Origin of the sequence: Pseudomonas sp. zfem003 (genome assembly GCF_032621675.1) — a bacterium.
Classification (GTDB): Bacteria; Pseudomonadota; Gammaproteobacteria; order Pseudomonadales; family Pseudomonadaceae; genus Metapseudomonas; species Metapseudomonas otitidis.
Genome location: NZ_JAVYJG010000001.1, coordinates 222,203 through 279,873 on the forward strand (window position 1 = coordinate 222,203; position 57,671 = coordinate 279,873).

General features: G+C 68.7%; 41 protein-coding genes and 1 pseudogene (2 of these 42 running past the window's edge). 15 read left to right on the forward strand and 27 right to left on the reverse strand.

The genetic code is table 11. From position 1 onward, the window contains the following. The 4 genes from RTK35_RS01090 to RTK35_RS01105 form a co-directional block, all read right to left on the reverse strand. On the reverse strand, positions 1-623 hold the 5' portion of the coding sequence (locus RTK35_RS01090) for a LysR family transcriptional regulator (RefSeq protein ID WP_074971144.1). The gene continues 286 nt to the left of window position 1, outside the view; 623 of the gene's 909 nt are visible here — the first part of the coding sequence; it begins with the start codon at positions 621-623; its stop codon lies off the left edge, out of view. A gap of 116 nt (positions 624-739) precedes the next feature. Continuing rightward, on the reverse strand, positions 740-1,675 hold the full coding sequence (gene catA / locus RTK35_RS01095; RefSeq protein ID WP_316907150.1) for a catechol 1,2-dioxygenase: 936 nt from the start codon (positions 1,673-1,675) through the stop codon (positions 740-742). 39 nt (positions 1,676-1,714) lie between these two features. Next, the gene (gene catC / locus RTK35_RS01100; RefSeq protein WP_316907151.1) at positions 1,715-2,005 is read right to left on the reverse strand and encodes a muconolactone Delta-isomerase; all 291 of its coding nucleotides are present in this window, start codon (positions 2,003-2,005) and stop codon (positions 1,715-1,717) included. An 18-nt stretch (positions 2,006-2,023) separates the two neighbouring features. Continuing rightward, positions 2,024-3,145, reverse strand: coding sequence for a muconate cycloisomerase family protein (locus RTK35_RS01105; protein WP_316907152.1), 1,122 nt, complete (start codon positions 3,143-3,145; stop codon positions 2,024-2,026). A 133-nt stretch (positions 3,146-3,278) separates the two neighbouring features. On the opposite strand from RTK35_RS01105, the gene RTK35_RS01110 reads away from it, so the two are divergent. Next, a complete protein-coding gene (locus RTK35_RS01110; RefSeq protein WP_107330713.1) occupies positions 3,279-4,151 on the forward strand; it encodes a LysR family transcriptional regulator in 873 nt (290 codons plus the stop codon). A gap of 96 nt (positions 4,152-4,247) precedes the next feature. After that, positions 4,248-5,693: a SulP family inorganic anion transporter gene (locus RTK35_RS01115; RefSeq protein WP_316907153.1), complete on the forward strand. Its 1,446-nt coding sequence runs from the start codon at positions 4,248-4,250 to the stop codon at positions 5,691-5,693. A gap of 78 nt (positions 5,694-5,771) precedes the next feature. On the opposite strand, the gene RTK35_RS01120 is transcribed toward RTK35_RS01115, so the two are convergent. Next, entirely contained in the window at positions 5,772-6,101 is a 330-nt protein-coding gene (locus tag RTK35_RS01120; protein WP_279812208.1) for a hypothetical protein, read from the reverse strand. 80 nt (positions 6,102-6,181) lie between these two features. Beyond that, positions 6,182-7,060 (reverse strand): LysR substrate-binding domain-containing protein, encoded by an 879-nt coding sequence (locus tag RTK35_RS01125; protein ID WP_316907154.1) that lies wholly within the window; start codon positions 7,058-7,060, stop codon positions 6,182-6,184. 95 nt (positions 7,061-7,155) lie between these two features. On the opposite strand from RTK35_RS01125, the gene RTK35_RS01130 reads away from it, so the two are divergent. The 5 genes from RTK35_RS01130 (at position 7,156) to RTK35_RS01150 (ending at position 10,769) form a co-directional block, all read left to right on the forward strand. Beyond that, the gene (locus RTK35_RS01130) at positions 7,156-7,743 is read left to right on the forward strand and encodes a glutathione S-transferase (protein WP_316907155.1); all 588 of its coding nucleotides are present in this window, start codon (positions 7,156-7,158) and stop codon (positions 7,741-7,743) included. Positions 7,744-7,970: 227 nt separating this feature from the next. Further along, positions 7,971-8,777, forward strand: coding sequence for an ABC transporter substrate-binding protein (locus tag RTK35_RS01135; RefSeq protein ID WP_316907156.1), 807 nt, complete (start codon positions 7,971-7,973; stop codon positions 8,775-8,777). Between the two features lie 70 nt (positions 8,778-8,847). Then, entirely contained in the window at positions 8,848-9,576 is a 729-nt protein-coding gene (locus tag RTK35_RS01140) for an amino acid ABC transporter permease (RefSeq protein WP_316907157.1), read from the forward strand. After that, the gene (locus tag RTK35_RS01145; RefSeq protein ID WP_316907158.1) at positions 9,576-10,268 is read left to right on the forward strand and encodes an amino acid ABC transporter permease; all 693 of its coding nucleotides are present in this window, start codon (positions 9,576-9,578) and stop codon (positions 10,266-10,268) included. Before RTK35_RS01140 ends, RTK35_RS01145 begins: the two co-directional genes overlap by 1 nt. Before the next feature lie 66 nt (positions 10,269-10,334). Continuing rightward, entirely contained in the window at positions 10,335-10,769 is a 435-nt protein-coding gene (locus RTK35_RS01150) for a CopD family copper resistance protein (RefSeq protein ID WP_044404673.1), read from the forward strand. 13 nt (positions 10,770-10,782) lie between these two features. Here the strand turns inward: RTK35_RS01150 and RTK35_RS01155 are convergent, their stop codons facing one another. Beyond that, a complete protein-coding gene (locus RTK35_RS01155) occupies positions 10,783-11,073 on the reverse strand; it encodes a hypothetical protein (protein WP_044404676.1) in 291 nt (96 codons plus the stop codon). 87 nt (positions 11,074-11,160) lie between these two features. On the opposite strand from RTK35_RS01155, the gene soxR reads away from it, so the two are divergent. The 3 genes from soxR (at position 11,161) to RTK35_RS01170 (ending at position 14,252) form a co-directional block, all read left to right on the forward strand. Further along, positions 11,161-11,679, forward strand: a complete 519-nt coding sequence (soxR, locus tag RTK35_RS01160) for a redox-sensitive transcriptional activator SoxR (protein ID WP_236214853.1) — start codon at positions 11,161-11,163, stop codon at positions 11,677-11,679. A 98-nt stretch (positions 11,680-11,777) separates the two neighbouring features. Then, a complete protein-coding gene (locus RTK35_RS01165) occupies positions 11,778-12,161 on the forward strand; it encodes a hypothetical protein (RefSeq protein WP_316907159.1) in 384 nt (127 codons plus the stop codon). Between the two features lie 156 nt (positions 12,162-12,317). Further along, a complete protein-coding gene (locus RTK35_RS01170) occupies positions 12,318-14,252 on the forward strand; it encodes an ankyrin repeat domain-containing protein (RefSeq protein ID WP_316907160.1) in 1,935 nt (644 codons plus the stop codon). Here the strand turns inward: RTK35_RS01170 and RTK35_RS01175 are convergent. From RTK35_RS01175 to RTK35_RS01185, 3 genes are read right to left on the reverse strand one after another with little or no spacing between them, the layout of a single operon-like run. Then, positions 14,242-14,484, reverse strand: a complete 243-nt coding sequence (locus tag RTK35_RS01175; protein ID WP_316907161.1) for a hypothetical protein — start codon at positions 14,482-14,484, stop codon at positions 14,242-14,244. The two genes, RTK35_RS01170 and RTK35_RS01175, sit on opposite strands and share 11 nt — an antisense overlap. Positions 14,485-14,499: 15 nt before the next feature. Next, a complete protein-coding gene (locus RTK35_RS01180; RefSeq protein WP_044404691.1) occupies positions 14,500-14,988 on the reverse strand; it encodes an MgtC/SapB family protein in 489 nt (162 codons plus the stop codon). A gap of 11 nt (positions 14,989-14,999) precedes the next feature. Continuing rightward, positions 15,000-15,131 (reverse strand): PSPA7_2676 family Cys-rich small protein, encoded by a 132-nt coding sequence (locus RTK35_RS01185; protein ID WP_142009585.1) that lies wholly within the window; start codon positions 15,129-15,131, stop codon positions 15,000-15,002. 165 nt (positions 15,132-15,296) lie between these two features. Between RTK35_RS01185 and RTK35_RS01190 the strand changes: the two genes are divergently transcribed. Together RTK35_RS01190 and RTK35_RS01195 are read left to right on the forward strand one after the other, a co-directional pair. Then, positions 15,297-15,518 (forward strand): hypothetical protein, encoded by a 222-nt coding sequence (locus RTK35_RS01190; protein ID WP_074971502.1) that lies wholly within the window; start codon positions 15,297-15,299, stop codon positions 15,516-15,518. 20 nt (positions 15,519-15,538) lie between these two features. Continuing rightward, positions 15,539-16,174 carry an NAD(P)H-binding protein gene (locus RTK35_RS01195; protein WP_316907162.1) on the forward strand — a complete coding sequence of 212 codons (636 nt, stop codon included), beginning with the start codon at positions 15,539-15,541 and terminating at the stop codon, positions 16,172-16,174. A gap of 19 nt (positions 16,175-16,193) precedes the next feature. Here the strand turns inward: RTK35_RS01195 and katE are convergent, their stop codons facing one another. The 9 genes from katE to RTK35_RS01240 all read right to left on the reverse strand — a co-directional run bounded on the left by katE (position 16,194) and on the right by RTK35_RS01240 (position 28,563). After that, a complete protein-coding gene (gene katE, locus RTK35_RS01200) occupies positions 16,194-18,329 on the reverse strand; it encodes a catalase HPII (RefSeq protein ID WP_316907163.1) in 2,136 nt (711 codons plus the stop codon). A gap of 85 nt (positions 18,330-18,414) precedes the next feature. Next, positions 18,415-18,594, reverse strand: a complete 180-nt coding sequence (locus tag RTK35_RS01205) for a general stress protein (RefSeq protein ID WP_044404703.1) — start codon at positions 18,592-18,594, stop codon at positions 18,415-18,417. A 112-nt stretch (positions 18,595-18,706) separates the two neighbouring features. Then, on the reverse strand, positions 18,707-20,911 hold the full coding sequence (locus RTK35_RS01210; protein ID WP_316907164.1) for an ankyrin repeat domain-containing protein: 2,205 nt from the start codon (positions 20,909-20,911) through the stop codon (positions 18,707-18,709). Between the two features lie 117 nt (positions 20,912-21,028). Continuing rightward, the gene (locus RTK35_RS01215) at positions 21,029-22,300 is read right to left on the reverse strand and encodes an FAD-dependent oxidoreductase (RefSeq protein WP_316907165.1); all 1,272 of its coding nucleotides are present in this window, start codon (positions 22,298-22,300) and stop codon (positions 21,029-21,031) included. A gap of 2 nt (positions 22,301-22,302) precedes the next feature. Continuing rightward, positions 22,303-23,880 carry an aldehyde dehydrogenase (NADP(+)) gene (locus RTK35_RS01220; protein ID WP_172433538.1) on the reverse strand — a complete coding sequence of 526 codons (1,578 nt, stop codon included), beginning with the start codon at positions 23,878-23,880 and terminating at the stop codon, positions 22,303-22,305. Positions 23,881-23,937: 57 nt separating this feature from the next. Continuing rightward, positions 23,938-24,885: a dihydrodipicolinate synthase family protein gene (locus RTK35_RS01225; RefSeq protein WP_316907166.1), complete on the reverse strand. Its 948-nt coding sequence runs from the start codon at positions 24,883-24,885 to the stop codon at positions 23,938-23,940. Between the two features lie 45 nt (positions 24,886-24,930). Then, positions 24,931-25,857, reverse strand: coding sequence for a 4-hydroxyproline epimerase (locus RTK35_RS01230; protein WP_316907167.1), 927 nt, complete (start codon positions 25,855-25,857; stop codon positions 24,931-24,933). A gap of 12 nt (positions 25,858-25,869) precedes the next feature. Next, on the reverse strand, positions 25,870-26,901 hold the full coding sequence (locus RTK35_RS01235; RefSeq protein ID WP_316907168.1) for an Ldh family oxidoreductase: 1,032 nt from the start codon (positions 26,899-26,901) through the stop codon (positions 25,870-25,872). Between the two features lie 39 nt (positions 26,902-26,940). Further along, complete coding sequence (locus RTK35_RS01240) at positions 26,941-28,563, reverse strand: APC family permease (RefSeq protein ID WP_316907169.1); 1,623 nt, start codon at positions 28,561-28,563, stop codon at positions 26,941-26,943. Positions 28,564-28,839: 276 nt separating this feature from the next. On the opposite strand from RTK35_RS01240, the gene RTK35_RS01245 reads away from it, so the two are divergent. Together RTK35_RS01245 and RTK35_RS01250 are read left to right on the forward strand one after the other, a co-directional pair. Continuing rightward, positions 28,840-29,610 (forward strand): AraC family transcriptional regulator, encoded by a 771-nt coding sequence (locus RTK35_RS01245; protein WP_316907170.1) that lies wholly within the window; start codon positions 28,840-28,842, stop codon positions 29,608-29,610. 116 nt (positions 29,611-29,726) lie between these two features. Further along, positions 29,727-30,290 (forward strand): DUF4124 domain-containing protein, encoded by a 564-nt coding sequence (locus RTK35_RS01250; RefSeq protein WP_182852693.1) that lies wholly within the window; start codon positions 29,727-29,729, stop codon positions 30,288-30,290. 99 nt (positions 30,291-30,389) lie between these two features. Here RTK35_RS01250 and RTK35_RS01255 read toward each other — a convergent pair whose 3' ends face one another. The 8 genes and pseudogenes from RTK35_RS01255 to RTK35_RS01285 all read right to left on the reverse strand — a co-directional run bounded on the left by RTK35_RS01255 (position 30,390) and on the right by RTK35_RS01285 (position 57,045). Next, the gene (locus tag RTK35_RS01255) at positions 30,390-30,800 is read right to left on the reverse strand and encodes a hypothetical protein (protein ID WP_316907171.1); all 411 of its coding nucleotides are present in this window, start codon (positions 30,798-30,800) and stop codon (positions 30,390-30,392) included. Between the two features lie 91 nt (positions 30,801-30,891). Then, positions 30,892-39,495: a calcium-binding protein gene (locus RTK35_RS01260; protein WP_316907172.1), complete on the reverse strand. Its 8,604-nt coding sequence runs from the start codon at positions 39,493-39,495 to the stop codon at positions 30,892-30,894. An 11-nt stretch (positions 39,496-39,506) separates the two neighbouring features. Continuing rightward, on the reverse strand, positions 39,507-40,295 hold the full coding sequence (locus tag RTK35_RS01265) for a hypothetical protein (protein WP_316907173.1): 789 nt from the start codon (positions 40,293-40,295) through the stop codon (positions 39,507-39,509). A 529-nt stretch (positions 40,296-40,824) separates the two neighbouring features. Beyond that, positions 40,825-41,589 carry a methyl-accepting chemotaxis protein gene (locus tag RTK35_RS30425; protein WP_371320986.1) on the reverse strand — a complete coding sequence of 255 codons (765 nt, stop codon included), beginning with the start codon at positions 41,587-41,589 and terminating at the stop codon, positions 40,825-40,827. Between the two features lie 93 nt (positions 41,590-41,682). Further along, positions 41,683-42,717: pseudogene (locus tag RTK35_RS30430) on the reverse strand (cache domain-containing protein); the annotation flags it as partial. 242 nt (positions 42,718-42,959) lie between these two features. Further along, on the reverse strand, positions 42,960-55,982 hold the full coding sequence (locus RTK35_RS01275; protein WP_316907174.1) for a non-ribosomal peptide synthase/polyketide synthase: 13,023 nt from the start codon (positions 55,980-55,982) through the stop codon (positions 42,960-42,962). An 84-nt stretch (positions 55,983-56,066) separates the two neighbouring features. Continuing rightward, positions 56,067-56,825 (reverse strand): thioesterase II family protein, encoded by a 759-nt coding sequence (locus RTK35_RS01280; protein WP_142009623.1) that lies wholly within the window; start codon positions 56,823-56,825, stop codon positions 56,067-56,069. Position 56,826: 1 nt separating this feature from the next. After that, a complete protein-coding gene (locus RTK35_RS01285) occupies positions 56,827-57,045 on the reverse strand; it encodes an MbtH family protein (protein ID WP_044404743.1) in 219 nt (72 codons plus the stop codon). Positions 57,046-57,443: 398 nt separating this feature from the next. On the opposite strand from RTK35_RS01285, the gene RTK35_RS01290 reads away from it, so the two are divergent. Then, positions 57,444-57,671, forward strand: the beginning of a protein-coding gene (locus tag RTK35_RS01290; RefSeq protein WP_160481110.1) for an RNA polymerase factor sigma-70. It continues 333 nt past the right edge of the window; only the first 228 of its 561 coding nucleotides appear in the window; its start codon is at positions 57,444-57,446; its stop codon lies beyond the right edge, outside the window.

Consider the following 57,671-nt stretch of genomic DNA (forward strand, 5'->3'; position numbering starts at 1 on the left):
TTGCCGGAGAGGTCGCCGGAGAACGACACCATCACGTGGCGGCGGGCGCAGTAGTCGTCCAGGGTCAGCGGGCCGGGGCGGTCGTCGCCGCGCAGCACCTTGACGCCGATGTCGCGCAGCTTGCGGCGCTTGGCGTTGGCCGGCAGGTCGGTGGTGTAGCTGACGCCGACGGTGATCTCCCCCGAGGCGAGCAGCGCCGGCATCAGCAGGAAGTTGGCCCGGCGCACCACCACCACGATGTTCGGCGCCTCTTCCTGGAGGGCGTTCAGCAGCGCGGGGAACAGGCCGAACTCGGCGTCGTCGGAAAGCCCGAGGCGGAACACGTTGGTGCTGGTGGCGGGGTCGAAGCTCTTGGCCCGGCTGACGGCAGCGGAGATCACGTCCATGGCCGGGCGCAGCTCGGCGAAGATCTCCTGGGCCCGGCTGGTGGGCACCATGCCCCGGCCGCTGCGGATCAGCAGCGGGTCGTCGAACAGATCGCGCAGGCGCGCCAGGGCGGCGCTGACGGTGGACTGGGAAAGGAACAGCTTCTCGCCGACCCGGGTGAGGTTGGGTTCGAGCATCAGGGCTTCGAAGATCACCAGCAGGTTCATGTCGACGCGGCGGAGGTCGTTGCGGTTCATGGGCGCATCCGGGCAGTGGCTGAGCGGGCTATTCAAGCATGGGCCCGCCCACCTGGCTTGCACGGATGTGCCTTGACGGCGCGCCCCGGTCACCGCGACCGGGGCGTGCCCGAGGCTCAGGCGCCCGGCACCTGCAGGGCGCGGGGGCGCTGGCTGCGCTGCTCGTCCTGGTTGTGGCTGGCCGGCTGCAGCACGAAGTCGAACTGCAACTCGGCACAGGGGCCTTCCACGTCGTGGGCGCTGCCGCTGGCCAGGTGGGTTACCTCGCCCACCAGCCCTTCGCGGGTGGCGTAGGCGAAGTCGTCCCACAGGTAGCGGTCCCCGGCGAGGTTGATCTGGGTGGTCAGGTGGCGGTGGCCGCCGGCCGAGATGAAGAAGTGGATGTGCGCGGGACGCTGGCCGTGCCGGCCGAGGCCGTCAAGGCATTCCTGGGTCGGGCCCTGTGGGTCGCAGCCATAGCCGGAGGGAATGATGCTGCGGGCGCGGTAGCGACCCTCGGCGTCGGTGACGATGCGGCGACGCAGGTTGTACTCGGATTGGCTGGAGTCGAAGTAGGAATACAGGCCCTTGGTGTTGGCGTGCCACAGGTCAACCACCGCGCCGGCCAGCGGGCGACCGTCGGTGTCGCGCACCGTGCCTTCGAGGAACAGCGGGATGCCCACGCCGTCTTCGCTGCCGTCGTCCAGCCGTGCGAAGCCCTCGCTCAGCGGCGCCCCGGCCACGTAGAGCGGGCCTTCGATGGTGCGCGGGGTGCCGCCGGTACGCCCGGCCTCGGCGTCGCGGGTGTCCTGCAGCATGTCGAGGAAGCGCTCCAGGCCCAGCCCTGCCACCAGCAGGCCGGCCTCGCCACGGGCGCCCAGGCGGTTGAGGTAGTCGACGGCCTTCCAGAACTCGTCATCGGTGATGGCCAGCTCTTCGATCAGCCGGGCGCCATCCTGCAGCACCCGCTGGACGATGCGCTTGAGGCGCGGGTTGCCGGCGTCGTTGCCGAAACCGGCCGCCTGCTCGAAGAAACGCTGGAGTTCGGCAGTCTGGGAAATCTTCACGGTCATGGGGGTCACCTCATTGTTCTTGTTCAGGGCGTTCGGGGCTCAGCGGTCGTCATCATGGATCGACGAGGGGTGGCGGCAGAGTCCGTCGATCTCGATGTCCATGTAGGGAAACAGCGGCAGTTGCATCAGGGTGTCGTGCAGCGCTTCGACGCTGGGCACGTCGAACACGCTGTAGTTGGCGTAGTGCCCGGCGATGCGCCAGAGGTGGCGCCAGGTGCCCTCGCGCTGCAGGCGCTGGGCCAGGGCCTTCTCGTCGGCCTTGAGCCGGGTGGCCCGCTCCGGGTCCATGTCGGCGGGCAGGCGGACGGTCATCTTCACGTGGAACAGCATGGTCGGGGTCCTCCGGGGTCAGGAACGGCGGAAGCGCGCCAGGCGCTCCTCGTCCAGGGTCAGGCCGATGCCGGGGGTGCGCGGCACCTGCAGCTGGAAGTCACGGTAGACGGGGGGCTCGGTGACGATCTCCTCGGTCAGCAGCAGCGGCCCGAACAGCTCGGTGCCCCAGGTCAGCTGGCGCAGGGTGAGGAAGGCGTGGGCGGAGGCCAGGGTGCCGATGGCGCCTTCGAGCATGGTGCCGCCGTAGAGCGCCACGCCCGCCGCCTCGGCGATCTGGGCAGTGCGCAGCACGGCACGGGGGCCGCCGTTCTTGGCGATCTTCAGGGCGAACACGCTGGCGGCGCCCTCGGCGGCGAGGCTGAAGGCATCCTCGACGCTCTCGATGGACTCGTCCGCCATGATCGGCGCCGGGCTGGAGCGGTTCAGGCGCACCTGACCGCTGCGGTTGTAACGCGGGATCGGCTGCTCGATGAGGTCGATGCCGTGCTCGCCGAGCACCCGGCAACCGCGGATCGCCTGGGACTCGTCCCAGTGCTGGTTGACGTCCACGCGCACGCTGGCGCGGTCGCCCAGGGCGCGCTTGATGGCCACCGCGTGGGCCAGGTCCTGCTCCAGAGGGTTGGCGCCGATCTTCAGCTTGAACAGGCGGTGGCGACGCAGGTCGAGCATGCGCTCGGCCTCCTCGATGTCGCGGCCGGTGTCGCCGCTGGCCAGCGTCCAGGCCACTTCCAGGCCCTCGCGCACGCGGCCGCCGAGCAGTTCGCTGACCGGCAGCCCGAGGCGCTTGCCCTGGGCGTCCAGCAGGGCCGTCTCGATGCCGGACTTGGCGAAGGTGTTGCCCTTGGCCACCCGGTCCAGGCGCTGCATGGCGGTGTTGATGTTGTCCGCCGGCTGGCCGATCAGCGCCGGGGCCAGGTGCGCGTCGATGTTGGCCTTCATCCCTTCCGGGCTCTCGTAGCCGTAGGACAGCCCGCCGATGGTGGTGGACTCGCCGACGCCCTCGACGCCGTCGCTGCAGCGTAGGCGCAGGATCACCAGGGTCTGCCGCTGCAGGGTGTGCATGGCCAGCTTGTGGGGGCGGATGGTCGGCAGGTCGACGATGCAGGTGTCCAGCCGTTCGATCAGGGGGGTACTCATGGGTGTGCTTCCGTGGCGCAGGATTCGGCTCGCTCGATACCCTGCAAGTCTGGGTTTGGGTGGACGAACATTGCGCCAGCGGGAACTACAGGTCCAATATCATCTCCCTCTTCTTTCATACCCGGGAGGTATCGTGGAACTCAGGCACCTGCGCTATTTCCAGGCCGTGGCGGACACCCTCAACTTCACCCGCGCGGCCGAGCGCCTGCACATCGCCCAGCCCCCGCTGAGCCGGCAGATCCAGCAACTGGAGGAGGAGCTGGGCACGCCGCTGCTGGAGCGCGGCCGACCGCTGCGGCTGACCGAGGCCGGTCGCTACTTCCATGAACAGAGCGCAGCCCTGCTGCAGCAGGTGCAGGCTCTCTGCGACACCACCCGGCGCATCGGCCAGGGGCAGCGGCAGTGGCTGGGCATCGGCTTCGCACCTTCCACGCTCTATGCGGTGCTGCCGGAGCTGATCCGCGAACTGCGCCAGGACCCGGACCTGGAGCTGGGCCTGCAGGAAATGACCACCCTGCAGCAGGTGGAGGCGCTGAAGAGCGGGCGCATCGACATCGGCTTCGGGCGCATCCGCTTCGACGATCCGGCCATCCACCAGCAGGTGCTGCGGGAAGACCCGCTGGTGGCGGTGCTACCTGCCGGCCACCGGCTGCTGGGGCGCCCGGTGTCGCTGCAGCAGCTCGCCGACGAACCCTTCGTGCTCTACCCCGCCAACCCGCGCCCAAGCTACGCCGACCACGTGCTGGCGCTGTTCGCCAACCGTGGCCTGGCGGTGCGCGTCGGGCAGTGGGCCAACGAGCTGCAGACCGCCATCGGCCTGGTGGCGGCCGGCCTGGGCGTGGCCCTGGTGCCGGCCTCGGTGCGCCAGCAGCACCGGGCCGACATCGACTACGCCGACGTGCTGGAGCCGGAGGCGGTCTCGCCCATCATCCTCAGCCGCCGCGCCCAGGACGGCAGCGCCCATGTCCAGCGCTGCCTGGAGCTGATCCAGCGGGTCAACCGCTGAGGCGGACCGTGCTGGTGGGGCCGGGCGCATTTCCGTACCATGCGCGCCCCTCCCCCATCCCCGACAGGGCCGGCAGCGCGCCGGCCCGGTAAGCCCATGAAGAAACCCCGCCTGCGTCATGAAGTCCTGGCCGGTCTCACCACCGCCTTCGCCCTGGTGCCCGAGTGCATCGCTTTCGCCCTGGTCGCCCACCTCAACCCGCTCATGGGGCTGTACGGCGCCTTCATCATCTGCACCCTCACCGCCCTGTTCGGTGGCCGACCGGGGATGATCTCCGGCGCTGCCGGTTCCATGGCGGTGGTCATCGTCGCCCTGGTGGTGGAGCACGGCGTGCAGTACCTGCTGGCCACCACGGTGCTGGCCGGGGCGGTGATGCTGCTGTTCGGGGCGTTGCGCCTGGGCAAGCTGGTGCGCATGGTGCCGCACCCGGTGATGCTGGGCTTCGTCAACGGCCTGGCGATCGTCATCGCCCTGGCCCAGCTGGAGCACTTCAAGCAGGGCGACGCCTGGCTGAGCGGCATGCCGCTGTACACCATGCTCGGCCTGGTGGGGCTGACCATGGCGGTGGTCTGGCTGCTGCCGCGACTGACCCGCGCCGTGCCACCGGCGCTGGTGGCGATCCTCGGTGTCGGGCTGCTGGTGCACCTGCTGGGCCTGCCCACCCGCACCCTGGCGGACATGGCGCAGATCGCCGGCGGCCTGCCCAGCTTCGCCCTGCCGTCGGTGCCCTGGAACCTGGAGACGCTGCAGATCATCGCGCCCTATGCGCTGCTGATGGCCATGGTCGGGCTGCTGGAAACCCTGCTCACCCTCAACCTCACTGACGAGATCACCGAGAGCCGAGGCTTCCCCGACCGCGAGTGCATGGCCCTGGGCGCGGCCAACATCGTCTCCGGCGCGTTCGGCGGCATGGGCGGCTGCGCGATGATCGGCCAGACCGCCATCAACCTCAGCTCCGGCGGCCGGGGCCGGCTGTCCGGCGTGGTGGCCGGGGTGATGATCCTGCTGTTCGTACTGTTCCTGTCCCCGCTGATCGAGCGCATCCCGCTGGCGGCGCTGGCCGGGGTGATGTTCGTGGTGGCCCAGCAGACCTTCGCCTGGGGCTCCCTGCGGGTGGCCGGCAAGGTGCCGCTGAACGACGTGCTGGTGATCGTCGCCGTCACCGTGATCACCGTCTTCACCGACCTGGCCGCCGCCGTGCTCTGCGGCATCGTCATCGCCGCCCTGAATTTCGCTTGGCACCACGCCCGCGAGCTGTACGCCGACAGCTACATCGAAGCCGACGGCAGCAAGCTCTACCGGGTGCATGGCACGCTGTTCTTCGCCTCCGCCACGCCCTTCCTCAACCAGTTCGACCCGGCCGGCGACCCGGAGCGGGTCACCCTCGACTGCCGGCACCTCAGCTTCGTCGACTACTCCGCCATCGCCGCCCTCAAGACCCTGCGCGAGCGCTACACCAAGGCCGGCAAGCACCTGCGCGTGGAGCACCTCTCAGAGCGCTGCCGCACCCTGCTCAGGCGCGCAGGGGAACAGCCGGCCTGAGGGCGCCTTCGGGGCGGGGATCCGGATCGGTAGCCACCCCGGCCGCCAGGCAACGCCCGGGCCAGGGTGGGGAAGCCCTTAGACGAATGCCTGGGCGCGGCGGCGGGAGCGCGGCAGGCGCTGCTTGCCGGGAGTCTGGCTCAGGCGGGCCTGCCAGCTCTGCCAGGCGCTGCCCTGGGTGGCGGCCTGCTGGGGGCTCTTGCGCGCAGCGGGCTCGCTGCGCGGCGGCGTGACACGCGCCTGGGCGGCTGTGGCCTGGGGCGCGGCGCCCTGTTCAGCCTGGGTGAAGGCGTTGGTCCGGCGACAGGTCTTGCAGGTGACCTCGGCCGGCTGGTTGGAGGCGTTCAGGTTGGCATCGCTGCGGCCGCAGGCACCCTGACCCTCTCCGCTCAGGAAATGGATAACCATTTGATTCTCCTAATAAAAAGGGGGCGGCATTATTCCCGCATCGCAGGGCCATTTCCAGCCGGATGGACCAGCGGCAGGCGTCAGGCCGCCCCGTCGGCCGCCTGCGCCTGCAGCCAGGTGACGAAGGCCTGCGCCAGCGCCGACAAGGGGCGTTGCCGGGGCCACACCAGCCAGTAGGGGAAGGGATAAGGCGCCGTTACGCTGCCGAGCTGGACCAGTTCGCCCCGGACGATGGCGTCCTGCACCAGGCTGCGTCGTTCGAGCGCAACGCCCTGCCCCAGCCGCGCCGCCTCCAGCACCAGGTTGGAGTCGTTGCACTCCAGGCCGCTGCGGGCGGGGGGTGCCACCCCGGCCTGCTGGCACCAGGCCTGCCAGGATTCGCTGCAGAACAATGAGGCGCCCGCGACGATCGCGTCGGGCTCCTGGGGTAATTGCCCGCCGTTGAAGAAGGGCGCGGCCACCGGCACCCACTCGTCGTGCAGCAGCAGGCGCGCCTCCACGCCGTCCCACTGGCCATCGCCCATGCGGATGCCCAGATCCGCCGCGCTGTCGCCGAGGTGGACCACCTCCAGGGACGCCAGCAAGCGCAGGTGGATGCCGGGGTGACGCCGCTGGAAGTCCGGCAGGCGCGGCACCAGCCAGGCCCGGCCGAACGACGGCAGCACGGCGACCGTGATGGTCCCGGCCTGGGGCGGCGCCTTCACGCGGCGGGTCGCCTCGGCCATCTCCACCAGGGTGCGGCGGATCTGCAAGGCATACAGGCGCCCGGCCTCGCTGACCCGGAGGCCCCGCCCTTCACGCACCAGCAGTGCGACGCCGAGGGCATCCTCCAATTGACGCAATTGCTGGATGACGGCCGAGTGGGTGACGTGCAGTTCGCGGGCTGCGCGGGTCACGCTGCCGAGCCGGGCCACGGCTTCGAAGCTGCGCAGCGCCGGCAAGGGTGGAAGGTCGGACATGTAAGCGCACCTAACGGAAAAGCCGAGAAAATAGCGATTTTATTCGCGCCTTTCACGCTTTAGCGTAAGCAGCACTACGCAACAGGAGATCCCCCATGAAGCTCTACGGCATGCTCGACTCGCCCTATGTACGCCGCGTCGCCATCAGCCTCGATTGCTACGGCGTCCCCTTCGAGCACCATCCGCTGTCGGTATTCAGCGACTTCGAGGCCTTCGCCCGGATCAATCCGGTGGTGAAGGCACCGACCCTGGTGCTGGACGATGGCACGGTGCTGATGGACTCGAACCTGATCCTCGACCACTTCGAGGCACAGGCGTCGCGCCCGCTGCTTCCGCCCACGGATCGGCACCGTGTCCTGGCCCGGACAGGGCTGGCGCTGGTGGCCTGCGAAAAGGCCGTGCAGGTGGTGTATGAACGCCGCTTGCGGCCGGAAGCCAAGCAGCATGGCCCCTGGCTGGAGCGCGTGAGCCTGCAGCTGCGTGCTGCCTGTGCCGGGCTGGAGGCCAGCGCCCGCGCCGAGGTGGACACCCTCGACCAGGCCGCGATCAGCAGCGCGGTCGCCTGGGCCTTCATCCAGCATGTGGCAGCGGACCTGATCGACCCGGCTAACTACCCAGGCTGGAGCCGCGAGGCGCGCGCGCTCAACGACAGCGCGCTGTTCCGGCGCTATCCGCTCGAATGAGCCGCCGCCGCCCAAATTCCCATTCGAACTCAATCCAAGCTCTATTTATTCCATTCAGCTATTAGATAGACCGATTCATTCTTTTTCAGCCCCTGCCCGCCCCTGACACACTCCAGGTCGCCTGGAGCCACCCTCCGGCAGCGGCGGGCGCCCTCACCCAGGGCGCCCGCCATCCCCGCATACGGTGCCCTGCGAATCGACAGGGCCCATCCAGGAGCTGTCATTTCATGAAGAAACTCACTGCCGTCACCGCCCTCGCCCTGGCCGTACTGTCCGGCCTGGCCCATGCCGATCGCCTCGAAGACATCCGCAAGGCCGGCGTCCTCCGGGTCGCCGCCTTCGACAGCAACCCGCCCTTCGGTTTCGTCGACCCGCAGACCAAGCAACTGGCCGGCCTCGACGTCGACTACGCCAAGGCCCTGGCCGGCAAGCTGGGCGTGAAACTGGAGCTGCTGCCCACCAACCCGGCCAACCGCATTCCGCTGCTGACTGCCAACAAGGTGGACCTGGTGCTGGCCAACTTCACCATCACCCCCGAGCGGGCCCAGCAGGTGAACTTCAGCATTCCGTACTTCGCCTCCGGCCAGCAGTTCATCGTGCGCAAGGGCACCCTGACCGAGCCGGAGCAACTGAACAAATGGCGCGTGGGCGTGGACAAGGGCACGGTCAACGAAGGCGTGCTGCGGGAGAAATTCCCCGGCGCCAAGGTCATCGCCTACGACGACACCCCCTTCGCCTTCACCGCCCTGCGCAACGGCCAGGTACAGGCCATCACCCAGGACGGCCCCAAGCTGATCGGCCTGCTGGCCAACGTCCCGGACAAGGACAAGTACGAGGTACCGCCCTTCACCATCTCCAACGACCTGATCGGCGTCGGCATTCCCAAGGGCGAGGCCGCCCTGACCGGGTTCGTCGACCAGTCGCTGCGCGAGCTGGAAGCCAGCGGTGACGCCCAGAAGATCTACGACGCCTGGTTCGGCCCGAGCACGCCGACGCCCCTGGCTCGCCTCTACCGGATCGGCGACAAGAGCTGATCGCCCTCTCTCCCTGCGCCCCGCTTCGGTGGGGCGCAGTCGTTGATGCCCCTGCTCCGGAAATCCAACCATGTTCGGCGACCTCCTCGCCCCGCTCTACCTGCAGTGGCTGCTGGACGGCTTCCTGCTGACCCTCGGCCTTTCCGCCCTGTGCTGCCTGCTGGCCACCCTGCTCGGCGCGCCCCTGGCCATCGCCCGCCTGGCGCCCTCGCGCTACTGGTCGTGGCCGGCGCAGGCCTTCCTGACCACCTTTCGCAATACGCCCCTGCTGGTGCAGCTGTTCTTCTGGTACTTCGGCGTGCCGGCGCTGTTGCCGGAAGCGCTGGTGTTCTGGCTCAACAGCCCGCACGAACTGGCCATCGGGCCGCTGGTGCTGGCCTGGCCGTCGTTCGAGTTCCTCGCCGGGGCCTGGGGCCTGACGCTGTACACCACGGCCTTCGTCGCCGAGGAGTTCCGCGCCGGCATCGCCTCGGTACGCCCGCAGCAGCGCGAGGCCGGCCTGGCGCTGGGCATGACGCCTGGCCAGGTGTGGCGCGTGGTGCTGCTGCCCCAGGCGCTGCGCACGGCCTTCGCCCCGCTGCTGGGGCAGTACATGAACGCGCTGAAGAACTCCTCGCTGACCATGGCCATCGGCCTGGCCGAGCTGTCCTACGCCTCGCGCCAGGTCGAGACGGAAACCTTCAAGACCTTCCAGGCCTTCGGCCTCGCCACCCTGCTGTACATCGGCACCATCGCGCTGATGGAAGCCCTCGGCCAGGTGGTGCAACACAGCCGGCGCTACCGCCAGGGAGCCGCCTGATGGACGTCTCGGTCATCCTCGACAACCTCGACTACCTGCTGCTGGGCCCCTGGCCCGAAGGCCCGCTGGGCGGCGCCGCGCTGACGCTGGTGCTGGCCCTGTGCTCGGCCCTGGCGTCGGCGCTGATCGGCCTGGTGCTGGGCATCGCACTGGCCCTGTCGAAGGGCCGCTGGCGCCTGCTGCTGGTGGGCATGCTGGGCTTCTTCCGGGCGATCCCGGTGCTGATGCTGGTGTTCTGGACCTACTTCCTGCTGCCCATCGTCTTCCACGTGGACGTGCCCGCCCTGGCCACGGTGGTCTGCGCCCTCTCGCTGATCGGCGGGGCCTACCTGGCCCACTCGGTCAGCGCCGGCATCCTCAGCCTGCCGGAGGGCCAATGGCACGCGGCGCGCGCCCTGGGCATGCGCCCCTGGCAGGTACTGCGCTGGGTGATCCTGCCCCAGGCCCTGCCGATCATGCTGCCGTCGTTCCTCAACCAGTGGGTCTCGCTGATCAAGGACACCTCCCTGGCCTATGTCATCGGCGTCGGCGAGCTGTCGTTCGTGGCCACCCAGGTGAGCAACCGGGTGATGGTGCACCCCACGGAGATCTTCCTCTTCGTCGCCCTGCTCTACTTCGTCCTGTGCACCAGCCTGGACCTGGCGGCCGGTGCGCTGGCGCGCTACGGCGGCGGCCCCCGGCAGGCGCGTTGACGCGGGTCATGGCACTGCCCTGGCGAGCCGTCATGATCCGCCCACCCTGCCGCCCGAGGACCCGCCATGACCTACCTGCTGCTCAAGTTCGTGCACATCACCGCTGCGGCGTTCTTCATCGGCGGGGTGTTCTTCGAGGTGATGATCCTCAGCCGCGCCACACCGGTGCTGGACGAAGACGCCCGCAGCCGCCTGTCCCAGGCCCTCGGCAAGCGCGCCCGGCAGGTGATGCACTGGGTGGTGCTGGCACTCTACGGCGCCGGGCTGGGCCTCGCCTGGCACTACCGCGCGGTGCTGGCGGCGCCCTTCGCCAGCCACTTCGGCACCCTGCTGGTGCTGAAGATCAGCCTAGCGCTGAGCATCCTCGGCCACTTCCTGCTGGTGGTCCTGCTGATGCGCAGCGGCCGCATGACGCCCGCCCGCTCCCGCCTGATCCACCGCAGCGTGCTGCTGCAGATGCTCGCCATCCTGTTCCTCGCCAAGGGCATGTTCCTGCTCTGACGTCCGGTGTGCCCTACTCGAACCACACCGAGCGGGCCCCGTAGCGCCAGATGGCCTCGCCCAGCAGCTGCGCACCGCAGGAGCCGTCTCCCAAAGCCTGGTGAGCGGCCTGCGGCGAGCGCCAGCGGCTGCGCTGGACCAGCCAGTCGCCGTCGGTGCCGACCTCCAGGGAGCTTTCCAGCAACCCCTGGTGCGACGCCAGGCAGGCGGCCAGGCGCGGTGCCAGCCCCTCCAGCAGCGCCTGGCGGCGCTCGGGATCGAAGGCGAACCGGATGGCGGTGTGGATTTCCTCTGCGTACTGCATGTCCCGACTCCTCTGCGGACCGATCTTGTGCATGAACGGCGCCGAGGGTAAAACCTCAACTTAACTTGAGGTCAAGAGCTCAGCACGATGCCCGCCGTCACACCCGCCAACATCCACAAGCCCCTCACCGTCGGCCAGGTCGCTGAACGCAGTGGCGTACCGGTTTCCACCCTGCATTTCTACGAAGCCAAGGGGCTGATCCGCAGCACCCGCAACGCCGGCAACCAGCGCCGCTACGCCCGCGACGTGCTGCGCCGAGTGGCGATCATCAAGGTCGCGCAACGCCTGGGCGTGCCCCTGGCGGAAGTGGCCGAAGCCCTGGCCGCCCTGCCCGAGGGCCGCACCCCCACCGCCGCCGACTGGCATGCCCTCTCCGAACGCTGGCGCCACGAGCTGGACCAGCGCATCCAGCGCCTCACCGCCCTGCGCGATCAGCTCAACGGCTGCATCGGCTGTGGCTGCCTGAGCATGGAAACCTGCCCCCTGCGCAACCCCGGCGACGCCCTGTCCGAGTTCGGCAGCGGGCCGATGCTGCTGGAGGACGGTTCGGAGCCAGACGCTAAAGCTGGACTCACAAGCCCCCAGGGAACGCGCGAACCATCATGAAAAACGTTCAGGAGCGGCACTTCGCCAGCATCCATTTCCATGTCTAGAATCCGGGGGCGGTAATTTCCACGCTACGGATACTGACAGGAGTCTTTCCCATGCCGGCACAACAACTGTTCGAAAAGATCCGCGACGCTTTGCAAAACGGCGCCATCATTGGCGACGATGACTACCAGGCCAAGATCGACATACTTCAACCTTTGGTCGATGGTTTCCCACTGGATTTACCGGTTCGCCTGGTGTCTTACCAGAACCACAATGGTGCACGTGACATCTCCGATGCAGTCGAAGCGGAGGTGCCCTACATCCTTGGGGTTCGCATCCGCTCCAATGACCAGCAAGGGAGGCTGCAGGTCAACGCACATCCTCATGTGCAAGCCAATTACCTCACTCTGTTCGCCGACACGGTCGATACAGGTGTCCCAGCCCCCTTGGAAGGCAACTTCAGAGCGGACGTCGTGCTTTACAAGCGCTGCCCGTAACACCCTCGCCCCCTCCCGAGCCCGCCGCTGACTCCCCGTCGGCGGCGTGCGGCAAGTGCAGTCGCCAAGACAGTTCCGCCCCTGAGACAAACACCCGGTACAACAACGCCGATTGCATTACATTGCCGACCTTTCCATCGGCAAGGGACTGCAACGTTGAACCTATTCTCTGGCGCCACTGCCCGGCGCATCGGCATTCGTGGGCTCGGCCTTGCGCTGGCCCTGCTGGCAGGCGCTCCCGAGGCCCTGGCCTTCGACATCGACATGGCCGGGATCAAATGGTCGGGCATGGCCCGCAAGTTCGTGCTCGACCGTCCGGAGACGGCCACCCTGGAGATCAAGCCATTCCACCTGCCGGGCCTGGCGAAGGTGCCGGCGCGTATCGTCCTGAGCCAGCACCGCGGGTTGTTCTACCTCAATGCCTACCAGGACCTGGCGTACCAGCAGCGGGTCTACAAGTCGCCGCCCATTGCCCTGTTCAGCCCCGAGGAACTGCGTGCCTGCGAGCCCTCGGATTTTCCCATCCGGGTCAGCGAGCGCTGGCCAGCGAGCAACACCCTGGACACCGGCCTCAGCCTCACGTCGCTGAGCTTCGACTGTTCGGCCCCCTCGGACTGGCAGCTCAGCCAGCGCTACCTGCTGGTCGACCAGCGCGATCCGCAGAACCCGCTGCTGGCCATCAGCCACCGCCGCGATATGGACCGGATGGACTTCACCCCGCTGCAGCCCATCAGCGAGGCAATCGCGCAGCAGTGGTTGCAGGCCCTGCAGAAGTTTCCGCCCTGGTTCCGCCCCTTCACCAGCGCCAAAGGAACGATCACCCTCAACGCCTATGTGCCGGCCCAGTCCCCGGATGACACCTGGAAGCAGTTCCGTGCCCTGCACCAGCAACTGCTGAAGACCAAGGACAAGCGGCCGGGCATCCGCGAGGTGGAAGACTTCTTCGCCCTTCATGACTTCCGCAGCATCGCCACCGAGCGTCGCGAATACCCTGGCCTGCTCAACGACATCGCCTTCTGGGCCAGCGAGGCCGGCCAGCTGCAAACCGCCCGCCCCTGGCTCGAAGAAGTGCTGCGCCGCGACCCGGGGCGCATGCCCGCCTACCTCAACCTGGCGGACCTGGATTGGGCGATCTACGAGCAGCGCCCTGAGTACACCATCCACCAGGGCCGAGCCGTCGAGGCCTACCGGGTGTACTGCGGCCTGCGCCTGAAACGCCAGATGAGCATCCCGCCCCGGGTGCTCGAACGCCTGGGCATCACCACCGCCAACCCGCAGGCCTGCCAGGGTTTCTGGCCGCTGGTGGCCGCCGTGGACGCCGGCGACCTGGCCGAGGTGCAGCGCCTGCTGGCCAGCGGCATCAGCGGCGAGGTCATGGCCGACGATGGCCGCAGCGCCCTGCTGCACGCCCTGGACGTGCCGCATCTGGACATCGCCCGGCTGCTGCTGGAGCACGGCGCGCGCACCCGCGGTCTCTACAACGGCAGCACCTTGGCGATCCTGACCATGCAACGCGACCTGAGAGACAACCTCGACCTGAGCCAGGGCGGACGCTTGAAGTTCCTCATCGAGGCCGGTGTCCGCATCGACGAGCCGGACAGCCGAGGCGAGACGCCCCTGATGCAGATGGCCGGAAACACGCGTGGCCTGCAGGCCTTCGGTTGGCTGCTGCGTTACCCGCAAGATCTCGATGTGCGCAGCAAGGACGATGGCGAAACCGCTCTGTACCGAGCCTTTTCCGCCCACAATTTCGGGGCCATGAAGCAACTGATAGCCGCCGGCGCCAACCTCGACCTGAGCTACGGCCGTGGCACCTGCCATGGCCAGCCCACAGGCAAGAGCCTGCTGACCCTGGTGGCCGAGCAGACCGCTGCCGATGCCCAGTCCCCTACCGTCAGCCAGCAGGACACCCTGGCGTTGTTCACCCTGCTGCTGGAAAAAGGTGCCGATCCCACTGTCGGCCAGCAGTGCGAGAAGAAGGGCTATGCCCTGTTGCTGGAAGCCATCTCCCGGAACAAACGCGAGGACCTGCTCGACGTGCTGCAGCGCTTCGCCGCCCTGCCTGTTCTGCAGCAACCTGCTAGAGACTGACCCCATCGCGGTAGATCACCCGCCCCTCCGGGGTGATCTCGCCAATGGCGCGGAGCATGTGGTCGGCCGCAGCTTCGGCCTCCCGGGCGCAGGTGCAGCCGGGGGCGTACACCCAGAGCACCTGCACCTGCGCATCCTCGTGGCTCGGCTGGTACTCGATCAGGCCGACGTAGCCGTTGCCGCTGGGCATGGCGTCGGTCCAGGCGATGGCGTAGGGAAAGTCACGGAGCATGGGGTATCCAGGTGGTCAGCGCTGGGGCCGGTCGAAGCGACCCAGCAAGTGCGGCAACAGGTTGAGAATGGCCAGCACCACCAGGGCGGCCAGCAAGGCGGTGGCTTCGTAGCCGAGGCCCACGGTGACGCCGATGGCGGTGGTGGACCAGAGGCCGGCGGCGGTGGTCAGCCCCTTCACTTCGTCCATGCGGTCGCGCTTGAGAATGGTGCCGGCGCAGAGAAAGCCGATGCCCGCCGTCAGCCCCTGGATCACCCGGCTCATGGCGTCGTGCTCGGCCCCCGCCATCTGCGGCACCAGGACGAACAATGCCGCCCCCAGCGCCACCAGCATGTGGGTCCGCACCCCGGCGGCCTTGCCGTGCTGCTCCCGCTCGAAGCCCAGCAGGCCGCCCAGCAGCGCAGCCAGGAACAGCCGCAGCACCACGCGGGTGGCCCGGGCCGGGTCCTCCAGGTCGGCGAACTCCTCGGCCAGGGTCTCCAGCACACGCTCCCAGGCGCTCACCCGCTATCGCCTCAGGGCGCCAGGGGCAGGTAGCGGCAGGCACCGCAGCGGCTGCACACCTGGCACAGCATCGCCTCGCGGCCCATGGTCACTTCGGTTCCGGTGGCCCAGCTGCAGCCACCCAACAGACACAACAGGGTCATTGCGTCCTCCTTCGGCCAACGGGCCGGACGGGTCCTGTCAGAAACTTTGATGCGGTGGCAGCGAGTTGGTTTGAGGTTTTTCAGTGCCGCGCCGCCCAGCCGGAAAGCTGAACTCGCTCCAAGGGCCGGGTGGTCTAGAGGGTGAACCACCCCGAGGAGACTACCATGAGCCGACACCGCTTCCTGGTGAGCTACATCCACGACAACCAGCCCGGTTCCGTGGAGGTGGAGTCCACCCACGCCCACCTCACGCCGGAGCAGGCCCGCCTGCAGGTGCAGACCCTGCGTGACATCGACGACCCGTCGCGCCTCAGCGACATCCAGGTCACCCCCATCCTCCACCCCAAGGAGCCCGGCACCACGCCCGGCCATTACCAGCAGCCCTGACGCAGCCGCCCGAGGCCCCCATGCACAACCTGGAAACCCCGACCTACAAGCTGGCGCTGTTCGGCGCCCGCAGCAGCCTCGGCAGCGCCCTGCTGGTGGAGGCCCTGTCCCGCCAGTGGGAAGTGACGGCCCTGGTGGACGATCTCAACGCACTGGACAGCCGCCCCGGCCTGCGCACCAAGGCGGGTGCGCTGGACGACGCCCTGGCAGCGAGCCAGGCCGTGGCGGGCATGGATGCGGTGCTCTGCTACCTGCCGGGCGTGCCCCTGGCACCGGAGCGGGCCATGCGCAGCGATGGCGCCTTCGACCAGGCCTTCATCGCCATCGGCGCACTGCTCGACGGCCTGGCAGTGGCGCGGGTCAAGCGCCTGATGGTGATCGCCGACTTCGACTGGATGGACACCGACAGCGGCCACCCGGCCCAGCCTGGCCAACAGCTCCAGCAGCGCCTGGTGGACAGCCCGCTGGCCTGGACCCTGGCCGATGCGCCCGCCGGAGCGGAAACGCCCGGCCAGTACCTGACCCTGGCGGACTTTCGCGAAGGCCACGAGGAACCCCGGGTAGCGGCCCTGCTCGCCCAGGCCCAGGCGCTGCTGGACGAGTGCCGCCTCGCCGCCCACGTGCGCCAGCGGGTGAAGGTGGACGCCAGCGGCTGAGCCGCTGGCGCCCGCCGGTTCAGGCCGGGACGATGGCGGCCTTGGGCTCGCGGGCCCAGACCCGGTGCCGGGCGATGGCCTCGAAGAAGGCCTGGCGCACCACGTTGGCATCGGGCCCGCTCAGCAAGCCGTCGTCCTCTTCCAGGTAGAGCTGGCTGGCCAGGTCCCCCGCCTCTCCACAGAGGGCAATGGCCTTGAGGTGCTTGTAGGCCTCCAGCAGGTAGTGCAGCGCCTCGCCGTTGCGGCTCAACGCCTTGGCCGCCGCCACGCCGCCGGGGACGAACACCGCGTCGAAGGCGATGGAGGGCAAGCCGGCGAAGGTTGCGTCCGGTTGCAGCTTCTGGCCCTCGGCGGACACCACCGGGGCCGAACTGGGGGCCAGCAGCTTGGCGCTCGCCCCGGCCTGCTCCAGTGCGTCCCTCAGCGTTTCCACGTCACGCCCACAGGCGCCGTCGGCCAGCAGGATGGCCACCTTGCAGGAGCGGATGTTGCCCGGCAGCAGGTTCATCTGGCTGAGGGCCGGCGACTGCTGCAGGCTGCCATCCGTCACCGCCACGGTGGGCCCGCCGGGTGGCGTGATGCCGAGGTTCTCGGCCACCTGGCGCGCCAGGTCGAGGTCGATGTTGGCGAGGATCTCTTTCACCTGCCGCTCGCGGATGGCCACGCGCTCCACCTTGCCCAGCTCGAAGCTGTAGGCGGCGACGATGTGCCCGCGCTCCACCTCGCTCATGCTGCGGTAGAACAGCCGGGCCTGGGAGAAGTGATCGCCGAAGGAGTCCGCGCGCTTGCGCAGCTTGGTGCCGGAAACCGGCTCGTGATAGCTGCTGAAACCACCGTTGCGCGCGGCCGGCGGTGTCTCCTTCGGCCAGCCACCATCGATGGAGTTGGGCTCGTAGGCGGCACGCCCCTTGTTGATGGTCTGCCGGTGCATGCCGTCGCGCTGGTTGTTGTGGAACGGGCACAACGGCCGGTTGATCGGCAGCTCATTGAAGTTCGGCCCGCCCAGGCGCGACAGCTGGGTGTCGGTGTAGGAGAACAGCCGGCCCTGCAACAGCGGGTCGTTGCTGAAATCGATGCCGGGCACCAGGTGGCCGGGGTGGAAGGCGGCCTGCTCGGTCTCGGCGAAGAAGTTGTCCGGGTTGCGGTCCAGCACCAGGCGCCCCACCACCTTCACCGGGACGATTTCCTCGGGCACCAGCTTGGTGGGGTCGAGCAGGTCGAAGTCGAAGGCGTGCTCGTCATCCTCCGGGATCAGCTGCAGGCCCAGTTCCCACTCCGGGTAGTCGCCGCGCTCGATGTCCTCCCAGAGCATGCGCCGGTGGAAGTCCGGGTCCTTGCCGGCCAGCTTCTGCGCCTCGTCCCAGACCAGGGAGCGCACGCCGGACACCGGCCGCCAGTGGAACTTCACCAGGGTCGAACGGCCATCGGCATTGACCAGGCGGAAGGTGTGCACGCCGAAGCCCTGCATGGCCCGGTAGCCCACCGGAATGGCGCGGTCGGACATGGTCCAGAGCACCATGTGCGCCGACTCCGGCACCAGCGAGACGAAGTCCCAGAAGGTGTCGTGGGCGGAGGCGCCGGTAGGGATCTCGTTGTGCGGCTCGGGCTTCACGGCGTGGACGAAGTCGGGGAACTTGATCGCGTCCTGGATGAAGAACACCGGCATGTTGTTGCCCACCAGGTCGAAGTTGCCCTCGTCGGTGTAGAACTTCACCGCGAAGCCGCGCACGTCACGCACGGTATCGGCGGAGCCGCGCGGCCCCTGCACGGTGGAGAAGCGCACGAACACCGGGGTGCGCTTGGACGGGTCGTTGAGGAAATCCGCCTTGGTGTACTCGGCCAGCGATTCGTAGACCTGGAAGTAGCCGTGGGCGGCCGCGCCCCGGGCATGGACGATGCGTTCGGGAATGCGCTCATGGTCGAAGTGGGTGATTTTCTCCCGCAGGATGAAGTCCTCCAGCAGCGACGGGCCACGCTCGCCGGCGCGCAGGCTGTTCTGGTTGTCGGCGATGCGGGTGCTGGTGTTGGTGGTCAGGGCCTCGCCGGTGGCGTCCTCGCGGTAGGCCTCGAGCTGCTTGATCTTGCGGCTGGTGTTGCGGCGGTCTTCGGTGTCGGTACCGGCGAGATCGCTGCTGGCGCCTTTCTTGTCGGTCATCGGGGTGTCCTCGGCTGGGCAATGGGGCCGCTGGGCGGCGGGTGGATGACCGGGCCGGCGGCAACTGCCGCCGGCCCGGTGGCGCTCAGTCCTCGCTGGTGCGCCGGGCGTGGCTGCGTTGCCCGCCCTTGCGGCCGGCGGCCGATGCCCGTTCCGGGTCGTTGCGGAAGTTTCCCCCGCTCACCTGCCCGCCTTTCTTGCCGGCCTCGGATGCACGCTGGGGGTCTTCCGCGAAGTTGCCTTTGCCACCTCGATGTTGAGCCATTGCACGGTCCTCTCTTGTCTGTGGGTCCATTCGGGTCCGGCGTCGATGACGCCTAGAACGTCTGAGGACCGGGACGGCGAGAGGTTCTAACTTTTTGCCAGGCGGAGCGGGCTCAGGGCGCGGGCAGTACCTGCAACCCTTTCAGGTCGCAGCCCTGGTCGCAGCGCAGGACGGTGAGGGTCTGGCTCCCGGCGAGCACCCTCGCCTCTTCCACCACCGGCGGCCCCTGCGTGTCCGAGGCTGCCTTCCAGCCCAGGCGCTCGGTGTGGATGACGATGCGTGACGGATGGGCCAGGTAGAGGTATTCGCGGCCATCGAAGGTCGGCCCGCTGCCCTTGATCACGTCCAGCTGCACGTCGTCGTAGACCAGCGAGGCAACCGTATAACCGCCTTCGGGGACGGCGTGCCCGACCAGGTTGGCCGCGCGTTGCGCGCTGGGGTCTGCACGCCAGGCCTGGTAGCGGGCGTACAGCGGCCCCGCGTTGCAGTAGAGCCGGTCGTTGTAGCGGGTCGAGCCAGCCTTCTCGCAGGCCAGGGCCTGGTTGTGCCAGGCATTGGCCACCAGGCGGGCATCGCGGCTGCCGTCGATCAGGGCCTGCCCGGCCTGCAGGGAAAGGCCGTAATCCCCGTCCCGCAACGCCACCAGGGACAGGTCGGCCAGCGCCCGCTCATGACCGGGCTGCAGGTTGATCGCCAGGTCGAGCGCTTGCAGCGCGCGCTTCAGGTCGTCGGCCTGGTAGGCCTTCTCGCCCTCCAGCACCAGCCGCTGGGCGCGGGCCTGCAACACCGGGGCCGACGGCGGTTGCAGCAGCGCCGCCACCCCGGCCACCTGCTCGTCGGCGATGTTCGAGTTGCGCTCGGCGGCACCTGGCGCGGTGTACTGCTGCAGCCAATCCAGGGGCGTGCGCCCCGGCTCGCCGTCCCAGCGGGCCTTGATGGCGGGCTCGGCGCCTCTGTCCAGCAGCAGCTTCACCAGCTCCGGGCCGGCATAGCGCGCGGCGTAGTGCAGCGCTGTCATGTTGGTGGTCCGCAGGCTGTAACTGCAGCCATCCACGGGAATCAGTGTGGTTGCGTTGGGGTAGGCCCCCTTGTCCAGCAGGGTGCGAGCGCTCTGCACCTGGTTGTACTGGGCGGCGTACATCAGCGGCGTCTTGCCGAAGGCGTTCGCCTGGTTGACGTCGGCACCCTGCTCGATCAGGTAGGCCAGGGCCTCGGGGTAGTCGATGGCCACCGCCAGGTCGTCCACCTTGCCCGGCAACGCGCGGATCTCGGCCATCGGCCGGTGGGCGAGGATGGCATCGCGCAGGACGGCCTCGTCCTTCGGGTAGGGCGCGTACTGGTAGAAGCGGATGCCCTCGCTGACGGCGTTCTGCAACGCCTGCCGGGACAGGGCAGCCGCCTGCGCCTTGGCCAGGCCGTAACGCTGGGCGAAGAAGGCGGCGACAGTCGCCTGGCTGCGCTCCATCTGCTGGACGAACGCCTCGTAGGCCTGGCGCTCGAACACACCCTTGTCGGCCCAGCGCTGCAGGCCATGCAGGTCCTGCTCGTAGGTACCGGTGGGGTCATCGACGCGCTCGAACACCGCCCACGGACGGTAATGGACCGCCTGCAACGCGTCATGCATGGCCGTTTCCCAGCGGGCGTGGGTGCGCGCGCTGCCGCACATCCAGCCGGCGTCCTGCCGGACCCGCGCCGCAGCCCGCTCCATCGCCTCCACTGCCGAGCGCACCGCTGCGGGGATGCTCTGGGCGATCTGCGCCTCATCCGGCCCGGTGCTGATCCGGCAGGTGGTCCAGGTCAGGTCGTCGTTGAGGCGGCTGACCTCCAGCCGGTCCGGCTGGCCGTCGATGCCGCTGCCGATGCTGACGTAGCGGTCGTCCCGGTCCTTGAACAGCTCCACGTCGACGGCCGGGCCGGGCAGCCCTTTTGCCAGCTGCTCCAGCGTCTCGCGGTCCTGCCCCGGCGTGCGGCTGGCGATCACCTGGTAACGCTCGCAGGCACCGCCACAGCCCGGGTGGGTCAGCAAATCGAAGTAGACCGGCCCCTGGCCGGCCTCGGCGCCACGCAGTTCGACACGCTGCATACCGGGCAGCACGAACGCCGCCCAGCGCTTGCGGGTGAGGAAGTGTGCCCTGGCCGCCTTCAGCACCTCGTCGCAGAAGGCGCCGTCCCCAGCCACCCGTTGCGGGGTGAACCAGGCCTTAGCCGAGGCGTTGGTCCCCGCCTGCTCGGCTGTGGTGGCCCAGGTGGCGGGCGTCACGCTCAGCAGCAACAGCGTCGACAGGCAGCGGGCAGTACGGGAAGCGGTCAGGGGCATGGTCTTCATCCTTGAGGGAGGGCGCAGGGCCTTCCCGGTGGCGTCCGGAAAATCGGCGTAGCAGACGCCTTTGGCCCTTTGCCGTCAATCACGACCCGTTGGTTTCCGTGACGCGGTTCAGCCCCTTGCCGGCCCGCCGAAGCGCCCCAGCCGGTACGCCTCCAGCCCCGCCACGGCCTGCCCCTGGGCCAGTTGGCCGATGTACTCGGCGGTGACGGCAGCCTGGGTCAGCCCGAGGTGCTGGTGGCCGAAGGCGAGCAGGACGCGGCCGTCGTCCACCCGGTCGATGATCGGCAGCGAGTCCGGCAGCGAGGGGCGGAAGCCCATCCAGGGGCTGGCGCCTTCGGTGTCCAGCCCGTCACGGAACAGCCCCTGGCTGAGGCGGTGCAGCTGCCACGCGCGGGGCATGTTCGCCGGCTTCTCCAGCCCGGCGAACTCCACGGTGCCGGCCAGGCGCAGGCCGCCGGCCATGGGCGTCATGATGAAGCGCCGCTCGAAGCTGGTGACGGCGAACGGCAGCCGCCCCTGCTCCCGGGGCAGCATCAGATGGTAGCCGCGTTCGGTGTCCAGCGGCACCCGCGTGCCGGTGAGGCGTTCGGTGAGCGGCGCGGAGTGGGCGCCGCAGGCCAGCAGCACCTGGCGGGCGCGCAGGCTGCCGTCGTCCAGCCTCAGGACGACGACCTCCCCCAGCCGCTGGCCGTCGAGCACGCGCTGGCGATGGAAGGTGACGCCCAGCGCCTCGGCCGCCCGCGCCAGTTCGACAACCACGCGGTGCGGGTCGATGAAGTGCCCGGTGGCCGGGAAGAACAGCCCGCCGCGAATCCCGTCGCTGAGCTGGGGCGCCGCCGCGTGCAGCGCCTCCGCCCCCCAGGACTCCACCGGCACGCCCTGCCCGGCCATGCGTGCCTGGAGGGCCTGCAGCGCCGCGCGGGAGGCGTCCTGCTCGTACACCAGCAGCGAACCGTCTTCGCGCAGCAGGTCGGGCCGCTCGATGGCCTGCAGCAGGCGACGCCAGGCGCCCAGGCTGGCTTCGTTGAGGGCCCGCAGGCCGGCCACAGTGCGGGCGAAGGGTGCCGCCCGCAGGTTGAGCAACAGGCGCAGGAACCAGGGGGTGGCGCGCGGCAGGTAGGTCCAGTCCAGGCGCAGCGGGCCCATGGGGTCGAGGAGCATGCCCGGCAGGCGCTTGAGGATCGACAGGTCGGCGATGGGGAACACCTGCTCGGTGGCCAGGTGCCCGGCATTGCCGAAGGAGGCGCCCTGCCCCACGCCGTCCGGGTCGAACACCTGCACCCGCAGCCCCTGGCGCGCGAGCTGCAGGGCGCAGGCGACACCGATGACGCCGGCGCCGACCACCGCGACATCCACATCCGCTGGCTGGAGATCGCCCATGTTCAGGCCTCCCGCTCGCCGTCGAGCAGCCGCCGCAACCCCAGGGGATTGGCCTCGCGCAGCGCCGCCGGCAGCAAGGCATCGGGGAAGCCCTGGTAGCACACCGGTCGCAGGAAGCGCTGGATGGCGGCGGTGCCCACCGAGGTGGAACGGGCATCCGAGGTGGCCGGGAACGGCCCGCCGTGGACCATGGCGTCGCACACCTCCACCCCGGTCGGCCAGCCGTTGACCAGCACCCGACCGGCCTTGCGCTCCAGGGTCGGCAACAGCGCGTGGGCGGCGTCCAGGTCGGCATCGTCCAGGTGCAGGGTGGCGGTGAGCTGGCCCTCCAGGGCATCGAGGATGCGGGACACCTGCTCTGCGCCCTCGCACTGCACCACCAGCGCCGCCGCGCCGAAGACCTCGCCGTGCAACTGCGGGTCGGCGAGGAAGGCCTCGGCATCAGTGACGAACAGCTGCGCCTGGCAGCGGTTCGGCCCGTCCCCGGGTTCGCCGCTGGCGACCCGGCGCACCTGCGGGTGGCGGGCCAGGGTTGCGACCCCAGCCGCGTAGGCCTGGTGGATGCCGGGGGTGAGCATCACCTGGGCCTTGCACGGGCGCAGCTGTTCGGCGGCGTGGGCGAGGAAGGCATCCAGCGCCGCCCCGCGAGGGGCGATGAGCAGGCCCGGGTTGGTGCAGAACTGCCCGGCGCCCAGGGTCAGCGAGGCGATGAAGCCTTGGGCCAGGGCCGCGCCACGGGCCTGCAAGGCGGCGGGAAACAGCAGCACCGGGTTGATCGAACTCATCTCCGCATAGACCGGGATCGGCTCCGGCCGCGCCTGGGCCGCTTGGCACAGGGCGAGACCACCGCTGCGCGAGCCGGTGAAGCCGACCGCCTTGATGCGCGGGTCCGTCACCAGTCCAAGGCCCACTTCGCGGCCGGCGCCGAACAGCAGCGAGAACACGCCTTCGGGCATGCCGCAGCGTTCGACCGCGCGGGCCACCGCCTGCCCCACCAGCTCACTGGTGCCGGGGTGGGCGCCATGGGCCTTGACCACCACCGGGCAGCCGGCGGCCAGGGCCGAGGCGGTGTCGCCACCGGCCACGGAGAAGGCCAGGGGGAAGTTGCTGGCACCGAACACCGCCACCGGCCCCAGCGGCACCTGGCGCTGGCGCAGGTCGGGCCGTGGCAGGGGTTGGCGCTGGGGTTGCGCGCGGTCGATGCGCACGTCCAGCCACTCACCCGCGCGCAGGGTGCGGGCGAAGGTGCGCAGCTGCTGGCAGGTGCGGCCGCGCTCGCCCTGCAGGCGCGCCTGGGGCAGCCCCGTCTCGGCCATGGCGCGCTCGATCAGCGCCTCGCCCAGCGCTTCGATGGCATCGGCGATGGCGTCGAGGAAGGCCGCGCGGGCGGCCGGCGAGGTGTTCCGGTACGGGTCGAAGGCGGCCCAGGCCAGGGTGCAGGCCTGTTCCACCTGCTGGCGGCTGGCGCCCGGGTAGGCGGGTTGCAGGTGTTGGCCGGTGGCCGGGTCAATGGCGTGGAGAGCGTCGCGGGTGCCGGGCACCGCTGCGCCGCCGATCAGCATCTTGCCTGTGAGGGTCATGGGGCATCCTGGATGGCGGGTGGGCCCCACCGCCCAAGGGCGGCGGGGCGGGCGGGTTCAGGCGAGGTTCTGCTCGGCGGTCCAGTTGGCGTACCACTGGCGGAACAGGCTGTACTGCTGCTCGGCGTAGCGGCGCTGGGAGTCGCTGAGGGCGTCGCCTTCGTTGAAGTGCAGGCGGTACTCGCGGTCGCCGTTGAGCACCATCAGGTACTTGTAGAACAGCACCAGGTCGCAGCCCTCGTCGAAGGACGAGAGCACGTCCAGCGCCGCGCTCAGCTCCAGGGCCTGGCGGCGTGCGCGGGCATCGCCCTGGGCGGCCTGGCGGCTCAGCGAGACCAGCTGCAGCACCTCGCGGGGCAGCACGTTGCCGATGCCGGTGATGGTGCCGGTGGCGTTGCAGTTGACGTAGCCGTGGAACACCTGGGTGTCGACGCCGGCCATGAGGATCACCTCGTCATCCCGCGAGGTGATGTGCTCGGCGGCGTAGCGCATGGCGTCGGCGCCGCCGAATTCCTTGAAGCCGATCAGGTTGCGGTGCTGCCCGCGCAGCTCGAAGAACAGGTCGGCGCGGGTGGAGAAACTGTAGTACGGGCTGTTGTAGATCACCGACGGCAGCTCCGGCGCGGCCTGCAGCACGGCAGTGAAATGTGCCTTCTGCGCCGCCGGCGAGGCCGCGCGGGACAGCAGCCGCGGGATCACCATCAGCCCCTGGGCGCCGACCTTGGCGGCATGGGCGGCGTGGGCCACCGCCTCGCGGGTGCTCACCGCGCCGGTGCCGACGATGGTGGGCACGCCGGCCTTCACCAGGCGCGCCACGCCCTCCTGGCGCTGGGCCTCGCTGAGCAGGGGCCAGTCGCCCATGGAGCCGCAGTAGACCACGCCGCTCATGCCGGCCTGGACCAGTTCGCGGCCCTTGGCCACCAGGGCGTCGTAGTCCGGCTGGCGCGCGTCGGTGCAGGGGGTCATGAGGGCGGGGATGCAGCCGCGGAAGATGTCGATGTTCATGCTGTCGCTCCTTGAGCAGGGATTCAGGGTTCGGGAAAACGGGGCTCAGATGCCCCAGGCGAAGGGGTCCTGCTCGTCGATGAGCAGGGTGCAGTCGGCGGTGAGGTGGGCACGCCCGGTGATGAAGGGGCGGATGCGCTCGCCCTCCCACTGGTAGTGCCCCTCGAAGCGGCTGCCGGTGATGCTGGCCTGCACCCAGCGCTGGCCGGGGGCGAGCTTGCCGTCCGCCGCCAGGCAGGCCAGCTTGGCGCTGGTACCGGTGCCGCAGGGCGAGCGGTCGTAGGCCTTGCCGGGGCACATGACGAAGTTGCGGCTGTCGGCCTCGGCGTCGGCGGCGAACAGCTCGACGTGGTCGATCAGCGCCCCGCCCTCGCCGTGGATGCCCTGGGCCTCCAGGGCCCGCAGCATCGCCCAGGTGTAGCCGGTCAGGGCCTCGACGTTGTCCAGCTCCAGGCGCTGGCCGTGGTCGTTGACCAGGAAGAACCAGTTGCCGCCCCAGGCGATGTCGCCGTGGACCACGCCATGGCCGGGCACCTCCACCGGCACCTGCCGGCGATGGCGGTAGGCCGGCACGTTGCCGAGGGTGACGCGGCCGTCCTCGTGGAGGGTGGCGCTGACGGTGCCCACCGGGGTGTCGATGCGGTGCTCGCCGGGGGCCATCAGCCCCAGGTGCCGGAGGGACGCCACCAGGCCGAGGGTGCCGTGGCCGCACATGCCGAGGTAGCCGGCGTTGTTGAAGAAGATCACCCCGCAGGTGGCACCCGGCGTCACCGGCGGGCGGTACAGCGCGCCCACCAGCACGTCGTTGCCGCGCGGCTCCAGCAGGCAGGCGCGACGCCAGTGGTCGTGCTGCTCGCGCAGGCTGTCGCGCTGCTCGGCCAGGGTGCGGCCGGCGGGTTCGGGAAAGCCGTCCATCACCAGGCGCGTGGGTTCGCCGCCGGTGTGGGAATCGATGACATGGATGCGCTTCATGGGGCGGCTCCGTCAGGTCGGGGAATGGGGGTGGTCGATCAGGCGCTGGATGTCGTCCAGCAGCGCCCGGCCGACCCAGACGCCTTCGCGTTCGCTGCGCTGGCGGGCGGCGAAACGCCGTTGCGACGGCAGCCGCGCGCCCTGGTCGGTGATGGCGGCGAACAGCGCCTCGGCCCGCTGCCGGCCGGCCTCCAGCTCGCCGCCGAGAAAGCGCGCGGGGTCGAAGGCCAGCAGCAGCTCGCCATGGAGCGGCGTGGCACCGGCACCGCCGTCGAAAGCCAGGGACTCGGCGCTGGTGAGGTCGCCGATCAGCGCGCCGGCCATCAGCTCGATCATCGCCGCCAGGGCCGAGCCCTTGTGGCCGCCGAAGGTCTGCATGGCGCCCTCCAGCACGGCCCGCGCATCGGTGCTGGGCCGCCCTTCGGCATCCAGCCCCCAGCCCAGGGGAATCGGCTTGCCCTGGCGGGCGTGCAGCTCGATATCGCCCCGGGCGATGGCGCTGGTGGCGAAGTCGAAGACGAAGGGCTCGCGCCCCTCGCGGGGCCAGGCGAAGGCCAGCGGGTTGGTGCCGAACACCCCCTGGCGGCCGCCTTCCGGCGCCACCCAGGCGTGGCTGGGGGTCATGGCCAGCCCAACCAGCCCTTCGGCGGCGATGGCCTCCACCTCTGGCCACAGCGCGGAAAAGTGGAAGCAGTTGCGGATCACCAGGGCGGCGACGCCCAGCTCGCGGGCCTGCTCCACCAGCAGCGGCAGGCCGGTCTGCAGCGCCAGCAGCGAGTAGCCCCGCTGCGCATCGACGCGGACGATGGCCGGCGCCGGGCGGCTCACCCTTGGTTGGGCCTGCGGGTCCACCTTGCCGCTGCGCAGCGAGTGCACGCACACCAGCACCCGGTATAGGCCGTGGGAATGGCATTCGTCACGCTGGCCCCGGGTGATGGTGTCGGCGATGGCGCGGGCATGGTCCTCGCCCATGCCGTTGACGGTCAGCGCACGCAGTGCCAGGGCATGCACCTGGTCGAGGCTGAGGTTGATGAGGTCGTTCATGGCCAGACTCCTTCCGGTCATCGGGTTGCAGACAGTGGGCTAGGCGCGGCTGGGGAAGGCCGTGGCGGAGGGCGCGACGTCCGCGTCGGTGCCCTCCTCGCTTTCGTCCTCGCCGCTGAGGCGGATCAGCTCGGCCGGCACGCCGGTGGTGGCGCCCCAGTGGTAGATGCCCAGGGCACAGGCGGCCACGGCGAGGGTGTCGTAGGGGTGGCCGAGCACGCCCAGGCCGCCGAAGCTGCCCAGCCAGGAGAGCAGCAGGGTCACGGCGTAGAAGCCGATCAGCCAGGCGGACGAACGCACCTGCTGGGCGATGCCCAGGTGCTCGGTGGGCACGAAGCGGCGGCACAGCAGGTAGATCACGAACATCAGGATCTGCAGGCTCAGCAGCCAGGACACGGTGCCCCAGCCGGACCAGTAGACGATCAGCGCGGCGATCACGAAGGACAGCGGCCCCATCACCGCCAGGCCCCGCACGCGGAACGGGCGCGGCATGTCCGGCGCGTTGCAGCGCAGGGCCGCCACCGTAACCGGCGCCACCGCGTAGCTCAGCACCAGGGCGGCGGACACCACGTTGATCAGCGCCTCCCAGGAGGGGAACGGCAGGGTCCAGAACACCGACAGGCCGAAGGTCAGCCACAGCGCCGGGCGCGGGATGCCGGACTGCTCGTCGATGCGGGTGAAGAGGCGGAAGAAGGTGCCGGTCTGCGCCCAGCCGTAGATCACTCGCGGCGTGGCGTTCATGTAGATGTTGCCGCAGCCGCTGGGAGAGACCACCGCGTCGGCCACCACCAGGTAGGCCAGCCAGCCCACGCCGAGCACCAGGGCGATGTCGCGGTACGGCAGGGCGAACTCCTTGGACATCCCGGCCCAGCCGTTGGCCAGCAGCTCGGTCGGCACCGCGCCGAGGAAGGCCACCTGCAGCAGCACGTAGATGGCGGTGGAGAGCAGCACCGAGAGGATCAGCGCGATGGGGATGGTGCGCTGCGGGTTCTTCACCTCGCTGGCCACCGAGATGATCGGCGTCAGCCCCAGGTACGCGAAGATGATGCCGCCCGCCGACACCGCCATCTCGATGCCCGAGAGGCCGAACGGCGCGAAGCCCTGCACCTGGAAGTTCTCGGGCTTGAAGAAGGTGAAGAGCACGCCGATGACCAGCAGCGGCACGATGAACTTGAACACGCTGACCAGATTGTTGGCGCGGGCGAAGGTCTTCACGCTGCGGTAGTTGAGCCAGAAGAACAGGCACAGCAGGCCGAACTGCACCAGCCAGCCGATCAGCGTCGGGTCGCTGGAGCCCGCCTCGGTGAGGCCCGGGAACCAGGCCGCCGCGTACTGGCGGGAGGCGACCACCTCGATGGCCACCAGGCTGGAGAAGGCGATCAGCGTGATGAAGCCCATCAGGTAGCCCAGCAGCGGGCCGTGGGAGAACACCGGGTAGCGCACCACCCCGCCGGCACGCGGCAGCGCCGCCCCCAGCTCGCAGTAGATGATGCCCAGCAGCAGCACCGCGAAGCCGCCGAGGAGCCAGGAGAAGATGCCCGCCGGGCCTGCGATGGCGGAGACGTGGCTGGCCGCGAACAGCCAGCCGGAGCCGAAGATGGCCCCCAGGCCGATGAAGGTGAGGTCCGTCAGGGACAGCTGTTTCTTGAACTTTCCAGACATGGCGTAGCCTTCTTGTGCGTTATTGGATGGGCTGGAGAGATCCCTGTGCAGCACCGGGGCCTGGCGACGAATCAGGCACGAAGACGAACCGGTGCGACGGCGCCCCGAGGTCTGCAACGGCCATAGGTTGGCCCGCCCGGGCGCCTGCGGGCTTGATGCATTTCCTCGGTTCCCATGACGAAATCGGCACAGTTGGCGGAATGGCCGGGCAAGGCTCGACAGGCCCTGGCCGCCTGCGGCAACCTGCCGGCTCGCCGCGCACTGGGAGGCAGGACGATGCCGCAGAACCCGCTGGAAGGACTGTTCGCCGACGAGGGGCTGGAACGCCCCGAGAGCATGGACGCGCTGCTGGCCAGCGCACGGCTGCTGTTGCCGATGCTGGATGCGATCCCCAATGCGGCGATCTTCATCAAGGACACCCAGGCGCGTTACCTGCTGGCCAACCGCACCCTGGTCCAGCGCTGCGGCCTGAAAACCTTGCAACCGCTACTGGGCAAGACCAGCGCCGAGGTCTTCCCCGCCCAGCTCGGCCCCGGCTACACCGAGCAGGACCGCCGCGTGCTGGAGCAGGGCCAGGTGCTGGAGGACCAGCTGGAGCTGCACCTCTACGGCAGCCGCGAACCCGGCTGGTGCCTGACCCACAAACGCCCCCTGCACGACCGCGCCGGGCAGGTGATCGGCCTGGTGGGCATCTCGGTGGACCTGCAATCGGCCAGCGCCAGCCACCCCGCCTACGAACGCCTGGCCGCCGTGGACGAGCACATCCGCACGCACTTCCACGAGCCCATCACCCTGGAGACCCTCACCCGCATCGCCCGCCTCTCCGTCGCCCAGCTGGAGCGCCACTGCAAGCGCGTGTTCCACCTCACGCCCCGGCAGATGATCAGCAAGGCCCGCCTGGAACACGCCCACCGCCTGCTGCAGACCGACCTGCCCATCACCGACGTCGCCCTGCAATGCGGCTACACCGACCACAGCGCCTTCAGCCGCCAGTTCAAGCAGCTCACCGGCTTTACGCCACGGCAGTACCGGCAGGCGATGGAGTGAGAGTCATACAGGTACCCCGAGCGACCAACTCGTGCACGCCGGCCCCGTGCAGAGTGCTGTCGCATCCCGGAGCAACAGGTAGAATCCGACACCCCTCACGACTACATGGATGTTCAATGCGACTTGTCAGCGCCCTGCTTGCCTCTGCCTTGCTCCTCACACCCGTCGCTTCGGCCTCAGCCGCCATCTTCAAGTGCAAGGTGGCCGATGGCACGACCCAGTTTTCCGACCGGCCCTGCGGCACACCTGAAAATCAGGAAGTGATCGCGCATGAAACCCCATCCCCGGCCAAGACAACCGACAGTGCCGAGCAACCCGGCAAGAGTGCCCTTCCGAGAGCAGACGCACAGGCGAGTTACGAAGCAGCCGAGAAGGCCAGCCCACCACTGCTGACCCTGGCCGATCTGCAAGGCAAATGGTCGGATCTGGATTTCGACTCCCCCCTGCGAGGCTACTGGGTATTCGGCTCAAACACCCTGCGCATGGACCGCAAGGGCATGGCGATCCGTAACCGCGTCCAGACCACACTGCGCTTCAAGCTCAAGGGCAATCTGTTGACCATCATCCATGAGCCGGATGCCCTCCACGAGAAGCGCTGGGAAGAACGGCTGGTGGTCGAGCGTTACGTACCAGGTCGCCTGATCAACCTCGGAACGCTGGTGCTTTACCGCGTCAGATAGCGTGTTGGCCACAAGGCAGAGACGCACTACCGGCGGCAGCAGGACTTAACGCTCAGCGTCTACCCCACTCCTCGCACCGAAGCCGGTTGGGGGCGCCCATCAACTGAGGGATGTCCGCTCATCTTGCACACCCTCGGCTTCAGCCTCTTGCAACAGTCGTATGGCCTCTTTCCGGTCTGCCCTGATGCCATTCGAGCCATAGAACAGATTCAACCCGTGATAAAGCTTCGCCTGCGGGTGGCCACAGGCAGCAGCCTGCTCGAACAGGATGGCTGCCCGCTGGCAATCCTGCTCAACCCGATCCCCTGTATCGAAGCACTTCGCCAAGGCAGTGATTGCGGGGGCATGGCCCAGCTCAGCCGCCTCACTGAGCATCTCGAAGCTTCTGCGTTCGAACGCCTCGATACCCTCCCCGGGAGCGAGGATCGAGCGTGCCACCTGCGGGTCCCCCTCATCCAGCAATCGTTCCGCTTCTCGTATTACGGATTCGGTATCGGTGATGTCATGCATGGACTCAGTTCCTTGATGTCAGGCGAGCAATTTTCACGCTAAAAAACAGCCCGCCATCAGGCGGGCTGTTTCATTCGCTACAGCCTTACAGCTACTGCCAGTTCACCGCGATGATCTGGTTCAGCTGATCCCGCTGAGCCTGGGTCAGATTCATCTCCCCGCCCTGCGGTGCACCGAAGGCGGCCATGGCGTTGACCAGGTTTTCCAGCTGATTGGCGTAGAGCGTGGAGCTGCCGGCTTGCACTGCGTCCAGTTTCTGCGCCGCGCCCGCGTACCAGTCCTGCACGGTGATGGCGTCGGCCGAACCCAGCACGTCGATCACCAGGTTGTTGCCCTGGCGGGACAGCCAGAGGTTCTCGCGGGTGATGCCTTCGATGCTCAGCACATCGTTGTCGGCGGGCTTGTTCGACAGGTTGTTGATGACGTCCTGGCCGTCGCCGGCGGCGAAGCGGTAGGTGTCGTTGCCGTCCCCGCCGATCAGGTAGTCATTACCCTTGTTGCCGCGCAGTGTGTCGTTGCCTGCGCCACCGTCGATCAGGTCGGCGTCCGAGGAGCCGAGGATGTTCTGATCGCCCGCCTGGCCGGCCAGGACGGTGCCGAAGGAGCGGTCGTCCGGGACGTTCAGGTAGTTCGGCGAACCGACGGTGTCCGGGTTGGTGAGGCCGAAGGCGCTGAACACCTGGGCCGTGGTCAGTTGCCCGCCGGCTGCGAAGGTGATCACGTCGACGACGGCGTCGCCGCCCAGGAACCAGTTCTTCAGGGTGACCTGATCGCTGCCACCGCTAACCTTGAGCACCAGGTCGTTACCGCTCTTCATCAAGCCACTGGAGACTTGATTGAAGGCGATGCCTTCGAAGCGCAGCGTGTCGTAGCCGCCACCGGTGTTGTCGATGACGTCCTGCCCGCTGCCGGCGCTGAAGACGTAGGTGTCGTCGCCACGCCCGCCGAGCAGGGTGTCGTTGCCCTGGCCACCGACGAGGGTGTCGTTGCCATTGCCCCCTTCCAGACGATCGTTGCCGGCGCCGCCGGACAGCGAATCGTTGCCGTTGTAGCCGAGCAGCAGGTCGCGCTGGGCGGTGCCGTTGAGGGCACCGTCGTTGCCCGCCGTGCCCTGCACGGTGTTGTCGAAGGCCGCCACCGGGGTCGGCACCGCGATACCGAACGCGCCGAAGATCTGCGCGGCGGTGAGCTGGCCACCGGTCTCGAAGGTGAAGGTCTCGACCAGGTTGTCGCCACCCAGGAAGAAGTCCTTCAGCGTCACCTGGTTGGTGGTGCTGCCGTTGACCTTGAGGATCAGGTCGTTGCCCGACTTGGACAGGCCCGAGCCCACCTGGTTGTAGGTGATGCCACCGGCGAAGCGCAGGGTGTCGGCAGCGCCGCCCGACTCCTCGATCACGTCCAGGCCTGCGGTGTAGACGTAGGTGTCGTCACCCACGCCGCCTAGCAGGCGGTCATTGCCCGCCCCGCCGGCCAGGGTGTCGTTGCCGGCCCCGCCGATCAGCACGTCGTTGCCTGCCGTGCCGGTCAGCGAATCGGCACCGCCCAGGCCGGGAACCGGCGGTTGCCCGGTGCCCGGGTCGGTGGGGTTCGGGTCCACCGGGCCGGGGGTGCCGGTACCGTCCGGGAAGGCGGTGATCATGCCGGCGATCTGCGCGGTGGTGAGGTAGCTGCCGCCGTCGTCCGGCTGCACGTAGTCGATGGCCGAGTCACCGCCCAGGAAGTGGTTGGTGATGCGCAGCTGGTGGGCCATGTCCTTGTCGACGAGGATGACCAGGTCATTGCCGTCGCGGTGGAAGCTCAGACGCGCACGGGCCACGCCATTGAGCACGAAGACGCCGTCGAAGCCGCCACCGGTGTTGTCGATGACGTCCTTGCCGCCGCCGGCGCGGTAGTAGTACCTGTCGTCGCCGGCACCGCCCACCAGACGGTCGTTGCCGTCCTCGCCGTCGAGCACATCGTTGCCTGCACCGCCGATCAGGGTGTCGTCACCCGAGCCCGCATTACCTCCGTTGCCGCCGGAGAGGTAGTCGTTGCCGTCACCGCCCTCCAGCTGGTCATTGCCGCCCATGCCGAACAGGGTGTCGTTGCCGGCCAGGCCGCGCAGCAGGTCACGGCCGTCGTAGCCGGAGAGACGATCCGCCGTGGTGCCGCCGTCGATCACCGTCTCGTAGCCGCCGGCTACGCCGTTGGCTGCGACCATATGGCCGATGCGCGTGGCGGTGAGCATGAAGCCGCCGTCCGGCTGGACGTAGCTGATGGCCTTGTCGCCGCCGAGGAAGTGCCCCTGCACGCGCACCGACTGCTGGGCATCGCCGTCGACCAGGATCACCAGGTCGTCGCCGTCACGGCGGAAGCCGAGCCGGTCCTGGGTGATGCCGCCGGTGAAGAACACGCCGTCGTTGCCGCCACCGGTGTTGTCGATGACGTCCGCACCGTCGCCCAGGGCGTAGACGTACTTGTCGTCCCCGGTGCCGCCGATGAGGCGGTCAGCACCCGCACCGCCATCGAGTTGGTCGTTGCCGGAGCCGCCCAGGATCAGGTCGTCGCCGTCTTCGCCTTCGAGGTAGTCGTTGCCGCCCTCGCCGAGGATGGTGTCGTTGCCGGCACGGCCCCAGGCCTTGTCGTCGCCGGCCCCCAGGTGAATGGTGTCAGCCAGGTCGCGGTAGCCGAGGATGCTGTCGGCGTTGTCGGTGCCGTGGTGGATCACGCGGTTTTCCACATCCGCCTGGCTCAGCGAGCTGCCGTCGGCGAAGGTCAGGCTGTCCAGCTTGAAGTGGTCGGTCGGCTCCTTGAACCAGTTCTGCACGGTGATGCGGTCAGTGCCGTTGGCGTGCTCGATGATCAGGTCCAGGCCACGGCGGTGGAAGCCCAGGTCCGCCGCAGCGATGCCCTCGCCGAAGCTCAGGGTGTCGAAGCTCGGATCGATGTTGCTAAAGGCTTCGTTGGCGCGGCGCTCGATCAGCAGGTCCTGGCCGTCACCGAGGTTGAAGCGGTAGGTGTCGTCGCCGAAGGAGCCGTAGATCGTGTCGTTGCCGGTGCCGCCTTCGATCACGCTGGCGTTGCCGCTCCAGGCGTCGTTGCGCGCGACGATCAGGTCATTGCCTGCCCCACCGATGAGGGTGTCGGAGCCCTGGCCATGTAGCGTGTCGTTGCCATCGCCGCCCAGCAGTTCGCCGTAGCCTTCCAGCAGGTCGTCGCCGCTGCCGCCATCGAGCAGGCCGTTGCCCTGCAGGGTGTCGTTGCCGGCGTCACCGAACAGCTGGTCGTTGCCGCCCCCGCCGATCAGCGAGTCATGGCCCTCGCCACCGCGCAGGGTGTCGTTGCCATCGCCGCCGTCGAGCAGGTCATCGCCGGCATCGCCGCTCAGCAGATCGGTCTGGTAGCCGCCGAACAGGGAGTCATTACCTTCGCTGCCGGAGAGCTGGTTCTCGCCCTCTTCGCCGTACAGCTGGTCGTCACCCGCACCGCCGAAGAGCGTGTCGTTGCCCGCTTCGCCATGCAGGGTGTCGTTGCCTTCACCACCCAGCACCTGGTCGTTGCCGAAGCCCGCCTGGACGAGGTCGTTGCCCAGGCCAGCGTCGATCACATCGTCGTCGGCATGGCCGTAGATGGCGTCGTCCTGGGCGGTGCCCTCCAGCGCCTTGAGCTTGAGGGTGTTGAAGTCCCAGGCCAGGCCGCCGTCGAAGACGAATTGCTCGATGGCGTACACACCAGGCTGCCCAGCCTGGTAAGAGAACTGCCCCTGGATCCGCACGCTGTCGCCCGTGGTCTTATGGGTCACCACCAGGTCTTCGCCGTCACGGCGCAGCAGCAGGTCCTCCGGTGCCACACCGTCGAAGCGAACGCTGTCGGTACCGCTCCGGTCGATGATGAGGTCATGACCCCATTGCGCCGTGAGCCGGTACTGGTCGTTGCCGGCGGCGCCCTCCAGTTGATCGTCGCCCGCCCCACCGTCCAGCAGGTCATCACCCTCCCCGGCCAGCAGGGTGTCGTTGCCGAGACCGCCTTCGACGAGGTCGTTGCCTATCCCGGCGTCCAGGAGGTCGTCCCCTTCGCCGCCTCGCACGGTGTCGTTACCTGCGCCCGCGTAGACCGTGTCGTTACCGCCCAGCGCGTCGATCAGGTCGTCGGTGGAATAGGCGTTGATCAGGTCGCCCGCAGCCGTGCCGTCCAGGGTGAGCTGGCGCAGTTGCGTAGCGGCGATGAACGTTTCCAGCCCATCGCCGTAGCGCAAGCGAATGCCACTCAGCGGTACCTCGTCGCGGAAGAACGCGGAAAGCGAGATCAGGTCAGCCGGGCTGTCCGGGAACGAAACCTCGAGGCTGGTGCCATTGCGGCGGAAGACCAGGGTTTCCAGCGGCAGGTCCGCGAGGTAGATCGTCACGATCCCTTCGTAGGCATCCACGATCACATCCTGTCCGTCACCACGGGCGAACAGGTAGTTGTTGGTGCCATTGCCACCGTCTAGGCGGTCGTTACCCTTGCCACCGGCCAGGAAGTCATCACCCGCGCCACCCACCAGGGTGTCGTCGCCGTCTCCACCTTGCAGGGTGTCGCGGCCGGCGCTGCCATTGAGGTAGTCATTGCCGGCACCGCCCACCAGCGTATCGTCACCGACACCCGCGTCGATGCGATCGTTGCCTTCGCCCCCATCCAGGTAGTCGTTGCCCTCGCCACCTTCCAGCATGTCGTCGCCGGCTTCGCCGAACAGCCGGTCATCGCCGATGCCGCCATCGAGAGTGTCACGCCCCTCGCCACCCAGCAGGGTGTCGTTGCCGCCATAACCGAACAGACGATCGTCCCCCTCCAGACCGGAGAGCTGATCGTTGGTCACGTAGCCTTCGATGCGGTCGTTGCCGGCCGTGGCCTGCAGCACCAGGTTCTTGACGTCGGCGATGGTCCACACCGTGCCGTTGTGGAACTCGATGCGGTCGACGGCGACACCGTTGGTGCCTTCGGCGCTGAAGTAGTTGGTGAGCCGCACACTGTCACTGGCCGAGGTCTGCAGCAGCAGGTCATTGCCATTGCGCTTCACGCCGACGCTGGCGGGATCGATACCGGCACCGAATACCACGCGGTCGATCTTGCCGCCGGCTGCATCGGCGGCGTTATCGATCACATCATTGCCGTGACCAATATCGAACAGGTAGCTGTCGTTGCCACGCCCGCCAATCAGCGAATCGTTGCCGGCCCCACCGATCAGGGAATCATTACCGTCATCCCCCATCAGCACATCGTCGCCAGCGCCGCCGGAGAGCTGGTCGTTGCCACCCAGGCCATGGATGCTGTCGTTGCCTGCCAGGGCATCGATGCTGTCGCCAGCGGCAGTGCCGAACACCAGGTCATTGCCAGCGGTCAGCGACGAGGCGGTCAGCAGATCAAGCATCTGCTGCTGGCTCAGGCCACCGCCATCGACGAAACGGATTGCCTCGATGGCGCCATAGGCCAGCGAACCGTCGAAGTCAAAGAAGTTATCGATGCGCACCGACCCGGCATCGCTGCCGTCGGTGTTCTTGACGTGGACCCAGACAGTGGTGGCGTTACGCGAGAACACCAGGTCGCCCTGGTTGATGCCGGCACCAAAGACGATCTGGTCGAGGCCGCCCCGGTCGAGGATCGCGTCGTTGCCCTGGCCGCGCGCGAAGTGATAGCTGTCGACGCCGGAATAGCCATACAGGCGGTCATCGCCGCCCGCGCCATAAAAAATCGTTCCGGAGTCGATGCCATAAAGCGTGTCGTTACCAGAGGTGCCGATACGCGTAGAGAAATCGAAGAAAGGCGCCAGTTCGATGCTGGAGGCCGTGATGGCCTGGAATGCGGCATCACGTTTGGCTCGATAAGCCGGCGAATAGGTGCCCAGGTCGTTGAGGATGGTGATGACGTCGCGCACGCGCTCCGGCTTGCCCTCGGCGAGCAACCCGCTCAGCTTGCCCTGCAGCGCGTTCCAGTCGACGGCGATGCTCTGCGCGTCGGAGCCGAAGCCGGACCGGATGATGTCCAGCTCGTTGGCGTATTCGGTCTGCGCCATGATCTGCGCGGCAGTGAAGCGCTTGAACTCCAGGTACTCGGCCACCAGGATCGGAGCAGCCTGCCCATGGGGGTTCGGGTCCCGCTCGCCCCAGCACCAGGTACCCAGGTAAGGGTGCCCAACCAGATTCTCCAGGGTGACGAGCTGGCGCGCGTCCATCACGTGGCCGTAGACCTTCTTGGGGTCGCGGCTGTAGGGGTCGACGCCCTCGGCGCCGGCCCAGCGGTAGATCAGGGTGTCGAGCAGTGCATCGCGCTGGCTCGGCGCTGCGGCGACGTACTGCGCCAGCAGGTCCTTGAGGCCGGCATCCAGCGCCATGGCCTGGCGCAAGTCCTGGACCTTGCCGAAGCCTTTAGCGTTGGCCATGGTCAGCACGTCCCTGGGTAGCACGATGTCGCCGCTGTTGATGCGGCGGGTGCTGTCGACCTTGAACCAGACGTCGGCCGCCGTGGAGGCGATGCCGTTGGCCAGCATCACGGTGCCGATCTGGCGGTGCTCATGGCCGTTGGCATCGGTATGGCTCGAGGTGCTGTAGCCGGTGCTGATGGAAACGACGCCCGCAGCAGCCAGCCCCTGCAGTTCGCCATCATCGCTGACGCCATTGCCGTTGAGGTCGCGCCAGACCTGCAGGGTCGAGTACGCAGCGTCCTGGGCGTTGATCACGCCGTCGCCGTTGCTGTCGTACTCGGCCAAAGCCTGGAAGCCGTTCTCGGCCTTGTTGCCATTGCTCAACAGGCTGTGGTTGCCGAACAGCTCGGTGCCATTGCTGATGCGCCCGTCACCGTTGCGGTCATGCACCAGCAGGCCGTCGTCGGGGCTGACCCAGCCGGACATTTCGCTGAGGCCGTCGCCATCGAGGTCGAAATAGCTCGCCCCCACTTTCAGGGTTTCGATGCCATCGCCGTCCAGGTCGATGACGATCGGCGAGGTACGGTTTTCAGCGTCTCCAGTATCCGGCTCTTCCTCTTCCTCCTCGTCGGTGAGGACGATCTGAAGCGAGCTCTTGTCCTTGTGGTAGTTGAGGATGGTCAGGCCGCCATTGACGGTCAGCGTGCTGCCACTGAGCACATAGACGTTGCCGCGCTTGTCCTTGTAGACATTCTCAGGGTCGCTTTCCTTTCGTGTACCACCGGCCAGCACCTGGTTACCGAGGTAGACCTGCCCCCTGCCCGCATCGTCATCCTCGATCACGTCCTGCTTGTCGGCGAAATAGGTGTCGAAGTCTGCACCACCACGCAGCGTGTCCAGCCCGGCTCCGCCGACCAGGATGTCGTTACCGACGCCGCCTGTGATGAGGTCATTGCCGATGCCACCATCGAGGTAGTCAAGGCCGCCATCGCCGTAGAGGGTGTCGTCCCCCTCGCGGGCGAAAACATTGTCGTCGCCATCCCCGCCGTAGATCGTGTCATTGCCGCCATTGCCGTAGATCAGATCGCTCCCACCCTCGCCACGCAGGAGGTTGTTGCCGGTGTTGCCGCGAATCTCGTTGTCCAGGCTGTTGCCGGTGCCGTTGATGTCGTCGCTGCCGGTGAGTTCGAGGTTCTCGACGTTCGCGGACAGCGTGTGGCTGACGCTCGACTTGACCAGGTCGGTACCGGCATTGGCACCCTCGACCACGGTATCGCCCTCGTCGTCGACGATGTAGGTATCGTCGCCGGAGCCGCCCTCCATGCTGTCGGCTCCGCCACGGCCGTCCAGTTGGTCGTTGCCGTCACCGCCAAAGAGCTGGTCGTTGCTGTAACCGGTACCGAACAGCGTGTCGTTGCCCTTGCCGGCAATCACCGCAGCCCCCTTGTAGGGAATGATTTCGGTGAAATTCAACATCGTCATGGGATCGATGACGCCGTTGTTGCTCACATCCCCGCCGTCGTATACGACATAGCGTCCCTCGGGATCCTCGTAGGTGATGATGTTGTTGGTCACCAGGCGGCCGATGACCCCAGCGAACAGTCCCGTGAAGTAGGCCAGTCGGTCGACCAGGATGGCCTTGTTGGCCAGCTCTGCTGCATCAGCCAGGCGATTCTTTACATCCAGCGCATACCAGTCCTCACCGGCGAGGACGAGCTTCTGCGAGACCGAGCCGGTGAACTGGATGGGAACCTGCCTGCCAATGCCGGAAGGGTCGATCTGATCCTTGGTGAGGTAGTTGGTGAACTGCGCCAGAAAACCACCACCGTCGTAGTCGAAGTTGTCATTCCTCGGCTCGACACAGATGTCCAGGATTTCCCGGGAGCCATCCTCGTTCACGTAGAACAGCGCATCCTTGTTGATCTGGTACTCGCCGGAACCGAAGATGTAGGCCCGTTCGGCATAGTCGCTATCCAGGACCCCCTGGTAATACCCGCTCACCGCGAGTACGCCATCGTCCGGGTTCTTGCCATAGGCCTTGAGTAACTGGTCCCGCGTGTAGACACCTGCGGCGAGCTTCTTGCCAGTCCCAAGGTAGGCATCATCGTGCCCACCGAGAAAGTTCCTCACATATTTGAAACGTTCGACGCCTACAAAACGCCCTGCTCCGGCAGTCATGAACTCGTTCATGTCCACCTGAATAGCCGTGCCAGTCGCACCTTTCGGGCGTATCAGAGCGTCATCCTTCAGGTTGCCAGGCGGCGCATCCTTGTCGAATAGATAGCGGGAAACGATCTGTTCAATCGTGGGCAAACTCATGGTCTATTTCCTTACAGTCCAGTCCATTTGATGGTTTGGGTTCCAACTCCGTTATCACTGTCTTGCGTCAGTAATTCCCCGCAGTTGGATACCGTGGCCGTACGCGTATGCGTCGCGATCCCTCTGGCCATGGTCGCCAACGTTTCAAGGTAGGCAGCCCTATTGCCCGCCAGCACCTCTGCACGCGATCGCCCGTAGGGCGTGCTGTCACAGCAGGCGATGTCGACGAAGCTGTAGGTCATGCTGTAGTAGGTATTGCCGAAACCACGGAAGCGTTCATAGAGGCTGGGGCGGCCGAACTCCTGCACCACATCCGCCTTCTCGCGGACTGAGATGAGCCGGCTGTCGGTGAAGGTCGCCGTGCCGTCGGCGGCGGCGCGGTAGCTCACCAGCACGAAGGGCTCGCGAACACTTGCAGCATTGAACTGCGGTCGACGTGGGGCCACGGGTTCGATGGCGAAATTTTCCTCGAAGGTCTTCTCGTTGCCCTGCATGCGTTCCATCAGGGCCTTGAGATCCAGCGCCGGCGGGTTGTGGATGATGCCTGTCCGGTTTTCCTGGCTGCGGAACAGATCGTCATGCCGCTGGCTGTTGATGGCATCGAGACGGATCAGGCTGCGCAGGAACGCCTGGCGATGTTCCTCAGGGCCCAGCACACGGTTCTGGGCGATGCACAGTCCCGAGTCGTTCTGCACGATGCGATAGCCGACAAATGCCGAGGCGATCATCACCGGAACTACGAGCAGCCCCCCCATGAGAAACAGGAGACGGAAGCGTTGAACCTTGCTGGGCTGGTGCATCGATGCAAATCCTTTAGCAATCATGGGAGCAGATACCTGCCTGGCACCGACCTGAACCTGGGGAATGAATCGGAATGGTGCCAAGCCTGAACTGCAGACAAACGAGATCCCGGCCAACCTGACGGGTCAGGAGCCGAGCCTTGCAGTAGGCAGAAGGATGGCCGCCCTGCAGGCAGCCGACATGAGAGAGGGGCATGCTCATCCTTGATACGGAGTATTGACCGACGACCCTGTCGGTTTCCGTGTTAGATGGCGTAGAAGACGCCTTTGCAGGATCAGCGTCAATCAGTGCGAGATGGATTCTGTGAAGCAGTTCCGAGCAGGCGAGAGCCCCCTCGAACATCCCTTCTAGACCCGAACCAGAGAACGCGAAGCCTACCCCGCTCCGCGTGTCAAAGAACCTCCAGCCGGCTTCGGAAGTCCGGGCGGCGCAGCATCGCGCCGCTGCCGGCTCTTAGACCGAAACGGCACCCTACGTCTGGTTTGCCGTTTCGCGTTTCCAGGAATCACGGGGCCGGAAACAGCCCCATCAAATCCTGAACGTATCCACCAGCTGCTTCAGCCGGCTGACCTGCTGATCCAGCTCGGTACAGGCCTTCAGGCTGGCCTGCAGGTTGTGCACGCCGTCCTGGTTGAGGACGTTGATCTCGGTGATGTCCATGTTCAGGCTTTCGATCACCGAGGTCTGTTCCTCGGTGGCGGTGGCCACGGACTGGTTCATGCCGTCGATCTCGCCGATGCGGCGGGTGACGCCGCGCAGGTTTTCGCCGGCCTGGCCGCCGATGCGCACGCTGTCGTCGCTGAAGTGGCGGCTTTCGCCCATGGTCGCCACGGCTTCGCGGGCGCCGGTCTGCAGCTGTTCGATCATCTGCTGGATCTCCAGCGCCGAGCTCTGGGTGCGCTGGGCCAGGTTGCGCACTTCGTCGGCCACCACGGCGAAGCCGCGTCCTGCCTCGCCGGCGCGGGCGGCTTCGATGGCGGCGTTGAGCGCCAGCAGGTTGGTCTGCTCGGAGATGCCCTTGATCACGTCGAGGATCTGGCCGATGTCGTTGCTCTTCTGGCTGAGCACTTCGATGTGGTTGCTGGACGCCTGGATCTTCTCCGACAGCTCGCCCATCGCCACCAGGGTGCGCTCGACCATGCCTTGCCCTTCCTCGGCGTCGCGGCGGGCGTCGCTGGCCTGCTCCGAGGCGTCGGCGGCGTTGCGGGCGATCTCCTGGGCGGCGGCGCCCAGTTCGTTGATGGCGGCGGCCACGCTGTCGGTGCGGGCGGCCTGTTCGCTGGAGTTGGTCATGGAGGCGTTCGACGCCTGCACCACGGTGCTCACCCGCTCGTGCACCTCGCGCGTGGCGGAGGCCACCTCGCGGATGGATTTGTGGATGCGCTCGACGAAGCGGTTGAAGGCATCGGCCAGTTCGCCGAACTCGTCACGGGAGTCGATCGACAGGCGCTGGGTCAGGTCGCCCTCGCCCTCGGCGATGCCGCTCATGGCGTGGCTCATCACGTGCAGCGGGCGCAGCAGGATGCGGATCAGACCGCCCAGCAGCAGGAGGATGGCGACCACGCCGATGATGGTGGACATCAGCGCGGAAACGCGGAACTCCTGCAGGGCGGCGAAGGCCTTGGACTCGTCGACGGACAGGCCCACGTACCAGCGCACCCCGGTCAGCCCTTCTACCGGCAGGAAGGTCACGATCCGCGCCTCGCCGTTGCGGTCGCTCACGCTCTGCAGGGCGGACTCCAGGCGCGGCGCAGTGCCGGCGAACAGGTCCGGCAGCTTCTTCAGGACCAGCTGCTGGTCGGGGTGGACCAGCACCGTGCCCTTGTCGTCCACCAGGAAGGCGTAGCCCATGCCGCCCAGGTCGAAGGAGTTGAGTATCTCGTCGACCGTCTTCAGCTTGAGGTCACCGCCGACGACGCCCTGCAGGGTGCCCGAGGCGTTCACCGGGCGGGTGATGGTGATCAGCAGGCCGTCGCGCGGGTCGGCGGCCAGGTAGGGCTCGGTCAGGCCGGGGCCGCTGGTCTGCGCCGCCTTCTTGTACCAGGGCCGCTGGCGCGGGTCGTAGCCGGCGGGCAGTTCGCTGGGCGGGAACTGGGTGTAGGTGCCGCTTGCCTGGCCGTAGTACGCATAAAGGAAGGCGGAGGCGATGCTGCGGTGCTGCAGGCTCTTGGCCAACGCCGCCTCGCTGCTGTCGTCCTCGATGGACTCGGCCAGGTTCTCCAGCAATTGCATGCGGCCCACCAGCCAGTGCTGGATGTTGCCCGTGGAGACCTGGCCCACATCGTTGAGGTAGTTGGCAAGGTTCTGGCGGATGGCGTTCCGCTGCAGGTAGTCGTTGTACAGCGCGAAGGACGCGAAGGCAGCGATCACCACCAGGGAGGCTGCCACCATGATCTTGTGGCTGAATTTCAGGGTTCGCATGGAGGAACTCGCTCAAAAAGGTGCAAAGGCATGAGGTGGCCACAGGCGTTGTCGGCGTCCGGTCGGCAATCGACCGGGCACGGACGCAGGGCCGTCCCTTGCTATCGGCGCTAGCACGTTCTTCTTAAGCGATTTATCAGCCGTTTATGTGCAGGCGTTCAGGTATTTTCTGAAAACACCGTGTACCCGCCCATCCAGCCGACGCACGCGGAGCCCTCCCCGCTCCGCGTGCCCTGCTGCCGTTACAGCATCTCCAGCCTGGCCATCAGGTCCTCCAGCCGTGCGGCCTTCTCCTCGGTGACGACGCTGCCTTCCAGCGATTCGATGTAGCTCGCCAGCTCCTCCACCGTGCTGCACTCGAACATGGCCCGCAGGGGCACGTTGCGTTGCAGGGTCTTCTGCACGCGTGAGGCGATCTGGGTGGCGAGCAGGGAGTGGCCGCCGAGTTCGAAGAAGTTGTCGCGCACGCCGACCCGTTCGACCTTGAGCACATCGGCCCAGATGCCGGCCAGGGTGGTTTCCAGCTCGTTGCGCGGGGCCAGGTGGTCTTGGGCCTGCAGCGGGCCGAATTCCAGGGGCGGCAGGGCCTTGCGGTCGAGCTTGCCGTTGGCGTTCAGCGGCAGGCGCTCGAGCACGAGCCAGTGCAGCGGCACCATGTAGTCCGGCAGGTCGCCGCGCAGCTGCTGCTTGATGGCTTCGAACCAGGCGCCCTCTTCCGCCAGGCGGCTGGCCGGCGAGGCGGCGTTGGCGAAGCGCGTGGCATCGCTGGGCACCAGGTAGCCCACCAGGTACTTGCCGGTGGGGCCTTCCTGCACGCTGACGGCGGCGTCGCGCACGTCCTGCCGTTCGAACAGGCGGGCTTCGATCTCGCCCAGCTCGATGCGGTAGCCACGGATCTTCACCTGGTGGTCGACACGGCCGACGTATTCCAGCACGCCGTCGGCGCGGCGGCGGGCCAGGTCGCCGGTGCGGTACAGGCGTTCGCCCGGCGCGCCGAAGGGGTTGGGCACGAAGGCCTGGGCGGTGCGCAGCGGGTCGCCGACGTAGCCACGGCCGACGCCGGTGCCGGCGACGCAGAGTTCGCCCACGGCGCCCAGGGGCGCCAGCTCGAAGGCGTCGTCCAGCAGGTACAGGCGGTTGTTGTCGGTGGGGCTGCCGATGGGCAGGTAGGTGCCCTCGGTGGAGGCGGCGTCGACTCGGAAGAAGGCCACATCGTCCGAGCATTCCGCCGGGCCGTAGGCGTTGACCAGCCCCACCTGCGGGTAGCGCTCCAGCCACTGGCGCGCCAGCTCCGGCGGCATGGCCTCGCCGGTGGGCAGCATCCAGCGCAGGGTGCCGAGCACGGCGCGTTCCTCGGCGAGCATGCCCTGGATCAGCGAGGGCACGCTCTCCAGCACCGTGATGCCGCGCTCGCGCACATGGGCCAGCAACGCCTGCGGGTCGTGGGCGATGGCGTTGGGGACGATCTCGGTGCAGCCACCGAACAGCGGCGCGGCGAGGAACTGCCACACCGAGATGTCGAAGCTCTGCGAGGCCGTCTGGGCAATCAAGTCCGCCTCGCTCAGGTCGAGGTACGGCACCTTGCTCAACTGGTTGTTGAGCATGCCGGCCTGCTCGACCATCACGCCCTTGGGCAAGCCGGTGGAGCCGGAGGTGTAGATGACGTAGGCGAGGTTCTCCGGGCCGCTGTGGATGCCCGGGTCCTGCTCCGGCCAGGCGCCTTGCAGCACGTCCTCCCACACCAGCAGGCGCGGACGCTGGCCGCAGCCGAGCTCCTCCAGCAGCAGCATGGCCTGGTCGCGGCAGGCTCGGGTGGCCACCAGCGCCGGGGCGCGACTGAGTTCGAGGATGCGCGTCAGGCGCGGGGTGGGCAGCGCCGGGTCCAGCGGCAGGTAGCCGGCGCCGGCCTTGAAGGTGCCGACCATCATGCCCAGCAGGTCGAGCCCGCGCTCGCCCAGCAACGCCACCGGCTGGTCGAGGCCGACACCGGCGGTGCCCAGGGCATGGCCCAGGCGGTTGGCGTGGCGGTTCAGCTCGGCGTAGCTCCACTGGCGGTCGAGGCAACGGGCGGCGATGCGCTGCGGGTGCGCGGCGACGCGGGCCTCGAACAGGCGCACGTAGCCCTGCTCCAGCGGGTAGTCGCGGGCACTGTCGTTGACGCCGTTGAGCAGCAGCTCGCGCTCGGCATCCCCCAGCAGCGGCAGCGCGCTCATGTCGGCCTCGATGTGCTCGCCCAGGGCCAGCAGCAGGCGCTTGAACTCGCCCAGCAGGCGGTCGATGGTCGCCTCCTCGAAGTAGCGCCGGTCGTAGGACAGGTGCAGGCCCAGGTCGTCCCCCGGGTAGCAGACCACGGTGAGCGGGAAGTTGGTGTGGGTGCGGCCGGAATCCGAGCTGGCCGAGAGGCTCTGCGCCCGGTCCAGCACCGCGACTTCCACCGGCGCGTTCTCGAACACGAAGAGGCTGTCGAACAGCGGCTGGCCCTTGGGCAGCTCGCTGCATTCCTGGATGGCCACCAGCGGCAGGTACTCGTGCTCGCGCAGCTCCAGGTTGCTGGCCAGCAGCCCCTGCAGCCAGTCACGCACGCTCAGGCGCTGGCCCGGTGCGGGCAGCTTCACCCGCAGGGCGATGCTGTTGATGAACAGGCCGACGGTGCGCTGCATCTCCGGCATGCCCACCGGGCGCCCGGCCACGGTGACGCCGAAGACCAGGTCGCGCTCGCCGCTGTAGCGCGCCAGCACCAGGGCCCAGGCCGCCTGGGCCAGGGTGTTGACGGTGAGCTGGTGACGCTGCGCCAGTTCCCGCAGGCGGGCGCCATCGGCGGCGTCCAGGCGGGTGATGCGGTCGCCCACCTGCATGCCGCCGCTGTCGTTGGCGTGCTCGCGGAGGATCGGCCGGTCGCTCGGCAGGTGGGTGGTGCGCTCGAAGCCGGCCAGGTTGCCCTGCCACCAGGCGCGGGCCTGGCCCAGGTCCTGGCGCTGCAGCCAGCCGATGTAGTCGCGGTAGCGCGGCGCCAACGGCAGCTGCGGCTCGCGGCCCTCGCCCAGGGCGGCGTAGACCTCGAAGAAGTCGCTCATCAGCAGGCCACGGCACCAGGCGTCGATGAGGATGTGGTGGTTGCTCATCATGAACCAGTAGCGCGCCTCGCCCAGGCGGATCAGGCGCAGGTGGAAGGGCGGCTGGTGCAGCAGGTCGAAGCCGGCCTCGCGCTCGGTGCGGTGCAGCGCCTGCAGGCGTTCCTCGTGGCCGTCCTCGGGCAGGTCGCTCCAGTCCAGCACGTCCACCTCGGTGGCGCCGGGCTTGTGGATCACCTGCAGCATGGTTTCGCCGGCGTTCCACACGAAGGACGCCCGCAGCGCCTCGTGCCGCGCCACCACGGCGCGCCAGGCGCGGGTGAAGCGCTCCACGTCCAGCGCGCTGTTGATGCGGTAGCGGTCCTGCATGTAGTAGATGCCGGTGCCCGGCTCCAGCAGGGTGTGCAGCAGCAGGCCTTCCTGCATGGGCGTAAGCGGGTAGATGTCGTCGATGGCGGCGGCCGGCACCGGCAACTGGTCGATCTGCTCCTGGCTCAGGTGCGCCAGGGGGAAGTCCGACGGCGTCGGGCCACCGGCGCCCTCCTCCAGGCAATGGGCGATGAGCGCCTGCAGCTCGGCGATGAAGGCCTCGCCGAGGCCCTGCACCGTAGCGCGGTCGTAGCGCGCCTGGCTGTAGGTCCAGTTGAGCAGCAGCTCGCCGCCGAACACCTGGCCGTCCACGCTCAGCCAGTTGGGCAGCGTGGCGTCGGCGTCGTGGGCCGGGCCGGCGCTTTCCTCCAGCGGGCGCAGCAGCGCGCCCTCGGCGAAGTTGCCGTCGAACTGGCCCAGGTAGTTGAAGGTGATGCGCGCCGGCGGCAGCGCCGCCATGGCGGCGCGGGTGGCCGGGTCGGCCAGGTGGCGCAGCACGCCGTAACCCAGGCCCTTGTGGGGCACCTGGCGCAGCTGTTCCTTGATCGCCTTGACGGCCGCGCCGAGCCCCTCGGCCGGTGCCAGGCGCAGCGCGTAGGCGCTGGTGAACCAGCCGACGGTGCGGCTGAGGTCGATGTCGTCGAACAGCGGCTCACGGCCGTGGCCTTCCAGTTGCACCAACATCGAATCACGCGCGGCCCAGCGGCACAGCACGCGGGCCAGGGCGGTGAGCAGCAGGTCGTCGACGCGGGTGCGGTAGGCGGCGGGCGCCTGTTGCAGCAGCTGGCGGGTGCGCTCGGCATCCAGGCGCAGGGTGATGCGCTGGGCGTCGCGCTCCAGGTCCTGCTCGGCCTCGCGGTCGCAGGGCAGCGGCGCGTCGTCGCCGCCCAGTTGCGCCTGCCACCAGGGCAGTTCTTCGCGCAGGGGCTCGCTGCCGGCATAGGCCGCCAGGCGTTCGCCCCAGGCCTTGAAGGCGCTGGTGCGCGCCGGCAGCGCCAGGGGTTGCCCGGCCTGCAGTTGGCGATAGCCGGCTTGCAGGTCGTCCAGCAGCACGCGCCAGGAGACGCCGTCCACCACCAGGTGGTGGATGGCCAGCAGCAGCTTCTGGCGCCCGTCCGGACCTTCCAGCAGCAAGGCGCGCAGCAGCGGGCCGTTGGCCAGGTCGAGGCTGCGCTGGGAGTCGGCCAGCAGGGTTGCGGTCTCGGTGGAATCAGCGACCTGCGCCTGCCACAGCAGGCCGTCGGCCTCGCTGGTGGGGGCGCGGTGTTCGGCGTGCCAGGTGTCGCCGTCACGGGTGAAGGACAGGCGCAGGGCGTCGTGGTGCTGCACCAGACTCTGCAGGGCCTGCTCCAGATGGGCCACATCCAGGCGTTCGCCGGCTTCCAGCAGCAGCGACTGGTTCCAGTGGCCGACGTTTTCCGGCGCCTGCTGGAAGAACCAGTGCTGGATGGGCGTCAGCGGCATGCTGCCGGTCACCGGGCCCTGGTCCACCTGGGTCAGCGCCTCGCGGCGGGCGACGGCAGCCAGGGTCTGCACCGTCTGGTGCTGGAACAGGTCGCGCGGGCTGAAGTGGATGCCCTGCTGGCGGGCACGGCTGACCACCTGGATGGAGAGGATGGAGTCGCCACCCAGCTCGAAGAAGTTGTCGGCCAGGCCCACCTGCTCGACGTTGAGCACCTCGCGCCAGATGGCCGCCAGGCTCTGCTCCAGCTCGCTGGTCGGTGCCAGGTACTGCTGGCGGTTGTGCTCCGGGTCCGGCACGGGCAACGCGCGGCGGTCGAGCTTGCCGTTGGGGGTCAGCGGCAGGCTGTCGAGCAGCACCAGGTGCGCGGGCACCATGTGTTCCGGCAACTGGGCACGCAGGTGCGCCTTGAGGGTTTCGCGCAGCGCCTGTTGCGCATCGGCGCCCTCTTCCGCCGCGGCACAGGCCACGTAGCCGGCCAGCTGCTTGCCGCTGGGGCTGTCCAGGGCCAGCACCACGGTTTCGCGCACCGCCGGGTGTTCCAGCAGGCGCGCTTCGATCTCGCCCAGCTCGATGCGGAAGCCGCGTACCTTCACCTGCTGGTCGATGCGGCCGAGGTACTCCAGCTGGCCGTCGTCGCGCTGGCGCACCAGATCGCCCGTGCGGTACAGGCGCCCGCCATCGGTGGCGAAGGGGTTGGGCACGAAGCGTTCGGCGGTGAGACCGGGGCGCTGATGGTAGCCACGGGCAAGGCCGGCGCCGCCGACATAGAGCTCGCCGATGGCACCGGGCGGCACCAGGGCGAGATCAGCGTCGAGGATGCAGGCCACCCGCGCGCCGACCATGCGGCCGATGGGCACGCTGGCGGCGCCCTCCTCCAGCTGCGCCGGGGCCAGGGCGGCCAGGGGCATCACCACCGTCTCGGTGGGGCCGTAGGCGTTGAAGAAGGCCTGGGGCGCGAAGCCCGCGCGGATGCGTTGCAGGTGCTCGGCGGTCAGCGCCTCGCCCCCGGTGATGACCAGCCGCACCGGCAGGGTTTCACCCCGCGCGCCGAGCCACTGCGCCAGTTGGCTGCCGTAGCTGGGGGTGAAGCCGAGGATGGTCACGCCCTGCTCGCGGATGAGCTGGCAGATGTCCTCGGCGCCCCATTGGCCCTGGGCCCGCAGCACCAGGCGCGCGCCGCACAGCAGCGGCGTCAGCAGGCGCTCGCTGGCGGCGTCGAAGTTGATGGAATAGAAGTGCAGCTCGCAGTCGTCGGCGCGCATGCCGAAGCGGCGGATCACCGCCTGGCAGTGCATGGCGATTTCGCCGTGGCTGACCGCCACGCCCTTGGGCTTGCCGGTAGAGCCGGAGGTGTAGATGAGGTACGCCTGGTGCTGCGGCCGCGCGAGGTCCACCGGCGCGCTGGCGGGGTAAGCGGCCAGCGCGGCCTCGTCCTCGTCCAGGCACCAGCGGCCGACGCCGGCCGGCAGCTCGCCGAGGGTGTCGAACAGCGCGGCCTGGCCCAGCAGCAGGACGATGCCGCTGTCCTCGATCATGTAGTGCAGGCGTTCGGTGGGGTATTCCGGGTCCAGCGGCACGTAGGCGCCGCCGGCCTTGAGGATGGCCAGCAGGCCGACCACCATGGCCGCCGAACGCTCCAGGGCCAGGCCGACGCGCACCTCGGGGCCGACGCCGCGCTCGCGCAGCAGGTGGGCCAGGCGGTTGGCGCGGGCGTCCAGGGTGGCGTAGTCGAGGGTTTCCCCGGCGAAGGTCAGGGCCGGCGCTCTGGGCGTGCGCGCGGCCTGCGCGGCGAACAGCCGATGGATGCAGCCGTCGAGGCGGTGCTCGCCGGGCTCCTCGCCCAGGCTTTCGAGCTGCGCCAGGCGCTCATCGTCACTCAGCAGCGGCAGCTCCGCCAGACGCCGCTCGGGGTCGCCCAGCAAGGCTTCCAGCAAGGTGCACAGGTGCGCGGCCATGCGCGCGATGCGCGGTTCCTCGAACAGGTCGGAGCTGTAGGTGAAGCAGCAGCCGAGGCGATGGTCGAGGTCGGTGACCTCCAGGTTGAGGTCGAACTTGGTGGCGCGGGCGTCGTTGGCGATGTACTCGACCTTCATCCCCGCCAGCTCGCGGGTCTGCTGGAACTCCCAGCGCTGCACGTTGCACATCACCTGGAACAGCGGGTTGTAGGCACTGCTGCGCGGCGGCTGCAGGGCCTCGACGAGCTGGTCGAAGGGCAGGTCCTGGTGCGACTGGCCCTCGATCACGGTGTGGCGCACCTGCTCCAGCAGCGCGGCGACGCTCATCTGCCCGTCGAGCTGGCAACGCAGCACCTGGGTGTTGAGGAAGGCGCCGATCAGCCCTTCGCTTTCCGGGCGGATGCGGTTGGCCACCGGCGCGCCGATGCGCAGGTCCTGCTGGCCGCTGTAGCGGTGCAGCAGCACGGCCAGAGTTGCGGTCATGGTCATGAACAGGGTCAGGCCGTTGGCCGCGTTGAAGGCGCGCAAGCGCTCGGCCAGTGCGGCCGGCAGGTCGAAGCGGTACAGTTCGCCCCGGTGGCTCTGGGCCGGCGGGCGTGGGCGGTCCGTCGGCAGCTCCAGCAGCGGGTGCTCGTGGCCCAGCTGGGCCGTCCAGTAGTCCAGCTGACGCTGGCGCTCGCCGCCTTCCAGCCACTGGCGCTGCCAGGCGCTGTAGTCGAGGTACTGCACCGGCAAGGGCGCCAGGGGCGATTCGCGGTCGTCGAGGAAGGCCTCGTAGAGCGCGCCCAGTTCGCGGGCGAAGATGTCCATCGCCCAGCCTTCGGTGACGATGTGGTGCAGGGTCACCACCAGGTGGTGCTCGCGCTCGCCGCCCTTGACCATCACCACCCGCAGCAGCGGGCCGGTCTCCAGGTCGAAGGGCCGGTGGGCCTCGTCATCGGCCAGCGCCTGCAGGCGGGCCTGGCGGGTGTCGGCATCCAGGGCGGAGAAATCCTCCCAGCCCATCACCAGGGACGATTGCTCGGCCACCTGCTGGCGCGGCACGCCGTTCTCGCTGGGGAAGGTGGTGCGCAGGGTCTCGTGGCGCTGCACCAGGGCCTGCAAGGCGGCCTCGAAGCGGGCCACGTCCAGCGGGCCGCTGAGGCGCGCCAGGCCGCCGACGTTGTAGGCGGGGCTGTCCGGCTCCAGCTGCCAGAGGAACCACATGCGCTGCTGGGAATAGGACAGCGGCACCGGGCGGCTGCGGTCGACGCGGGCGATCATGCCCTGGCTGTCCACCTGGCCGCTGGCCTGGATGCGCGCCACTTCGGCGCAGAAGCCTTCCAGGGTGCTGGCCTCGAACAGCGCGCGCAGCGGCAGTTCGACGTCGCAGGCCTGGCGGGTGCGGGAGACGATCTGGGTGGCCAGCAGCGAGTGGCCGCCCAGGGCGAAGAAGTCGTCGTCCAGGCCGATGCGCTGGATGCCCAGCACCTCGCGCCAGATGGCGGCGACCCGTTGCTCCAGCTCAGTGGCCGGCTCGCGGTGCTCGGCCTGCTGCCAGGCGGGTTCGGGCAACGCGCGGCGGTCCAGCTTGCCGCTGGGGCCGACGGGCAGCGCCTCCAGGCGCATCAGCTGCGCTGGCACCATGTACTCCGGCAGCTCGTCACGCAGGGCCTGCAGCAGGCGCTCGGTCTGCCGGGTTTCATCCTCGGCGGCGCCGTTGGCGCAGTAGTAGCCCACCAGGCGCGGGCCGCCGGGGCCGTCGCGCAGCACCACCACGGCCTGGCCGACACCGGGCAGGGCCAGCAGGCGCGCGCGGATCTCCTCGGGCTCGACGCGGAAGCCACGCAGCTTGACCTGGCTGTCGAGGCGGCCGAGGTAGTCCAGCGCGCCGTCGGTGCCCCAGCGCGCGCGGTCACCGGTGCGGTAAAGACGCGCCCCCGGCTCGCCGAAGGGGTCCGGCACGAAGCGTTCGGCGGTGAGCGCCGCGCGGCCCAGGTAGCCCCGGGCGAGGCCCGCGCCGCCGATGCACAGCTCGCCGGACACGCCGACCGGCAGGGCCGAGAGCTCGGCATCCAGCACATGGCAGAGCACGTTGCCCAGGGGCTGGCCGATGGGCGAGCGCTCGCCGTCTTCGACGCGGCATTGCCAGTGGGTGACGTTGATGGCGGTTTCGGTGGGGCCGTAGCGGTTGTCCAGGCGCACCGCCGGCAGGCGCTCCAGCACCCGGTCGCGCAGGGCGGCGGGCAGCGTCTCGCCACCGGAGAACAGGCGGCGCAGGGAGGTGCATTCGCTGACAACCGCCTCCTCGATGAACAGCTGCAGCAGCGGCGGCACGAAGTGCAGCGTGGTCACGCCGTGCTCGCGCACCAATTGCACCAGGCGGCGCGGGTCGCGGTGCTCGCCGGGCGCGGCCAAGACCAGGCGCGCTTCGGTGATCAGCGGCCAGAAGCATTCCCAGACGGAAACGTCGAAGCTCACCGGTGCCTTTTGCAGCAGCACGTCGCTGGCGTCCAGGCGGTACTGCGCCTGCATCCAGGCCAGACGCTCGGCCAGGGCGGCGTGGGTGTTGCCGACGCCCTTGGGCTGGCCGGTGGAGCCGGAGGTGTAGATGACGTAGGCGAGGTTGTCGCCTTGCACGGCGGCGGTCGGTGGGCTGTCGGGCCAGTCGCCCTCCTCCCGGTCCAGCTCGATGACGCGGGCGCCCTCATGAATCGGCAGGCGCTCGATCTGGTGAGACTGGGTCAGCAGCAGGCGCGCGCCGCAGTCCTGCAGCATGTAGGCGAGGCGTTCGCGGGGGTAGTCCACGTCCAGCGGCACATAGGCGCCGCCGGCCTTGATGATGGCCAGCAGGCCCACCAGCAGCTCCGGCGAGCGCTCGGCAGCGATGGCCACCGGCACGTCGGGGCCGACGCCCAGGGCTTGCAGGCGATGGGCCAGGCGGTTGGCGCGGCGGTGCAGCGTGGCGCTGTCCAGTTGCCCTTCGGCCCACTGGAGAACGATGCGCTGCGGGTCGGCGGCAGCCTGCCGTTCCAGCAGCTCGGGCAGCCAGCGGCTGGCGACGGGCTGTGGCGCGCGCGCCCAGCCGGCCAGTTGGCTGCGCTCGGCCTCGTCCAGCAACTGGATATCGCCCAGGGCCCGCTCAGGTTGCTCGACCACCTGTCGCAGCAGGCTGACGAAGCGCTCGGCCAGGCGGCGCACGCTGCCGGCGTCGAACAGTTCGGTGGCATAGTCGAAGGCCAGGGTCAGGCGGCCACGGGCGTCTTCCTCGCTGTGCAGTTGCAGGTCGAACTTGGCCTCGCGGCTGTGCCAGGGCAGCTCATCGGCGAGCAGGCCCGGCAGGCGGCGCAGCGCGGAGAGGTCGCGCTGCTGGTGGTTGAACATGACCTGGAACGGCTCGCCGCCGAGGGCGTCCACCAGGCGGTCGAAGGGCAGGTCCTGGTGCGCCTGGGCACCGAGGGTGGCCTCGCGGGCCTGGGCCAGCAATGCGCTGAAGGTGTGGCGGCCGTCGAGCTGGCTACGCAGTACCAGGGTGTTGATGAAGAAGCCGACCAGGCCCTGGGTTTCCAGGCGCTGGCGGTTGGCGCCGGGCACGCCGACGCGGATGTCCGCCTGTCCGCTGAGGCGGAACAGCAGGCCCTGGAAAGCCGCCAGCAGCACCATGAACAGGGTGGAATGCTCGGCCTGGGCCAGCGCGCGCAGGGCCTTGGCCAGGTCGTCATCCAGGCGCAGGCTGTGGCGCGCGGCGGCGTGGCTGCGCTGGGCGGTGCGCGGGCGGTCGGTGGGCAGTTGCAGGGCCGGGGCCTCGTCGCCCAGTTGCTCGCGCCACCAGGCCAGCTGGCGTTCGGCCTCGCCGTCGGCCAGCCACTGGCGCTGCCAGGCGGCGAAGTCGGCGTAGCCCAGGGGCAAGGGCGCCAGGTCCGCCGCCGGGCCACCGCAGGCGGCGCCGTAGAGGCGGGAGAACTCGTCCAGCAGCAGGTTCAGCGACCAGCCGTCAGCGACGATGTGGTGCAGGGTCAGCCACAGCTGGTGCTGCTCATCGTCCAGGCGCACCAGGGTCAGTCGCAGCAGCGGGCCCTGCTCCAGGTCGAAGGGCGCCTGGGCTTCCTCTTCGCGCAGCTGGGCGGCGCGGGCATCGCGTTCGGCGCCGTCGAGGTGGCTGAGGTCGAGGCGCGAGAGGCTCAGTTCCTGGGACGGCAGGATGCGTTGCAGGGCGACGCCGTCCCGTTCGAGGAAGCGCGTGCGCAGCGCCTCATGGCGCTGCACCAGTTGCTGGAAGCTGCGCAGCACGGCGCCTTCGTCCAGCTCGCCCCGCAGGCGCAGGCCGCCGGGGATGTTGTAGGCGGCGCCTTGCGGGTCCAGCTGCCAGAGGAACCAGAGGCGGTTCTGCGCGGGGGATTGCGGCAGGTCCTGGTTGCGCGGCAGGCGCGGGATGGCGCCCTGGCGCGGCGCACCGCTGGCCTGTTGGGCCTGCACGGCGGCGGTGAATTCAGCCAGGGAGCGGGCCTCGAAGAGCTGGCGCAATTCCAGCTCCAGGCCCAGTTCGTCGCGCAGGCGCGCCATCACCTGGGCGGCGCCGATGGAGTTGCCGCCGAGCAGGAAGAAGCTGTCGTCGGCGTTCACCACCGGCACCTGCAACTGCTCGGCCCAGAGGGCGGCGATGCGCTGTTGCAGCTCGCCGGCGGCTTCGGCCGGGGCGCTGGATGCAGCGCTGGAGTCGATGGCGGGGAAGCAGGCGTAGGCGTCGAGGCTGCCGTCTTCCAGGCCGCTGCGGCAGGCGGAGCGTTGCAGCTTGCCGCTGGAGGTCTTGGGCAGCGCGCCGGGGTTGAGCAGCACCACCACGCGCGGCGCCTCCTGGCAGGCCTCGGCCACGGCCTGGCGGATCATGCGGATCAGGGTTTCCGGCGCATGGGCCTTCTGCACGCTGCGGCCGATCTCCACGGCGATGCCGATGCCCTCCTCGCCGTCCTGTTCCACGGCGAAGGCGGCGACGCGGCCCTTGCGCACCAGCTCGACCTCGGTCTCGACGGTGCGCTCGATGTCCTGCGGGTAGAGGTTGTGCCCCCGGACGATGAGCATGTCCTTGAGGCGGCCGCTGACGAACAGCTCGCCGTCGCGCTTGAAGCCCAGGTCGCCGGTGCGCAGCCAGCTGGTGCCGTCGCGGTCGACGAAGGCCTTGGCGGTGGCTTCCGGGTTGCGCCAGTAGCCGTGGGCGATGCTCGGGCCGCTGGCCCAGATCTCGCCCACCTGGTTCTCGCCGAGCGCGGCGCCGCTCGCCGGCTCGACGATCATCACGGCGTGCTCGGGCTGGCCGAAACCGCAGCTCAGCAGCAGGCTGTCGGCGCCCGGCTCGATGCGGTTCTGCGCCAGCGCGGCGCCGTCCACGCCGAGGGCGGGAATGCCCTGGCCGCGCACGCCGCCGGTGACGAACAGGGTCGCCTCGGCCAGGCCGTAGCAGGCGAGGAAGCTGGCGGCGGAGAAGCCGCAGGCGGCGAACTGGCCGGCGAAGCGTTCGAGGCTGTCCTGGCGGATCGGCTCGGAGCCGGAGAAGGCCACGCGCCAGCCGCTGAGGTCCAGCCGCGCCAGGGCCGCGGCGCTGACCCGCTCGCAACACAGGCGGTAGGCGAAGTCGGGGCCGCCGCTGACGGTGCCGCCGTACTGGGCGATGGCCTCCAGCCAGCGCACCGGGCGTTCGAGGAAGTAGCGCGGCGACATGAGCACGCAGGGCACGCCGCTGAAGATGGGTTGCAGCAGGCCGCCGATCAGGCCCATGTCGTGGTAGAGCGGCAGCCAGCTGACGATCACATCGTCCGCGCCGATGCCGAAGCCGCGGCGGATCAACAGCTCGTTGGCCACCAGGTTGCCGTGGCTCACCTGCACGCCCTTGGGCAGCGAGGTGGAGCCGGAGGTGTATTGCAGGAAGGCGATGTCGTCGGCGGCCAGCACCGGCTCGCACCAGGCGTCGGCCAGTTCGTCCTGCAGGTCCTCGACGCAGAGCAGCGCCGGGCCGGCAGTGCCCAGGTCGGTGCTCAGCTGCTGCAGGGGTTCGCGCAGGGCGGCGCTGGTCAGCACCAGGGCCGGCTCGGCGTCGTCTATGATCGACAGCAAGCGCAGCTGGTGATGGCGGCGTACGGACTCCGGCGGGTAGGCCGGCACGGCGATGACGCCGGCGTAGAGGCAGCCGAAGAACGCCGCGACGTAATCGGGGCCGCTGTCGAACAGCAGCACCGCGCGGTCACCGAACTCCGCTTCCGCCTGCAGGGCAGCGGCGATCACCCGGGCGCGCCGATCCAGCTCCCGGTAGCTGATGACCACGCCGTCGCCCTCGCCTTCGAGAAAGCGCAAGGCGAGGCGTTCCGGCTGTTCGGCAGCGCGGCGCTGCAGGGCCTGGACCAGGGTGCTGGGGAGTTCGAAGGCGTCCATCATGTTGTCGTCCTGCCTGATGCGGCTTGAATTCGGGGTTCGTTGAAACGAAGGGGCGCGCCCGGCACGACGGCCGCGCCGGGCGGCTCAGCCGGCCGCCAGCGGAACCTGGCGCGACGTGCGGGCGCGCAGGCGCAGCAGGTGCTGCTCGGCGTAGCGCTTGAGGGTGCGCAGCACGGCGGCTTCCTGTTGCTGGAGGAAGAAGTGGTGCCCCTCGAACAGGTCGAGGGAGAAGCCGGTGGCGGTCTCGTCCTGCCAGTCCAGCAGCTCATCCACACGCAACTCGTCGGCCTTGCCGCCGAGCACGTGGATGGGCGCCTGCAACGGCTCGCGCCGGCGGTAGGCGTAGCTGCCGGCGACGAGGAAGTCGGCGCGCAGGATAGGCAGCGTCAGGCGCAGCAGCTCCTCGTTGGCCAGGGCCTCCTCGGGGGTGCCCTGGAGGCTGCGCAGCCTGGCGATCAGCTCGGCGTCGCTCTTGGCGTCGCGGTAGTCATCGACATTGCGCCGGGCCGGGCCGGCGGTGGCCGAGGGGAACAGCGCCAGGGGCTCGGGCAGCCCCTTCTCGCGCAGGGCGTGGGCCAGCTCGAAGGCGAGCAGCCCGCCCAGGCTGTGGCCGAACAGCGCGTAGGGCTGCTGCACCTGGGGCGCAACCTCACGGGCGAGCTGAGCCACCAGCGTGTCGAGGCGGGTGTGCAGCGGCTCGTCCATGCGCATGCCGCGCCCCGGCAGCTCCAGCGGCTGCACCACCAGCCAGGCGGGCAGGATGCGCCGCCAGCGGTTGTAGGCCATGGCGCTGGCGCCGGAATACGGCAGGCAGAACAGGCGCAGACTGATCGGCGCGCTCACCTCAGGCCACCCCTTCGGCCTGTTCCATCTGCTTGCGCAGGCTCAGGGGGCGCATGTCGGTCCAGTGCTCCTCGATGTACGCCAGGCACTCCTGCTTCAGCCCGCTCTTGCCGGCGGCGCGCCAGCCGGCGGGAATGGCCTTGTAGTCCGGCCAGATCGAGTACTGCTCCTCGTGGTTGATGACCACCTGGAACACCACGTCATCACGATCGAACACCATGTCTGTCTCCTCATGCGGGTTGGGCCGGGCGACCTGCCCGTGCTTGCACTGAGGAGTACGGATGGCGAACGGGAATAATTAGCGGTCCGGTGTGGGCCCTCCGGCCCCGGCGAGGCGTCGCCAGCGATTACGGCGAGGGGCCGGCTCCTGTAGGCCAGTCCTACAGCCCTTCCTACTCCTCAAGTCCCCGCGCACATTCTTTTTTCACAACCGCCGTCCCGGTTCCGTCATGTCGCCGCAACGCACCGGAAACCTCGGTGTGATCTGCTTCCTCTCGACAGGAATTGCTTATCTGTCGCATTTGACAATGATTATCACTAGTCATAATTTGTTACCCCGCTGAACGGGAGCCCACAGGTAACCGGGCCCTATGCCTACCCATGCGCAAGGTGATTTCCATGACGGATCAACTCTCAACAAGCCGGCTTGATTCCCCACTTCTGCAGGTCTTCATCGACAATCGCTCCATCCTGGTGAAGATCGCGATGCGGGTGACCGGCTGCCGGACCCGGGCCGAAGACGTGGTGCAGGACGCCTTCTTCCGCCTCCAGTCGGCGCCGAGGATCACCAGTTCGATCAAGGCCCAGCTCAGCTACCTGTTCCAGATCGTGCGCAACCTGGCCATC

Bases quoted from the DNA above. Each gene is read 5' to 3' on its own strand.
- catA (WP_316907150.1), bottom strand. From the start codon at position 1,675: ATGACCGTGAAGATTTCCCAGACTGCCGAACTCCAGCGTTTCTTCGAG.
- catC (WP_316907151.1), bottom strand. From the start codon at position 2,005: ATGCTGTTCCACGTGAAGATGACCGTCCGCCTGCCCGCCGACATGGAC.
- RTK35_RS01105 (WP_316907152.1), bottom strand. From the start codon at position 3,145: ATGAGTACCCCCCTGATCGAACGGCTGGACACCTGCATCGTCGACCTG.
- RTK35_RS01115 (WP_316907153.1), top strand. From the start codon at position 4,248: ATGAAGAAACCCCGCCTGCGTCATGAAGTCCTGGCCGGTCTCACCACC.
- RTK35_RS01120 (WP_279812208.1), bottom strand. From the start codon at position 6,101: ATGGTTATCCATTTCCTGAGCGGAGAGGGTCAGGGTGCCTGCGGCCGC.
- RTK35_RS01125 (WP_316907154.1), bottom strand. From the start codon at position 7,060: ATGTCCGACCTTCCACCCTTGCCGGCGCTGCGCAGCTTCGAAGCCGTG.
- RTK35_RS01130 (WP_316907155.1), top strand. From the start codon at position 7,156: ATGAAGCTCTACGGCATGCTCGACTCGCCCTATGTACGCCGCGTCGCC.
- RTK35_RS01135 (WP_316907156.1), top strand. From the start codon at position 7,971: ATGAAGAAACTCACTGCCGTCACCGCCCTCGCCCTGGCCGTACTGTCC.
- RTK35_RS01140 (WP_316907157.1), top strand. From the start codon at position 8,848: ATGTTCGGCGACCTCCTCGCCCCGCTCTACCTGCAGTGGCTGCTGGAC.
- RTK35_RS01145 (WP_316907158.1), top strand. From the start codon at position 9,576: ATGGACGTCTCGGTCATCCTCGACAACCTCGACTACCTGCTGCTGGGC.
- RTK35_RS01150 (WP_044404673.1), top strand. From the start codon at position 10,335: ATGACCTACCTGCTGCTCAAGTTCGTGCACATCACCGCTGCGGCGTTC.
- RTK35_RS01155 (WP_044404676.1), bottom strand. From the start codon at position 11,073: ATGCAGTACGCAGAGGAAATCCACACCGCCATCCGGTTCGCCTTCGAT.
- soxR (WP_236214853.1), top strand. From the start codon at position 11,161: ATGCCCGCCGTCACACCCGCCAACATCCACAAGCCCCTCACCGTCGGC.
- RTK35_RS01165 (WP_316907159.1), top strand. From the start codon at position 11,778: ATGCCGGCACAACAACTGTTCGAAAAGATCCGCGACGCTTTGCAAAAC.
- RTK35_RS01175 (WP_316907161.1), bottom strand. From the start codon at position 14,484: ATGCTCCGTGACTTTCCCTACGCCATCGCCTGGACCGACGCCATGCCC.
- RTK35_RS01185 (WP_142009585.1), bottom strand. From the start codon at position 15,131: ATGACCCTGTTGTGTCTGTTGGGTGGCTGCAGCTGGGCCACCGGAACC.
- RTK35_RS01190 (WP_074971502.1), top strand. From the start codon at position 15,297: ATGAGCCGACACCGCTTCCTGGTGAGCTACATCCACGACAACCAGCCC.
- RTK35_RS01195 (WP_316907162.1), top strand. From the start codon at position 15,539: ATGCACAACCTGGAAACCCCGACCTACAAGCTGGCGCTGTTCGGCGCC.
- katE (WP_316907163.1), bottom strand. From the start codon at position 18,329: ATGACCGACAAGAAAGGCGCCAGCAGCGATCTCGCCGGTACCGACACC.
- RTK35_RS01205 (WP_044404703.1), bottom strand. From the start codon at position 18,594: ATGGCTCAACATCGAGGTGGCAAAGGCAACTTCGCGGAAGACCCCCAG.
- RTK35_RS01210 (WP_316907164.1), bottom strand. From the start codon at position 20,911: ATGCCCCTGACCGCTTCCCGTACTGCCCGCTGCCTGTCGACGCTGTTG.
- RTK35_RS01215 (WP_316907165.1), bottom strand. From the start codon at position 22,300: ATGGGCGATCTCCAGCCAGCGGATGTGGATGTCGCGGTGGTCGGCGCC.
- RTK35_RS01220 (WP_172433538.1), bottom strand. From the start codon at position 23,880: ATGACCCTCACAGGCAAGATGCTGATCGGCGGCGCAGCGGTGCCCGGC.
- RTK35_RS01225 (WP_316907166.1), bottom strand. From the start codon at position 24,885: ATGAACATCGACATCTTCCGCGGCTGCATCCCCGCCCTCATGACCCCC.
- RTK35_RS01230 (WP_316907167.1), bottom strand. From the start codon at position 25,857: ATGAAGCGCATCCATGTCATCGATTCCCACACCGGCGGCGAACCCACG.
- RTK35_RS01235 (WP_316907168.1), bottom strand. From the start codon at position 26,901: ATGAACGACCTCATCAACCTCAGCCTCGACCAGGTGCATGCCCTGGCA.
- RTK35_RS01240 (WP_316907169.1), bottom strand. From the start codon at position 28,563: ATGTCTGGAAAGTTCAAGAAACAGCTGTCCCTGACGGACCTCACCTTC.
- RTK35_RS01245 (WP_316907170.1), top strand. From the start codon at position 28,840: ATGCCGCAGAACCCGCTGGAAGGACTGTTCGCCGACGAGGGGCTGGAA.
- RTK35_RS01250 (WP_182852693.1), top strand. From the start codon at position 29,727: ATGCGACTTGTCAGCGCCCTGCTTGCCTCTGCCTTGCTCCTCACACCC.
- RTK35_RS01255 (WP_316907171.1), bottom strand. From the start codon at position 30,800: ATGCATGACATCACCGATACCGAATCCGTAATACGAGAAGCGGAACGA.
- RTK35_RS01260 (WP_316907172.1), bottom strand. From the start codon at position 39,495: ATGAGTTTGCCCACGATTGAACAGATCGTTTCCCGCTATCTATTCGAC.
- RTK35_RS01265 (WP_316907173.1), bottom strand. From the start codon at position 40,295: ATGCACCAGCCCAGCAAGGTTCAACGCTTCCGTCTCCTGTTTCTCATG.
- RTK35_RS30425 (WP_371320986.1), bottom strand. From the start codon at position 41,589: ATGACCAACTCCAGCGAACAGGCCGCCCGCACCGACAGCGTGGCCGCC.
- RTK35_RS01275 (WP_316907174.1), bottom strand. From the start codon at position 55,982: ATGATGGACGCCTTCGAACTCCCCAGCACCCTGGTCCAGGCCCTGCAG.
- RTK35_RS01285 (WP_044404743.1), bottom strand. From the start codon at position 57,045: ATGGTGTTCGATCGTGATGACGTGGTGTTCCAGGTGGTCATCAACCAC.